This is a genomic window from Halobacteriovorax sp. RT-2-3 (assembly GCF_047085075.1).
GTDB lineage: Bacteria > Bdellovibrionota > Bacteriovoracia > Bacteriovoracales > Bacteriovoracaceae > Halobacteriovorax_A.
On the sequence record NZ_JBKIYF010000001.1, the window covers coordinates 113,727 to 171,397 of the forward strand.

General features: G+C 36.7%; 56 protein-coding genes (2 of these 56 cut by a window edge). 33 read left to right on the forward strand and 23 right to left on the reverse strand.

Annotation, left to right across the window (positions count from 1 at the left end; all coding sequences use genetic code 11):
- Positions 1-703, reverse strand: the 5' portion of a protein-coding gene (gene speE / locus ACMAYX_RS00560; RefSeq protein WP_412471379.1) for a polyamine aminopropyltransferase. The gene continues 164 nt to the left of window position 1, outside the view; only the first 703 of its 867 coding nucleotides appear in the window; its start codon is at positions 701-703; the stop codon falls past the left edge of the window.
- Between the two features lie 27 nt (positions 704-730).
- Positions 731-1,663 carry an adenosylmethionine decarboxylase gene (locus ACMAYX_RS00565; RefSeq protein ID WP_103217050.1) on the reverse strand — a complete coding sequence of 311 codons (933 nt, stop codon included), beginning with the start codon at positions 1,661-1,663 and terminating at the stop codon, positions 731-733.
- Positions 1,664-1,892: 229 nt separating this feature from the next.
- Here ACMAYX_RS00565 and ACMAYX_RS00570 point away from each other — a divergent pair, with 229 nt between their 5' ends.
- Positions 1,893-3,839, forward strand: coding sequence for a sigma 54-interacting transcriptional regulator (locus ACMAYX_RS00570; protein ID WP_103217051.1), 1,947 nt, complete (start codon positions 1,893-1,895; stop codon positions 3,837-3,839).
- Positions 3,840-3,895: 56 nt separating this feature from the next.
- Here the strand turns inward: ACMAYX_RS00570 and ACMAYX_RS00575 are convergent, their stop codons facing one another.
- The 5 genes from ACMAYX_RS00575 to fsa form a co-directional block, all read right to left on the reverse strand.
- Positions 3,896-5,467: an intermembrane transport protein PqiB gene (locus tag ACMAYX_RS00575; protein WP_412471380.1), complete on the reverse strand. Its 1,572-nt coding sequence runs from the start codon at positions 5,465-5,467 to the stop codon at positions 3,896-3,898.
- Positions 5,460-6,056, reverse strand: a complete 597-nt coding sequence (locus tag ACMAYX_RS00580) for a paraquat-inducible protein A (protein ID WP_412462534.1) — start codon at positions 6,054-6,056, stop codon at positions 5,460-5,462. The genes ACMAYX_RS00575 and ACMAYX_RS00580 overlap by 8 nt, the downstream gene beginning before the upstream one ends.
- On the reverse strand, positions 6,043-6,705 hold the full coding sequence (locus ACMAYX_RS00585) for a paraquat-inducible protein A (protein WP_103217054.1): 663 nt from the start codon (positions 6,703-6,705) through the stop codon (positions 6,043-6,045). The genes ACMAYX_RS00580 and ACMAYX_RS00585 overlap by 14 nt, the downstream gene beginning before the upstream one ends.
- Before the next feature lie 58 nt (positions 6,706-6,763).
- Positions 6,764-7,660 (reverse strand): matrixin family metalloprotease, encoded by an 897-nt coding sequence (locus ACMAYX_RS00590; protein ID WP_412471381.1) that lies wholly within the window; start codon positions 7,658-7,660, stop codon positions 6,764-6,766.
- A 178-nt stretch (positions 7,661-7,838) separates the two neighbouring features.
- Positions 7,839-8,483 carry a fructose-6-phosphate aldolase gene (gene fsa / locus ACMAYX_RS00595; RefSeq protein WP_103217056.1) on the reverse strand — a complete coding sequence of 215 codons (645 nt, stop codon included), beginning with the start codon at positions 8,481-8,483 and terminating at the stop codon, positions 7,839-7,841.
- Positions 8,484-8,596: 113 nt separating this feature from the next.
- Here fsa and ACMAYX_RS00600 point away from each other — a divergent pair, with 113 nt between their 5' ends.
- Positions 8,597-9,430, forward strand: a complete 834-nt coding sequence (locus ACMAYX_RS00600) for a hypothetical protein (protein ID WP_146037783.1) — start codon at positions 8,597-8,599, stop codon at positions 9,428-9,430.
- A 4-nt stretch (positions 9,431-9,434) separates the two neighbouring features.
- On the opposite strand, the gene ACMAYX_RS00605 is transcribed toward ACMAYX_RS00600, so the two are convergent.
- Positions 9,435-10,409: a tyrosine-type recombinase/integrase gene (locus ACMAYX_RS00605; RefSeq protein ID WP_158246805.1), complete on the reverse strand. Its 975-nt coding sequence runs from the start codon at positions 10,407-10,409 to the stop codon at positions 9,435-9,437.
- 133 nt (positions 10,410-10,542) lie between these two features.
- Between ACMAYX_RS00605 and rnc the strand changes: the two genes are divergently transcribed.
- From rnc to ACMAYX_RS00625, 4 genes are all read left to right on the forward strand, one after another.
- Positions 10,543-11,397: a ribonuclease III gene (gene rnc / locus ACMAYX_RS00610; protein WP_392992148.1), complete on the forward strand. Its 855-nt coding sequence runs from the start codon at positions 10,543-10,545 to the stop codon at positions 11,395-11,397.
- A 24-nt stretch (positions 11,398-11,421) separates the two neighbouring features.
- Entirely contained in the window at positions 11,422-12,390 is a 969-nt protein-coding gene (gene era, locus ACMAYX_RS00615; protein ID WP_103217060.1) for a GTPase Era, read from the forward strand.
- 28 nt (positions 12,391-12,418) lie between these two features.
- Positions 12,419-14,233, forward strand: a complete 1,815-nt coding sequence (locus tag ACMAYX_RS00620; protein ID WP_103217061.1) for a ribosome biogenesis GTPase Der — start codon at positions 12,419-12,421, stop codon at positions 14,231-14,233.
- A gap of 107 nt (positions 14,234-14,340) precedes the next feature.
- Entirely contained in the window at positions 14,341-15,171 is an 831-nt protein-coding gene (locus ACMAYX_RS00625) for an NAD(P)H-hydrate dehydratase (RefSeq protein WP_412469469.1), read from the forward strand.
- Here ACMAYX_RS00625 and ACMAYX_RS00630 read toward each other — a convergent pair.
- The 3 genes from ACMAYX_RS00630 to ACMAYX_RS00640 all read right to left on the reverse strand — a co-directional run bounded on the left by ACMAYX_RS00630 (position 15,161) and on the right by ACMAYX_RS00640 (position 17,250).
- Positions 15,161-15,535, reverse strand: coding sequence for a DoxX family protein (locus tag ACMAYX_RS00630; protein ID WP_233189693.1), 375 nt, complete (start codon positions 15,533-15,535; stop codon positions 15,161-15,163). The genes ACMAYX_RS00625 and ACMAYX_RS00630 overlap by 11 nt on opposite strands.
- A gap of 452 nt (positions 15,536-15,987) precedes the next feature.
- The gene (locus ACMAYX_RS00635; protein ID WP_103217063.1) at positions 15,988-16,755 is read right to left on the reverse strand and encodes a hypothetical protein; all 768 of its coding nucleotides are present in this window, start codon (positions 16,753-16,755) and stop codon (positions 15,988-15,990) included.
- Positions 16,756-16,770: 15 nt separating this feature from the next.
- Positions 16,771-17,250, reverse strand: coding sequence for a hypothetical protein (locus tag ACMAYX_RS00640; protein WP_103217064.1), 480 nt, complete (start codon positions 17,248-17,250; stop codon positions 16,771-16,773).
- Positions 17,251-17,371: 121 nt separating this feature from the next.
- Between ACMAYX_RS00640 and ACMAYX_RS00645 the strand changes: the two genes are divergently transcribed.
- From ACMAYX_RS00645 to rplT, 9 genes are all read left to right on the forward strand, one after another.
- On the forward strand, positions 17,372-18,034 hold the full coding sequence (locus ACMAYX_RS00645) for a YfgM family protein (RefSeq protein ID WP_103217065.1): 663 nt from the start codon (positions 17,372-17,374) through the stop codon (positions 18,032-18,034).
- Positions 18,035-18,038: 4 nt separating this feature from the next.
- Positions 18,039-19,160, forward strand: a complete 1,122-nt coding sequence (locus ACMAYX_RS00650; protein WP_103217066.1) for a PQQ-binding-like beta-propeller repeat protein — start codon at positions 18,039-18,041, stop codon at positions 19,158-19,160.
- Between the two features lie 103 nt (positions 19,161-19,263).
- Positions 19,264-20,325, forward strand: a complete 1,062-nt coding sequence (locus ACMAYX_RS00655; protein WP_392992136.1) for a guanosine monophosphate reductase — start codon at positions 19,264-19,266, stop codon at positions 20,323-20,325.
- Between the two features lie 32 nt (positions 20,326-20,357).
- Positions 20,358-22,142, forward strand: a complete 1,785-nt coding sequence (locus ACMAYX_RS00660) for a glycerol-3-phosphate acyltransferase (RefSeq protein ID WP_103217068.1) — start codon at positions 20,358-20,360, stop codon at positions 22,140-22,142.
- Positions 22,143-22,154: 12 nt separating this feature from the next.
- Positions 22,155-23,057, forward strand: a complete 903-nt coding sequence (locus ACMAYX_RS00665) for a cation diffusion facilitator family transporter (protein ID WP_392992134.1) — start codon at positions 22,155-22,157, stop codon at positions 23,055-23,057.
- A gap of 3 nt (positions 23,058-23,060) precedes the next feature.
- Entirely contained in the window at positions 23,061-23,474 is a 414-nt protein-coding gene (locus tag ACMAYX_RS00670) for a hypothetical protein (protein ID WP_103217070.1), read from the forward strand.
- A gap of 116 nt (positions 23,475-23,590) precedes the next feature.
- Entirely contained in the window at positions 23,591-24,142 is a 552-nt protein-coding gene (gene infC / locus ACMAYX_RS00675; RefSeq protein WP_103217071.1) for a translation initiation factor IF-3, read from the forward strand.
- Between the two features lie 198 nt (positions 24,143-24,340).
- A complete protein-coding gene (gene rpmI / locus ACMAYX_RS00680) occupies positions 24,341-24,538 on the forward strand; it encodes a 50S ribosomal protein L35 (protein WP_021267185.1) in 198 nt (65 codons plus the stop codon).
- 138 nt (positions 24,539-24,676) lie between these two features.
- Positions 24,677-25,021, forward strand: coding sequence for a 50S ribosomal protein L20 (gene rplT, locus ACMAYX_RS00685; RefSeq protein WP_103217072.1), 345 nt, complete (start codon positions 24,677-24,679; stop codon positions 25,019-25,021).
- An 85-nt stretch (positions 25,022-25,106) separates the two neighbouring features.
- Here the strand turns inward: rplT and ACMAYX_RS00690 are convergent, their stop codons facing one another.
- The gene (locus ACMAYX_RS00690) at positions 25,107-25,526 is read right to left on the reverse strand and encodes a secondary thiamine-phosphate synthase enzyme YjbQ (protein WP_412469470.1); all 420 of its coding nucleotides are present in this window, start codon (positions 25,524-25,526) and stop codon (positions 25,107-25,109) included.
- Positions 25,527-25,569: 43 nt separating this feature from the next.
- Between ACMAYX_RS00690 and cdaA the strand changes: the two genes are divergently transcribed.
- The 7 genes from cdaA (at position 25,570) to ACMAYX_RS00725 (ending at position 32,008) form a co-directional block, all read left to right on the forward strand.
- A complete protein-coding gene (gene cdaA / locus ACMAYX_RS00695) occupies positions 25,570-26,373 on the forward strand; it encodes a diadenylate cyclase CdaA (RefSeq protein ID WP_103217074.1) in 804 nt (267 codons plus the stop codon).
- Between the two features lies 1 nt (position 26,374).
- Positions 26,375-27,307 carry a YbbR-like domain-containing protein gene (locus ACMAYX_RS00700; RefSeq protein WP_103217075.1) on the forward strand — a complete coding sequence of 311 codons (933 nt, stop codon included), beginning with the start codon at positions 26,375-26,377 and terminating at the stop codon, positions 27,305-27,307.
- Positions 27,307-28,671 carry a phosphoglucosamine mutase gene (glmM, locus tag ACMAYX_RS00705; protein WP_103217076.1) on the forward strand — a complete coding sequence of 455 codons (1,365 nt, stop codon included), beginning with the start codon at positions 27,307-27,309 and terminating at the stop codon, positions 28,669-28,671. The genes ACMAYX_RS00700 and glmM overlap by 1 nt, the downstream gene beginning before the upstream one ends.
- Positions 28,671-29,435 (forward strand): pyridoxine 5'-phosphate synthase, encoded by a 765-nt coding sequence (locus ACMAYX_RS00710; RefSeq protein ID WP_103217077.1) that lies wholly within the window; start codon positions 28,671-28,673, stop codon positions 29,433-29,435. The genes glmM and ACMAYX_RS00710 overlap by 1 nt, the downstream gene beginning before the upstream one ends.
- 80 nt (positions 29,436-29,515) lie before the next feature.
- Positions 29,516-29,971 carry a tRNA (adenosine(37)-N6)-threonylcarbamoyltransferase complex ATPase subunit type 1 TsaE gene (gene tsaE, locus ACMAYX_RS00715; protein WP_158246807.1) on the forward strand — a complete coding sequence of 152 codons (456 nt, stop codon included), beginning with the start codon at positions 29,516-29,518 and terminating at the stop codon, positions 29,969-29,971.
- A gap of 338 nt (positions 29,972-30,309) precedes the next feature.
- Positions 30,310-30,870: an Rrf2 family transcriptional regulator gene (locus tag ACMAYX_RS00720; RefSeq protein ID WP_392992130.1), complete on the forward strand. Its 561-nt coding sequence runs from the start codon at positions 30,310-30,312 to the stop codon at positions 30,868-30,870.
- Positions 30,854-32,008 carry a cysteine desulfurase family protein gene (locus ACMAYX_RS00725; protein ID WP_412471382.1) on the forward strand — a complete coding sequence of 385 codons (1,155 nt, stop codon included), beginning with the start codon at positions 30,854-30,856 and terminating at the stop codon, positions 32,006-32,008. Before ACMAYX_RS00720 ends, ACMAYX_RS00725 begins: the two co-directional genes overlap by 17 nt.
- A gap of 336 nt (positions 32,009-32,344) precedes the next feature.
- Here ACMAYX_RS00725 and ACMAYX_RS00730 read toward each other — a convergent pair whose 3' ends face one another.
- The 3 genes from ACMAYX_RS00730 to ACMAYX_RS00740 form a co-directional block, all read right to left on the reverse strand.
- The gene (locus ACMAYX_RS00730; protein WP_412471383.1) at positions 32,345-32,818 is read right to left on the reverse strand and encodes an ankyrin repeat domain-containing protein; all 474 of its coding nucleotides are present in this window, start codon (positions 32,816-32,818) and stop codon (positions 32,345-32,347) included.
- A complete protein-coding gene (locus ACMAYX_RS00735; RefSeq protein WP_412471384.1) occupies positions 32,819-34,156 on the reverse strand; it encodes a D-alanyl-D-alanine carboxypeptidase in 1,338 nt (445 codons plus the stop codon).
- 68 nt (positions 34,157-34,224) lie between these two features.
- Positions 34,225-34,860 (reverse strand): MarC family protein, encoded by a 636-nt coding sequence (locus ACMAYX_RS00740; RefSeq protein WP_103217083.1) that lies wholly within the window; start codon positions 34,858-34,860, stop codon positions 34,225-34,227.
- A 414-nt stretch (positions 34,861-35,274) separates the two neighbouring features.
- On the opposite strand from ACMAYX_RS00740, the gene ACMAYX_RS00745 reads away from it, so the two are divergent.
- Positions 35,275-36,861 (forward strand): hypothetical protein, encoded by a 1,587-nt coding sequence (locus ACMAYX_RS00745; RefSeq protein ID WP_392992126.1) that lies wholly within the window; start codon positions 35,275-35,277, stop codon positions 36,859-36,861.
- Positions 36,862-37,110: 249 nt separating this feature from the next.
- Here the strand turns inward: ACMAYX_RS00745 and ACMAYX_RS00750 are convergent, their stop codons facing one another.
- Positions 37,111-37,800, reverse strand: coding sequence for a hypothetical protein (locus tag ACMAYX_RS00750; protein WP_103217085.1), 690 nt, complete (start codon positions 37,798-37,800; stop codon positions 37,111-37,113).
- Positions 37,801-38,058: 258 nt separating this feature from the next.
- Between ACMAYX_RS00750 and fusA the strand changes: the two genes are divergently transcribed.
- On the forward strand, positions 38,059-40,224 hold the full coding sequence (gene fusA / locus ACMAYX_RS00755) for an elongation factor G (RefSeq protein ID WP_103217086.1): 2,166 nt from the start codon (positions 38,059-38,061) through the stop codon (positions 40,222-40,224).
- A gap of 58 nt (positions 40,225-40,282) precedes the next feature.
- Here the strand turns inward: fusA and ACMAYX_RS00760 are convergent, their stop codons facing one another.
- On the reverse strand, positions 40,283-41,374 hold the full coding sequence (locus ACMAYX_RS00760; RefSeq protein ID WP_103217087.1) for a hypothetical protein: 1,092 nt from the start codon (positions 41,372-41,374) through the stop codon (positions 40,283-40,285).
- A 214-nt stretch (positions 41,375-41,588) separates the two neighbouring features.
- On the opposite strand from ACMAYX_RS00760, the gene ACMAYX_RS00765 reads away from it, so the two are divergent.
- From ACMAYX_RS00765 to ACMAYX_RS00790, 6 genes are all read left to right on the forward strand, one after another.
- Positions 41,589-42,104: a hypothetical protein gene (locus tag ACMAYX_RS00765; protein ID WP_146037784.1), complete on the forward strand. Its 516-nt coding sequence runs from the start codon at positions 41,589-41,591 to the stop codon at positions 42,102-42,104.
- A gap of 85 nt (positions 42,105-42,189) precedes the next feature.
- Complete coding sequence (locus ACMAYX_RS00770; protein WP_103217089.1) at positions 42,190-43,089, forward strand: LysR family transcriptional regulator; 900 nt, start codon at positions 42,190-42,192, stop codon at positions 43,087-43,089.
- Between the two features lie 8 nt (positions 43,090-43,097).
- Positions 43,098-44,192, forward strand: coding sequence for a hypothetical protein (locus tag ACMAYX_RS00775; RefSeq protein ID WP_412471385.1), 1,095 nt, complete (start codon positions 43,098-43,100; stop codon positions 44,190-44,192).
- 65 nt (positions 44,193-44,257) lie between these two features.
- On the forward strand, positions 44,258-44,677 hold the full coding sequence (locus tag ACMAYX_RS00780; protein WP_103217091.1) for a hypothetical protein: 420 nt from the start codon (positions 44,258-44,260) through the stop codon (positions 44,675-44,677).
- Positions 44,678-44,778: 101 nt separating this feature from the next.
- Positions 44,779-46,641, forward strand: coding sequence for a hypothetical protein (locus ACMAYX_RS00785; RefSeq protein ID WP_412471386.1), 1,863 nt, complete (start codon positions 44,779-44,781; stop codon positions 46,639-46,641).
- 111 nt (positions 46,642-46,752) lie between these two features.
- Entirely contained in the window at positions 46,753-47,973 is a 1,221-nt protein-coding gene (locus tag ACMAYX_RS00790; protein WP_103217093.1) for a hypothetical protein, read from the forward strand.
- 30 nt (positions 47,974-48,003) lie between these two features.
- On the opposite strand, the gene ACMAYX_RS00795 is transcribed toward ACMAYX_RS00790, so the two are convergent.
- The 3 genes from ACMAYX_RS00795 to ACMAYX_RS00805 form a co-directional block, all read right to left on the reverse strand.
- A complete protein-coding gene (locus ACMAYX_RS00795) occupies positions 48,004-49,515 on the reverse strand; it encodes a cytochrome c biogenesis protein (protein WP_412471387.1) in 1,512 nt (503 codons plus the stop codon).
- Complete coding sequence (locus tag ACMAYX_RS00800; RefSeq protein ID WP_412469477.1) at positions 49,512-51,128, reverse strand: cytochrome c biogenesis protein ResB; 1,617 nt, start codon at positions 51,126-51,128, stop codon at positions 49,512-49,514. The genes ACMAYX_RS00795 and ACMAYX_RS00800 overlap by 4 nt, the downstream gene beginning before the upstream one ends.
- 135 nt (positions 51,129-51,263) lie before the next feature.
- Complete coding sequence (locus tag ACMAYX_RS00805; RefSeq protein ID WP_412471388.1) at positions 51,264-51,968, reverse strand: heparan-alpha-glucosaminide N-acetyltransferase; 705 nt, start codon at positions 51,966-51,968, stop codon at positions 51,264-51,266.
- 81 nt (positions 51,969-52,049) lie between these two features.
- Between ACMAYX_RS00805 and ACMAYX_RS00810 the strand changes: the two genes are divergently transcribed.
- From ACMAYX_RS00810 to ACMAYX_RS00820, 3 genes are all read left to right on the forward strand, one after another.
- Complete coding sequence (locus ACMAYX_RS00810; protein WP_103217097.1) at positions 52,050-52,664, forward strand: hypothetical protein; 615 nt, start codon at positions 52,050-52,052, stop codon at positions 52,662-52,664.
- Between the two features lie 76 nt (positions 52,665-52,740).
- Complete coding sequence (locus ACMAYX_RS00815) at positions 52,741-53,043, forward strand: c-type cytochrome (RefSeq protein ID WP_021267353.1); 303 nt, start codon at positions 52,741-52,743, stop codon at positions 53,041-53,043.
- 49 nt (positions 53,044-53,092) lie between these two features.
- Positions 53,093-53,560: a hypothetical protein gene (locus ACMAYX_RS00820; protein ID WP_103217098.1), complete on the forward strand. Its 468-nt coding sequence runs from the start codon at positions 53,093-53,095 to the stop codon at positions 53,558-53,560.
- Here ACMAYX_RS00820 and ACMAYX_RS00825 read toward each other — a convergent pair.
- The 3 genes in view from ACMAYX_RS00825 to ACMAYX_RS00835 are tightly spaced (at most 49 nt apart) and all read right to left on the reverse strand, a layout consistent with a single transcriptional unit that may run on beyond the window.
- On the reverse strand, positions 53,550-54,059 hold the full coding sequence (locus ACMAYX_RS00825; RefSeq protein ID WP_103217099.1) for a hypothetical protein: 510 nt from the start codon (positions 54,057-54,059) through the stop codon (positions 53,550-53,552). The genes ACMAYX_RS00820 and ACMAYX_RS00825 overlap by 11 nt on opposite strands.
- Positions 54,060-54,081: 22 nt before the next feature.
- On the reverse strand, positions 54,082-56,430 hold the full coding sequence (locus tag ACMAYX_RS00830) for a hypothetical protein (protein ID WP_412462541.1): 2,349 nt from the start codon (positions 56,428-56,430) through the stop codon (positions 54,082-54,084).
- 49 nt (positions 56,431-56,479) lie between these two features.
- Positions 56,480-57,671 carry the 3' portion of a hypothetical protein gene (locus ACMAYX_RS00835; protein ID WP_412469480.1) on the reverse strand. The gene runs 1,991 nt beyond the window's last position, so 1,192 of the gene's 3,183 nt are visible here — the last part of the coding sequence; its start codon lies beyond the right edge, outside the window; the stop codon is at positions 56,480-56,482.

Consider the following 57,671-nt stretch of genomic DNA (forward strand, 5'->3'; position numbering starts at 1 on the left):
AAGTAAATGACCACAGTCCACCAGGGTAAGTTAGGTTAGAGAAGTTATAGATAAATGTATTTTTGAAAATATCATTTAAAACACCAAGCATACTCTTTTGAATCTCTGCTTCAAACCAAGGCGATTCACCTTGAGAAACAACGATACCATTATCTGCAAGACACTTATTTACGTTTGTGTAAAATTCTGGACCAAATAGAGGGGCCGCTGGACCGATTGGATCAGTAGAGTCGATAATGATAACATCAAACTTTTCAGTAGTTTCTTGAACAAATTTAACACCGTCACCGATGATAAGGTCTAATTTTGGATGACCTTTAAGTACTTCAGCAGTTTGTGGAATGAATTCCATACATGCTTCACATACGGCGCCATCAATTTCAACCATTGTACACTTCTCAACAGAAGCGTGGCGAAGAACTTCTCTTGCTGTACCACCGTCACCACCACCGATAACGAGAACGTTTTTTGGATTAGGGTGAACAAATAATGGAACGTGAGAAATCATGTCGTGATAAGCGATTTCATCTCTTTCCGTTACCATTACTAGACCGTCGTTAAGAAGCATTTTTCCATGCCCTTTTGTTTCAACAACGTCTACTGTTTGGAATTCTGTTTTTTTCGAGTAAAGAACGTTCTCTACTTTATATCTCATTCCGTAAAAATCTTTATATCTTTCTTCAATCCATAGGTTACTGTGCATAGTTGTCTCCTAAAATATTTAAATTAATTAAAGTAATTTGTAAGGTTTTAAGCGGTTTGTACGTAGCTTGTAAAAATGAGAAAAGTACATGATGTATCCACATTTTAAGAAGCTTTCAACTTGCGTCTTTGCCTTGTATTCACCTGGGTTAACATTTAAACCACAAGTCCCGTCTTGATTAGGGCAGAACTCGATGAAGTCATAAGAAATTGGTTCCATGGCATCGATTAGAACACTTGCAATTTCTTTCATATCAATATCAGTTTCAAAACTAATATATGGGCACTCTTCTTGCGGAGTAATATGGCAAGTGAAGTAGTTATCATCTTTAATCGCATTTAAAGAATATCCGTAAGGATTGAAAACAAAATCATCTAGTTCAAATCCTGGAAGAATCTTATCAAGCTTTAATAAGTCTCTAATTTGATTTTTTGTCACATTCTCATCTGTAAGAAGTTTTCTTGCTTCACAAGAAATCTCATACATTAGAAGCTCATAAGTATGATCATCTGCTGAAGGAGTGTATTCTTGATCTAGGAAATAAATATAATTGTGATGGTCGTCGATATTTCCAAAACGAAGCGCTGTTCCATTAAATTTATTTTCTAATAATTTTATATCATCCATAAAAGTTGAGTGCTGCATATGTGAGAAGTACTCATTCTTTCTTTGAAATATAAGTTGTTTAATTGAATCCTTGCCATATTCGCTTGTGAAGAAATCAATGGCCTGAATCAATGTCGTTTGTCCACAAGTGATGATAAGCATACGATCTTCCCAAACAAATAGGGAAGATTCTGAAAGTAGGAAAGCTTTCAGTTTGTCATTCTTTACACTAGATAGGATTGTCGCTTTCGCTTTTTCAACTAGCTGGGCCCAAAATGTATCAGGGATTTCTAGTAAGTTAAGGCCATCTTTAACGATAATTTCGGCCTTCTTTTCTGAACCTTCAAAAATCATAATTCATCCAATTTTAAATGCATTTATACCTGCTTACTTTACGCAAGTACTCAATATTACAACTAATTTTAATATCACATCTTATTGCTTGTGGGCCCATCAGGCAAGTAATAAGGAGCAAATGCGGCCAATCATATAGATTTTATAGCCAATAATTTTGGGCAACAGCCTAAAGTTTTAACCAAATTTTACCGATTAATAACTGTATAGCATTAATGAGGGGATTATCATGCTCGCCAGTTTTTCAGAATTTAAGTTCTTTCAGTCTTTCAGAATACCTGTAGAGGAAGCAGATAACCTACGTTTTCTTATTCAAAAAGAAGATGAAGTAGGACATCTAGAATATATCGATGATGCAAAGCTTGTTGATATTTCAATAACAGGTTTTGGCTTTAAAACTCATGAGAGAATATCTGTAGGAACGGAGCTTGAAGTTTCTTTGCAATTTAAGAAAAAGCATCTTGATCTTACGGGGCGAGTTGTTCGCGCTTTCTCGAATGTATTAGAAGACGAAGAAATTATCTACGGTGTTGAGTTGGATGTTGAAAAGGGAATTAATAAATTCCTCGAAAGCTATATCATGAGCTTCTCTTCAGAAAGACTTAAAGACTGTTTAATTCAATCAGCACTAAAAGAGCGCTATACAGATCCTAATGAAGGATTTGAAATGTTCTCTCTTTTACTTTCTCTATTTAAAGACATCACTCACTTTGGTGACAAAGAAGGGTTTCTTGATACTATGCTTGAAGAAGTTATCCGCATTTTAAATGCACAACGCTCTTCAATCTTTCTAATTAATCCAGATACAAATGAGCTTGAGGCCATTGCAGCGTTAGGGCTTGATAAGACTGGTTTAAAGTTTGATTACCGTCTAGGTGTTGCTGGATCTGTTTTTACAACAGGTGTTGCGCTAAATATTTGTACGGAAAGTGATGAATCACGTTTTAATAATGCTTTTGATGAGCAAAATGGATTTACGACAAAGTCGATTATCTGTTATCCAATTCATAACCGCGAAGACAAAATTATTGGTGTCATTGAAGTAATTAATAAACGTAACGAAGACCGTTTTACAATTGAAGATGAAAAAACAATGAAGGTTCTTGCCCTTGTTTTCTCTTCAGTATTTCATAGCTTCAACCCGATTTCGAATAATTCTAAAATTCGTAGGTTCTCAGCTCCGTATGATCGTCAGTATGCAATTATTGGAAACACAGCTGGTGTTAAGTCGATGAGAAATTCAATCTCAAAACTTAAAGATCTAGATAGTCCTGTATTAATCACTGGAGAGAAAGGTGTTGGTAAAAATCTTTATGCAACTGTTTTACACTTTGAAGGTAAGCGCGGTCTGCATGAAGTTAATACAGTAAATTGTAAATTACAAGATATGCAAAAATTAGAGGCCCAGCTATTTGGTCCTGATGAAGAGAAATGCGTTTTTTCAAAGACTCAAGGTGGAACAGTAGTTCTTAACCACATTGAGAACCTATCTTACGAATGGCAAGAGAGGCTTTTTGATGTTATTTCAAATAGAGGAACTCCTGGTGGTATCGTAAGCATCGATTGTCGAATTATGGCAACTTCTATTAAGGATTTAGGAATTCTAACAGATGAAGGTTTATTTCACCGTGATCTTTTTGAATTCTTATCACAAGCGCAAATAAATATTGACCCACTAAGACGTCGTGAAGATGATATTGAAATGCTTGTTGAGTATTTCTTAAAAGTTGAGTGCAAGAGACAAGGCCTACTTCTTAAGAGCTTCTCTAAGAAGGTTATGGAGCAAATTCTTCAGTACGACTGGCCAGGAAATGTTTACGAGCTAAAAAAATGTATTGAGAGAGCTGTGCTATATCATCCGAAATCACATATTATCTCTGATATTGAAATCAATGATGGTGTATCACCTTTAGTTGATATCTCAATGAAGCAAAAACAGTTTGGTCAAATTGATCACGTAACGGATTTTACTTTACCTCTAAAAGATCGTCTTGCACTAGTTGAGCGTGAGATGATTCTTAATGAGATTAAGAGAAATTTTGGTAACAAATCTAAGGCCGCAAAAGAGATGGGAATTTCAAGAGAGGCACTTCGTAAGAAGCTAATTTTCTCTCAGGAAGTACTTGATGCTCTTGAGAGTCCAGCAGAAATTACGAAAGAAAAGAAAGTTGCTTAAACTTAGTAATAGTAGAAATAAAAAGGCCTCGCAATGCGAGGCTTTTTTATTATAATTTATAGTTCAATAATAGGTTTCCATTCAAGCCAATCTTTATCGGCCTTTTTATGAATTCTAAAATAATCTTTTTTACGCTGTGAAAACTTCTCTGGGGTTGCAAACTCAACTCCACCCGATAAAAGCGTTTCTAGTGATTGTGTGCTGATCTTTGCGCCTGAAAATAATCCGAATTCAACATCAACTCCACTTACATTCCAAAACTTTGTCTCTTCTTTCAAAAGTCTGTGGTATGGAGAATTCACAAAGATGTCTGCGATAACATTCTTAGCGCGTGTATTAAGTCTTACGTCTGTAATAACTCCCACTTGAATGCCACGATAATAAACACCTTGGCCTTTTGCTAGAGAGTTTCGACGATCACTATAAAGGCTGAGTCTTTGTCCATATTTATTATGAACTTCTTTGAGTGGAGCTTGTTTCAAGGCCTTAAATCTATCAGTTTCTTTACTCTTTCTATATCTTGAGCGACTGATATCAACAGCTATATAATTTCCAGTAAGTGCATCTAGTGACTCAATCCCACTAAGAGAAATTTTTGGTTTAACTTCCCAAAACTGTGCACCTTTAACTACAACTTTTTCAAACTCTTTCTTTATATTGGCCTGTACTGTTAGTGTTGATTTATTACGATCAACTTTTGAGCCTGTCACATAACCAATAATGATACTTCTAAATTTAATAGGTGTTTTAATCTTTGAAACAGCACTTCCCAGTGGGAACTCTATTGAAATTTCTTTACCTGGAATTGTTTCTTCGTACGATGAGTAGAGCTTATAGCTCTTTTCGAAGTTTTCTTTTAAGATTGTTTCATCATCACTTTCAAAATTAACAAATGAAATTCCTCCTCTTACAAGAGAAGCTAAAGATTCAGTTCTAACTTTTACTCCAGCAAGTGAAGCATCAACACTTATTCCGCTAACATTGTAAAACCTAGATGTTGAGTGAATAAGATTTTGGTAACGATCTTCAATGAAAACAGTAATATCAACACCATCTCTTTCCATATCCAGATCATAGCCTGTTACTTCACCAACTTGAATCTTGTTATAGTAAATAGGTGAGCCTATTGAGATAGGGCCAAGTTTGTCGGCGTTTAGCTTGATATAGATACCATCTTTTCTAAGACTTCTTGGTGTTTCATTTAGGGCATCAAATTTTCTAATGAACTTGCCTTTAGCTGGATGCATGTTGATAAATTTACCACTAATAATTGTGCTTAAGCCTGAGATACCTGAAAGATTAACAGTTGGGCTTACTAGCCAGAACTTTGTATCCTTTGAAAGATACTCACGCATGCGTGGATTCATCTCAACATGAACGGCAACACTTGTAAGGTTTTCATTTAGTTCCGTATCTTTTACACGTCCTACAATTGTTCCTTTATAGATAATTGTCGTTTTACCTGGAATGATCCCATCAGCATTTCTGAAGTTGATTGTGATATATGAGCCACGGGCCATTAAGTTTGTATACAAAAGCCAGATCCCAATAGAAACCGCAGCAACAGGAAAAAACCATATTGGATTTATTCCTTTTTTGTTAACAACTTGAGGTTTTGCATTACTCATATCTTTCCTTATCATCCCAGATTAATCTAGTGTCCACTTCGTTTGAGGCCAGGATGGTTAGTATTACAACTGCTGTAAAGTAGAGCACTGCGGGCTCTGCCTTTATTTGAGAAATGAATTCAACATTAACAAGAATAACGAGTAGGGCGATGACAAAGATATCAAGCATAGACCATTTTCCAACGATATGAACAACTCGATATAACTTTGTTAACTTCTTCTTTTTTCTCTCATCTAAAGTATTTATATTATCAATGATATACCAAAGTGAAATGATTTTAAATATTGGGACAATTATACTTGCCGCAAAAACAATCATGGCAATGGGATACATTTTTAAATTGATTAAGTTTATGACACCACCAAGAATTGTTCTTGGTGTACCTCTGTTAAATGTAAGAACGGTCATCATGGGAAGTAGATTCGCTGGTATATAAAGCGCGATGGCCGCAATTAAATAGGCTTTACAACGTGAGATTCCTTCGTAGTTTCGAAGCTCGATCTTTGCTCCACATCGTGTACATGTAAGAATAGAATTTACTTTCTGACACTTCGGGCACAGGGCCTTTTGATGATCAATTCCTCTCATAAAGCCTCTTCCATAATTCATCAAAATGAGTAACCGATTGAAGTAGAATGTTATTAACCATGAGGAGGATTAAGCTCAGAGTCCCTATTGTGAGCTCAACATCTGAGCGGTCGACCATTTTGGATACGGTAACAATAATCCCCATAAAGTAAACATCAACCATAGACCACTCATGTGAAGGTGCAAGGTACTTCAAAAGAGGCCTACCAATATTTCGATTAATAAATTTGTTTTTAAAAATTATTGATAAATATACAAGCAGTCTAAAGAGTGGAATAAGGATAGCGAAGAGAACCACGGAGATTGCTATTGGCCAATAAGCTTTAGTGGCAAATGCGAAGACTGACTGATAAGTCGATGTTTCTAAATTACTACCTGCCATATGAATTTTTAATACTGGTAGAAAGAATGCCGGATAAAATAAGAGAAGGCCTGAGATTGTAAGAACTCTTACCATGCGAATCGTGCTATCTCCGCGGTAAAGAGTGTAGCCACAACAGTGACAAACGGCCTTTTGTCTCGGGGCGATTAATTCAAATTCATAAAGCTCATCACAGTCAGGGCAGAGGATTAATTTTGAATTATCCTTTAGCGTTTCCTCATCAATTGGAAGAGACGTTTTGTCTGTGTCGTCTAGAATTATGGCCATACTAATATTAGGCCATAAATTACTGATATTTTTAAGAGAGCAAACCTTGCACTATGGACTAAAACGCCTTGTGAATATCAATTAACTTACCGTCTAAGTAGTGATTGCATGACCCATCTGTACGAAGCTCAATATAGCCATGAATAAGCTTTGGTGGTTCATCTGAGTCTTCATTAGTTGACTCATCTGAGCTGGCATCAGTACTACTAAGTGCTGCTGTTCTAACTGCGGCCGTCATTGCTGTGGCATTATCGTAGAGGTTTTCGATGGTTTTAGAATCATAAAAGCTTAGAGTTCTCTTCTTTTCTCCACCGCCAAGCTGTGGATACATAATTGATTCCACTGAACTTGAAGTCGTGTGCTTAAGGCCTATTAAATGCCCAAGTTCATGTAAGATTACAGATGGCATATCGTAATCAGAAGTTATGACATTGTCTTTTTCAAAAGTGAACCAGTAGTCACGTAAGTTAACGATAATATCTCCGTGAACCATTCGAAGGTAATCACCTTTGTGTTCTGCAAAGTATGAAGTAATGGCCAGAACACCATAACCAACTTCAGGGTACCAGTCTTGAGTGATATAAATTCCGACTTCACCATCATAGAAGTCGTTTAGATTTGAAGAAGGGGTACGAGAAGCCGCTTGCCCATGACCAAGTACAAAGTAATCTCTCTTAGAGTCAGCATCATTCCATGCCTTTTGCATCTCTTCCATCATATCGTACTCTGGGTAGTCTCCATCGTCAGCGGCAGCTAGAGGAAGGCTATCAGATCCACCATCAAGGTCATTAATAATATTGAAATCATTGTGAACTTTTACTGTTAAAGGCAGGGCAGAGGCATTCCAACGAAGGGGTAATGCTGCTAGGGATGGGCCTTTTTCTGGCTCAGCAACACACGAGATTGTAGCGGTACAAAAACACGCTAATAGAAAAGTTGATTTTAAAAAATTCATCCCAAACCTTTACCAAAAATAAAAGAGCGAAACGCTCGGATATGTGCTGGTAAGCACTATTTTAATAGATATCGGTCTGTGGGAATTTAAATTTAGAAAAAATAAAGAAACGGGGAGCATAACTCCCCGTAATCACAAATATTATTTATAGATATTCTTTAGATGTGATAACTGCTGATTATTTCTGTGACTTCGCGTGATCGGCCAGAAATTGTGCCAGTCCTTTTTCAGTCAGTGGGTGAGCGAAAAGTGACTTGATTACACCAAATGGCATTGTTGCGACGTCTGCACCTACCATTGAGCAGTGCTTAACGTGATCAGCGTGGCGAACTGAAGCAGCTAGTACTTCTGTTTCAAATCCATAGATATCATACATATGGCGAATTTCTTGGATAAGAGTCATTCCATCTGCACCGATATCATCTAGTCTTCCGATGAATGGAGAAATATAAGTTGCACCATTTTTAGCTGCTAGTAATGCTTGGTTTGAGCTAAAGCATAGAGTTACGTTTGTTTTGATTCCGTTCTCGCTGAACCATTTACATGCAGCAATTCCATCTTCAGTTAGGGGAAGTTTAATGACGATATTGCTGTGAATTTTAGCAAGCTCGCTTCCTTCCTTAATCATACCTTCTTTGTCAGTTGCAATAACTTCAGCTGAAATAGGCCCGTCGATAATTTCACAAATATCTTTGATAACATCAACTTGTGAGCGTCCTGTTTTAGCAATGATTGATGGGTTAGTTGTTACACCATCAATGATGCCCCATTTTGCTGCTTCTTTGATTTCGTTAATATCACCTGTATCGATAAAAAATTGCATTCTTTGCTCCTAAGGGAAATATAAAAATTAACTAGTGAAATTTATCATGGGCAGGGGTAATGGACAAGTTTTCTGCCTCTTTTAGTAAAGACGTTTTGCGCTATAATGAACATATGAGATTAATACTTCTAGTATTTTCATTGATTATTGCCCAAGCTCAGGTCGTGGCCAACGCTGATGGTTTTATCATCAAAAAAGATGATGTTCGCAATAAGAATATAAAAAAGGACTATAACGCCTACGAAAATTATATTAACGATCATGGCTTTGATACTTTCTATGATCCAAGTGTCGATTATTCAAAATTTTCAGGACGTGTGACAGATAAGGATCCATCTTCAACAGTGTTTAAAATTCAGGTCGAGTCTCGAAATGTTAAATTTCTAAAACCATCTGATACAGTCTTTTTTAATGTTGCAAGAAATATGGATAATGATCGCTGTAAAGGACATGTGCGCTCTAGTGAAGATAAGTATATAACAATCTATGCTAAAGACCTTGAAGACTGTTGGGGTGAAAACTCGTCTTTAAGAAGAGGTACAATTCTTGTTTTTGAAAGCAAGATGCTCTCGGCCCGAATCAAGGAAGCATCACGCTATCGCTTGTCTCTACTTGCTAAGAAGAGAGATTTTACATTTCAGTTGAATGACGTGAATAAATTTGTCTGGGGATTTTCTCAAAAGCAAGTTGAAGTAGCGGCCGATTATGATAAGCAAATTCTTGAGCTTCAAAGAAAGAAAGACGAGGCCTTAAATTTACTACTTTCAAAAAAGAACGATCAAGTTCGTCTGCAGGCTGAACTCATTTATAAATTGGATAAACTTGATCAAGACCTTAACTTTTACCGCGTTGAAAAAGATGAGCTCTACACTGATCGCTGGCATCTTGATAAGGATGCAGGCCTGCCTGTTTATGACAGACCAGTTCCAATTAAAAACTCTTATTAATATTTTAGATTAATTTATCTTCATTCATTGCCAATTCAATAAATTGGTCGTTATAGAAGTGCTTATCCATATGTTCTTTATATGGCCTTAGAGAATATGCTGGCGAAACTCCTAACCATTCCTTCATTGTTGTCTCATTAACTCCATTATGAAGCCAAGTAAAAATACAAGACTGACGAAGTGATTTAGGTGTTATTTGAATCATCAGTTGGCTGCGCCACTCTTCGAATAAGAGCTCCATTCCACGTGCAGAAAGCCCTCCTGAGAGGATTTTGTGTGCATTGGCATTAAAGAGTAAGTGAGGGAAGTTATGTCCCTGCTCTTTTTTAACTTTCTCTAAGAGCTCAACATATTCATAAAATAGTCGTCCAAATATAGCTGGAAAAGTAACTGTATAAGGATCACGCTTTTCATGGGTGATAACCGCTTTTATTTCATCTCTAAAAGAGAAACTAGAAACTTTAATTTTTGAAAGCTCGCTTACTTTAAGACCACCAAGGTAGATGGCACTAAAGATAATCCCATTTCGCTTGGCCTTTAGTTTTTCTAGGTCATTTTTGGCCGTACGCTGATCATTTAAGATTGTATGCCACAAGCTTTTAATGTGGGAGAATGTCGCAGGTCTGGGAATATCTAAAAACTTTGGTGAAGTTGGAATCTTTCTAACAGGATTCGCGTTAAAAATACCTTCTTCAACTAAGTGATCAAAAAAGATTCTTAGTGCCTGTACTCGACGGCGACGAGAGTTATCTGAGTTGTACTTGGCCTCTAGAAATTTACCGTATTCAAGAATCTCAAGGATTGAGTATTGTTCAATACTGGTTTGCTTTGCACTTTCTGTAACATATTGGTTAAAACAGGCCAAGTCTGTTCGATAATTCTTAATTGTGTTTAGGCTTCGGCCCTTGGCCTCTATCTTCTTGAAGAAGGCTTTTTGCCACTTTTCTAACTTGTTTTTATTGGCTGTAGTGATTTCCATATCCATCCTTAAACTACGTATATTACTGAATATATTAACGAACCTGTTATTATTTCACAAGAAGAAGCTTAGGCTTGCTTTTGGTGGGATAAAGCATTATAAATGGCCTTAACAATTTAATATTAGGTGATTTATGCTCGAGACGACCTCACTCGCCCCGCAAGGGAAGAGTAATCCATTTGCCCATGCATTTTATGTGCACACGATTGCAAATTTTAAGCAATCTGGTGACGCTAATGCTACTGGTGCATCTGAGCAAAATCACAAATTCTTAATCGATACATTCCTTAAATATTCAAATATTGAAGAGAAGCTTCTAGCTACTTTCAATTTAAATTTTACAGACAACGCACTTCTTATGCGTGCTTTTACGCATAGTTCATATGCTCACGAGGCCAAAGTAAAAGTGAAAAGCTATGAAAGACTTGAGTTCTATGGTGACTCTGTTTTAGGTGCTTTTGTTACTAAGAACCTCTTTTTAAATTTCGAAAATATGAATGAGGGGCAACTCTCTAAGCTTCGTAGTGCTCTTGTTAATGAGGAGAGTCTAAGTGCTCTTTCGAACTTTCTTGGTCTATCAAATTTTCTGATTGTTGGAAAAGGTGAGCTAGATGAGGAAGTGAACAGTGGGATTCTTTGTGATCTTTTTGAATCTCTACTGGGAGCTATCGCAATTGATCAAGGTGTTGATCGTGCCGATCAGTATTTAAACACATTACTATCAATGTATGAAAAAGAAGTTGGAGAGAAGTTTTTTTGTGAAAAGAAGCTTTTGGACTTTGATCCTAAGACAAAGCTTCAAGAAGAAACACTAGCGCGTTTTAAATGTTTACCAGAGTATCGCGCCACGAAGATTGAGCAAGAATTTAAAATTGAGCTCTATGTAAATGAGCAATATATCTGTGAGTTAATCTCTCATAGCAAGAAGAATGGAACAAAAGAAATTGCAAAAAAATGCTTAAAAGATAATTTATTAGATCGACTTTAATAGGTTTAATTTGACGGAGAAATTATGTTATTAGAAAATCAACACCCAGACAACAAATCACTTATGGCAGCAATCGTTGGAGCTCCAAACGTAGGAAAAAGTTCACTTGTAAACTACTTACTAGGAATGGATTTATCAATTGTAACAAGCAAGCCTCAAACAACTCGTAATAAATTTCACGCAGTATTTACAGTTGATCATACTGAAGTTGTTTTAGTAGACACTCCAGGTCTACACAAAGCAAGTCAAGAACTTAACAAAAGAATTAATCAACAAGCAGTAGAAGGTGTTGATGGTGTTGATGTAAACCTTCTTCTAATTGATTTAACAAAGGATATCCTTGGCCAAATTAAAGACTTTAAAGAATATATTGGTGGTAAAGAGTTATCAAAAACTTGGTTAGTATTCACGAAATCTGATCGTGTTGAAAATGCTGAAGCGCTTCCTCTTGATAAAGTTTTTGAACAAGCAAAAGAAGTTATTCCAGCACTTGAGAAGTTTTTCTGCATTTCAACTAAGTCAGGGGATAATGTTCACTTACTAACAGCTGCTCTTTGTGATAACGCACAACCAGGGTCACACCTTTACTTAGATGGTGCAATTTCAAATAAGTCACAAAGATTCTTCGCAACAGAATATATCCGTGAGCAAGCTTTTGAATTATTAAAAGATGAGCTTCCATATGAGATGGCCGTAGTAATTGATGAGTACAAAGACTTTAAAGATAAGACAGGGGAATTTGCTGCTCACATTTCGGCTTCAATTCTAGTTAACCGTCCTTCCCAACGTGCAATCGTTGTTGGATCTAAAGGTACAATGATTAAAGAGATCGGTATGCGTGCTCGTAAGAAAATTGCTGCAATGACTGACGGGACAGTTCACTTAAACCTACACGTTAAAGTTTCTCCAAAATGGTTTAAGAATAACTTCGTACTTGAAGAGCTTGGTCTTCCAAGAGCAACAAACTCTGCACGTGTTTGGAAGAAAAAATAATTTAATTTTAAGAAAATAGGACTTTAATATGCAAAAACGATCAATGATCATTTCATTAATTGGGCGACCGAATGTTGGAAAGAGTTCCGTATTCAACCGATTAATGAAGAAACAATTTAAGGCCATTACGCATGATATGCCAGGTGTTACTCGTGATCGTCACTATGGAATTACAACTTTTAGTGATGCCGATGAGGATCGCCCATTAGATGCTATTCTTGTTGATACTGGAGGGTTTTACCCAACACAAGTTGATGAACAAGGTAAGAATGAGCAAGAGATTAATGCTAATAAATTCTTTAATATCATGACGGATCACGCACATCAGGCAATCGAGGAATCAGATCTGGTTCTTTTTGTTGTTGATGTTAGAGAAGGCGTACTTCCATTTGATAAAACGATTGCTAATTTCATTAGAAAACAAAAAAAGAAAATGTGGCTTATCGTTAATAAGTTTGATTCAAGCGCTCAAGATGGTGATGAGTATGCTTTCTATGAGCTTGGTGTAAATAATGACGAAATGTTTGTCACTTCTGCGGCCCATGGCCTTGGAATGGAGAACCTTCGTGAGAATATTCACCGTGAAATGATGGCATTTTCTGAATCTAATAATGTAATGAATGTTTCAGCACTTCAACGTGGTGTTACTCCACGTGAAAACGTTGTTGCCAAACTTGCTCTTATTGGTGCTCCTAATGCTGGTAAATCAACTCTTTTAAATCAGCTTCTTGGAAGTGAGCGTGCGCTTGTTTCTGATATTGCTGGAACAACAGTTGATCCAATTGATGGCTACTTTGATCTTTTCCTTGGGGAAGATGCAAGGAAGCTTGATGAAGCAAAGGCATTCTTTAAAAACGATAACCTTCTACGTTCTCAGTATGAAGATTTTAAAAAGAACAATCCTGATCTTTATAATGAGCTGATTTCATCATATGACCTTGAAGAAGAGATTGAGACTGAGCTTGACGAGTTCGAACTTGAAGGGCTTGAAGATGTTATGCTTGAGCAAGACGAAGAACTTGATGAAACTTCTGCGACTCGTATGGAAGCACAAGTTTTCGGTGATGATGTTGAAGCTGAATCTTCTGAAGAGGCAAGTGAAGACGTAGTCGAAGCGTTATCTGAAGCAGAGGATGAAGGTAGCCACTGGCGATCAATCCACATCGTGGATACTGCGGGAATTAGAAAGCAAAAGAAGATTGATGACTTTGTTGAGTCTCAGTCTGTATATCGCTCCCTAAGAAGTATTGCAGATAGTGATGTGTGTATCTATATGATTGATGCTGTAAAAGGTGTTTCACACCAAGACAAGCGTCTTCTAGATATTGCAATCGAAAAAGGTGCTTCTGTAATTGTATGTCTTAATAAAGTTGATCTTATGGGAGATACTTTCAAGGATCAAGAAGCACGTAAAGAGTGGCTTTTAAATATTCGCGATAAAATGCCTTGGCTTAATTACTGCGATATTATTCCTATATCGGCTAAACACAAAAGAGGACTTAAGCGTCTTAAAAAGATTCTTGCAAAGACAATCTTCATTAGAAGACAGTCAATTGCAACTGGTGCTCTAAACCGTTTTGTTTTTGAGTTAATTGAAAGACACCCAATTATTCTTAAAGGTTCACGTGGTAAGAGATTCCGTGTTAAGTACGCATCTCAAATTAAGGCAGATCCACCAACTTTCTTATTCTACACGAATAAGTCTAAGGGGATTCCTGAGAACTATCGTCGTTATCTTAAGAATGGTCTACGTGGAGCTTTCCCACTTGATAACACACCAATTCACCTGATCTTTAGAACAGGGACGGATTTACAAAACCGCATGAAAAAAGTTTCAAAATAAAACCAAGGCCCTCGATTGAGGGCCTTTTTCATTTAATAAATTCTTAATTATTCTCTAGATTTGACTTTACTCGCAATTACTCGAACGGCTTGCCGATAAGTAAAGGTATGAGTAGTGATTTTCCTTTCTCCCTATTTAGAAAACTTCCTGTAATGAATTCTAGCGCTAATAAGTATAGCTTTGGCCATGTTGTCATTATTGGTGGAAATCTAGGCTATGCTGGTGCTGCCAGGCTTGCTGCTGAAGGGGCGCTTCGTTCAGGTGCCGGGATGGTCAGTGTTTTAACACGAAAAGCAAGTGTATCAGGTATCATTTCAGCTCGACCAGAAATCATGGTACGTGGAATTGATGCTAATGATAGAGGACTAGCTCATGCTAGCGCAATTTTGGAAAAGGCATCGTGTGTTGTTCTTGGCCCTGGTCTTGGGCGAGATGAATGGGGTAAATTTATGTGGGATCATTTTTGTCATCTTAATCTAAAAAAAGTTGTTGATGCGGATGCTCTTTGGTTCTTATCTCAGGCACAAAGTACTATGAAGCTTGTTAATTCTATTATTACTCCTCATGAAGGAGAGGCAGCAAGACTACTTAATGTACCGAGAGAAGAAATTTCAAAGCATAGACTTTCAAGTGTAAAAAAAATAATGAAGTTTTCAAATGTATGTGTACTAAAAGGTCATGATTCCTTAGTCTCCTCACAAAATGAAGTATATGTTAATAAAACAGGAAATCCCGTTTTAGCAATGGCCGGAACAGGGGATATCTTGGCCGGCATAATAGGCAGCTTTATAGCGCAGGGACTTAGTCTTGAAGAAGCAGCTTGTCTTGGTGTCTGGGTACATGGCCGTGCTGCCGATATATTATATGAAAGTGAAGAAGGAATAAGGGGAAGTGTGGCCAGTGACCTCTTCCCCTATATTAGAAAAGTTATGCTTTAACTGAGTACTTCCCACCGTTTGAAAAGAAAATAGCGATATACGCTACTGCATAAAGTAGTGCTTTTTCTTTTGAAGCAAATGGATCATTTCCATGTATTACAAAAGCAGCAACTAACATTGTTACAGCAGAAATAGCTGCAAACCAACGAGTTTTGATACCAACGATAATGAAGGCCTGGCAGAAAACTTCTGCAAAAACTGTTGCTGTAAGTGAAAATGGAATCCCCAGTCCAATTGGGTCAGGGAATTTTGTTAGTAGTGTTGTGAAGTTAGCAAGCTTGCCCCAGCCATGTGCTAAAAGCATCATTAGTGCTGTTGAAACTCTAAGTACAAGCCAACCTAAGTCTGAGTTCAATCTGTTCATTTAACTGTCCTTGTTATGCATTATTTTGTGTTCTATTTTTTATCAACTCGCTAAAGCTCGTTGAGATTAATGTTGCTACGTCATTGCAGACCACTGCGCACGCACCGCTCAAAATGGTGCATATTAAGTTTGCGCTTTGCAATCATCAACTCGCTAAAGCTCGTTGAGATTAATGTTACTACGTCATTTCAGACGACTGCGCACGCACCGCTCAAAATGGTGCATATTAAGTTTGCGCTTTGCAATCATCAACTCGCTAAAGCTCGTTGAGATTAATGTTACTACGTCATTGCAGACCACTGCGCACGCACCGCTCAAAATGGTGCATATTAAGTTTGCGCTTTGCAATCATCAACTCGCTAAAGCTCGTTGAGATTAATGTTATTACGTCATTGCAGACCACTGCGCACGCACCGCTCAAAATGATTATTAATCATTTTGCAGCGGATGCGCTACCAATTCCAAACATATCCAACCATCAGCGTGAATGCAAAACCAGTCAGATCACTCACGCCTGGACCACCCTTCGTTGCTGGGGCATATTTGATTGTACGTACATCTTGAAGAGCAACTGAGTGAACAAGTGCTTCAACATTTACGTATGATTCTTTTATTTTAATTGGGAATTCAAGTCCTCCACCAAGAGCGATACCGACCCCTCCGTAAGAGTCTTCAACTTCACCGTCTTGATTTGAGATTTTTTCCTGCTCATACCAATATTCAAATCTTGCTGTTAAGTAAGGATTTGAATAAGTGATGGCGGTTCCTAAATTTGATGTATCAATATAATATCGGTAACCAAAATAAAATCTAAGCATTGAGATATCAACAGAAGTTGGAAATTGCTGGATCCCCTGAGTTGGATACGTCAGTGTAATATTGTGTTTTGAATAAGCAAAACCTATATTCCAGGCCGATTGAAAATCAGAAAAATATTGGATTGTTAAACCAAAAGTAGGAGGTAGGTCTTCATATAACATTCCACGGTTTCCTGTCCAAGTTGTAAAACCGATTGCCATTGAGAAAGAGAAGAAGCGCCCGTACTTATAATAGCGTTCGTCTTCATAAATTTGAGATTCTTCAAGGTCTTCATTGAAATCAGAGAAGATATCTCCACCAATATTTAGGTCATCATCAGCACCGACCATTCCCTCTTGGGCAAGAGATAGGCCTTGCAGGCAAAAAAGTGTGATGAAGAAAATAATTTTATTTTTAAACATTAAATTGTCCGTATTTTATAGGTAGAAGTGAAAACCTGCTGTGATAAAGTGTTCACCCATTGTTGTCACTTCAAACTCGTCGATATTCTCAAAGCGAATACCAAATTCTGCACTAAGGCCAATGCTATCCACTCCCTGAAACGAAAACTCTGTTCCAAAGCCTAGGTCTCCTTGAAAACCTGAATCTGAATCTTGTCCCGGTGTTTTGTTATTCAAGAGAACAGCTGCACCAACAGCATAGAAAGTTAAGTATGGTTCATCAAAGATATTGCGGTAGAGGCGCACACCACCGTGCCAGCCACCATTTTCCGCCGTATTTACACCAAAAATCGCGCCATATGCGAACGTTGTACTGCGTTGAACTTTAATCGACAACGATGGGATATCATTGTTAACTGTATTAGAGAAACCAATCCCCAGACGTCCAACACGCTCTAGAGCGAAAGTGTTTAGTGAGATAATAAAAGCTGCTATTACTAGTGAAATCCTTTTCATGGTGCGTAATTTTCCTTTTTCCTAATTATGAGTAAATATATTTTAACAATACTCATGTATTTTTGACAACTTTCAATGTTCTTTATTAAAATGATAAAAATTTTTAACCAGAGGGTAATGGATGACAACACAGGTAGCGCCAAATGAAGGCCTTAATTCTGAATTAAATTCAACTGAGCTTGGAGCGTTTATCGCTCAAAACAAAGCTTTATTTCTAGGACTGATTCTATTAGTTGTAGCTGCTATTGGTGGATACGGAATCTTTTCTTACACAAAAGCACAAACAAATGAAAAGGCCGCAACTGCTTTTTATCAATTTGAGCAAGGGTCATTAAAGAAATATCAAGAAGGTGGACTTGATGCGAGTGCAATGAGTGCAGAACTTGGGCTGCTTCTAAATGACTTTGCAGGTACTTCGGCTTCTTTCGCAACTAGCTTACTTGCTGTTGATTACCTTACAAATAAAGGTGAAAACAAGATTGCATTTGAAGTTCTTACGAAGATGCAGCCGGTAAACTCTCTTCAGTCTTACTTTGTAAACTTAAGAAAGGCCGTAGTTCAAGAAGACTTAAATGATATTGATGGTGCAATTGCTTCATTAACTGAACTTAAGAATAATGAAAATAACCTAACAATGGGACGTGTAGAGTTAGACTTAGGACGTATGTACTTTCTTAAAAATGATATGGCACAGGCCAAAGCTCATTTTGAAAAAGTTCTTACATTAACTACTCAAAACGTCTACAAATCACTAGCGAAGAGCTATTTAGCAAAAATTAAGTAATTCTATGATAAAAATTCTAACGGCCACAGCAGTGGCCATTCTTCTTACTTCTTGTTCAACACTAAATGGTGTTAAGACTAAAATTTCTGCTGATAAGCTAGAAAAAAAGCCGCTAACACTTGCTTGGGCAAAGAATTTAGAGCCAAGATATGAAAGTGGAAATCTTCCAATTTCATTAGCATCTCCCTTAATCCATGATGGACAGTTATTTGCAGCTGATGGCCGTGGCCACTTTAATGCATATAATGTTGAATCAGGTAGACTCCTTTGGACTTTAAATATTAAAGGACAAATGACAAGTGCACCTATTGTTTACGAGAATCTTTTGATTTTTGGAGACAATACAGGCCGTGTTTATGCTTACGATCTAAACAAAGGTGAGTTGGCATACGAGTTTGACTTAGACGCAGGTGTTGACTCAACTCCAATTGTTCATAACGGAAGACTCTTTATCCATACAAGAAATCATAAGCTATTTAATATTGATGCCTATACTGGGAGAGTCATTTGGTCTTATAAAAGATCTGTTCCTTACTACTCAACAGTACAAAGAACATCGACTGCTTTAATTTCTGGTAACAAGGTTTATGCAGGCTTTGCTGACGGCTACTTCATTTGTTTCTCACTAGAAGAAGGACAAGTTCTTTGGGAAAGACGTATGAGTACTGGACAGAAATTTGTTGATGTCGATATGAGGCCAACAATCTTTAATTCCAAAATTATTGTAGGATCTGTTGACGATAAAATGGAAGTTATTGATCAGAAATCTGGGGTTCTTTTTAAGAAGCTAGGTTTTCAGTCTAATCGTAAAGGCGTTCTAATTGATGGTGGAAAGCTTGCTGCTTTCGGTAGTGTTAATGGTGAAGTCGTTTATATCGATTCAACTTTTAATGAAGTTAAAAGAGTTAAGGTTGATGATGTTGCAATCTCTTCTCTAGCTGCTTGGAAAGATGGACTTGTTGTAACGACAGTTGGAAAAACTGTATACTATATCGATTCTCGTGGGCAAATTTCTCAACGATTTGATCTAGGATCTGCTTATTCAGCAGTATTTGGAAATATGACACAGGACGAAGATTTTATCGCATTTATTTCATCGCGATTTCGTCTGTACACCTTCAAATAAATCCAAGACATAAACTCTAAAAATTACCTTGTGCGTGTTATTTCGACAATGTTATTATTTGCTCGTTATAACACACACAAGTTTCTAATTTCAGGGGAGAGTAATGGATTTAACATTCAAATCAAATGGTATTCTAAGTCGTGGTAAAGGTCTTACTTTTGACGATGTTTTATTAGTTCCGAGATATTCTGAAATCTCTTCTCGAAGACATACTGATTTAAAAACAAAAATTACTAAGAATCATACTATTGATATTCCAATTATTGCGGCCAATATGGACACAATTACTGGGCCAGAGATGGCCATGGAAATTGCTCGTCTTGGTGGTGTTGGAATTCTTCATCGCTTTATGTCACCTGAACAACAAGTTGAGGATGTAAAAGCGATCCAAAAATATTTTAAGGAACACTCGATTACTCTACCTATTGCTGCTTCTGTTGGTGTTAAGGAAGAGGGGATGAAAAGAGCAGATCTTTTAGCTGCACTTGGTGTTGAAATTCTTACCGTTGATATCGCTCATGGTGACTCTATTATGATGATGGAGGTTCTTGAGTATATTAAAAAGAACTATCCTCAAATTGACGTTATCGCTGGTAACGTTGCGACTCCAGATGGTGTTAAACGCATGATTGATAAGGGTGCAGATGCTGTAAAGGTTGGTATTGGACCAGGAAGTATGTGTACAACAAGAATCATCACAGGACATGGTGTTCCTCAGTTAACAGCTGTTGCAATGTGTGTTGCTGAGGCCCAAAAAGCGGGAATACCTGTTATTGCCGATGGTGGACTTAAGAATTCAGGTGACATGGTAAAGGCCCTTTGCGCTGGAGCTAGCTCATGTATGGCCGGATCTCTCTTATCTGGTGCACTTGAAACTCCAGGTGAAGTTAAGGGTGGTATGAAAGAATATCGTGGGATGGCGTCTAAGGCCGCTCAAGTTTCATGGCGTGGAGAGCTTCCTAAAGGCATGGCCGCAGAAGGTGTTGATACAATGATTCCTTGTAAGGGACCAGTTGAAAATATTATCAATGAATTAACTGGTGGTATTCGATCTGGAATGACTTACCTCGGTGTTGATAAACTTGCAAACATGAGTGAAGCAGCACTATTTATGGAAATGTCTTCATCTGGTATGGCCGAAAGTAAACCACACGGTAAACACTAATAAATTTTAAAAAGACGATAAGGTCATCGATTATGGAAAATACTATTCTTGACGATTTATTAAGTTATCCAAAACTTATTAAAAGAATTGAAGAAAGTGATAACCCTGAACAAACTAAGAAGAAGGTTGTTGCTAACTTTAATGAAATGCGAGCAGATTATTCTCCATCTTACCTAAAGTCGATGGCCAAGTTTTTCGATGCAACTCTTCCTCGTTTATACGATGGGGTGAGTTTCAATGAAAATGGAACCGACCTTAAGGCACTCTTAGAAGAGGCCAGTGTTGTTCTAGTTCCCAATCACCAATCTCACGCTGACTACATTGCTATCAATTATAAATTCTTTAAAGAATATAAACGAATGCTCTATGTTGCTGGTGGTGATAACTTAAATATTTTCCCAATTGGAAAGATTTTTAGAAAGTCAGGTTGCTTCTTCATTAGAAGAAGTTTTCAAAACGACATTCTCTACAAGTTCACAATGGAAGCGTATCTCTTTGCGTTGTTAAAGCGTAAGGAGCCCATCGAATTCTTCTTTGAAGGTGGAAGAACAAGATCTGGAAAACTTAGACCTCCAAAGTATGGGCTATATCAAATGCTACTTGAGGCCCACTCGCATCTTCCAGATGCGAAAGAAAAAGGTCTTGCCTTCGTTCCTGTAAGTATCGCACATGAATATGTACCGGAACAAAAAGCATTAGCTAAAGAGATGATGGGTGGCAAAAAGGTTAAGGAATCAACAGGGCAACTTTTTGGTCTTTTTAAACTTATGGCCTATCAGTTTGGAAAAATTCATATCTCTCTTGGAAAACCACAATATGCACATAAACTTGATGATGAGCATGAAAACAAAGTTAACGTGAGAGAGCTTGCTTTCAAGTGTTTCAGAAGTGTTGGTGACCAAATGGTAATCACACCAACGAATCTCTTGGTTTTAATCTTACTTGATGAGCCAAGTGGTGCCTTAAAGTGGAATGATATTATTTTAAAAGCACAAGCTATTTTAGAATATTGTAAGCGTTATGATATTCCTTTTACGGAAGGTCTAAAGGCAAATAAATTAGAAGATTCTATAGGTCGCGCTATGGATATTCTTATTGGTAATAATAAAGTTGATGTTATTGGACAAAGTGAAGGAACATCTCTTTTTTATGCGATTAAAAAGAATTGTCGCGGCGAACTTTTATTCTTTAAAAATACGATTGTTCATCATTTCATCATTCCTTGGACGATTTCACTAGCGTGGTTTAATGTCTTCAGCGGCGAAATTGATAATGTTGATGATCTTAAAGCATTCTTTGTTAAACAACGAGATATGCTTAAGATGGAATTCTATCTTCCAACTGTCAAAGAATACTATGCAAAGACATTACGCATTTTAAGTAACGCCGTTGGCAGAGATATTACAAATCTCCAGGATGCCATCGAATTCACAAATAAAGACCTATATGAAGTTGCTTCAAAGCTTAGCCTTTTTGCTCGAAGCCTAACTTATATTAACGAAGCTTATTTTGTATCAGCACTAACACTTGAGAGTTTTCAAAAAGATGGTGTGGATCACTTTAAGTCGGCAGACTATATGAAGCGTTTTGTTGAAGTATTTAAGGCCGAGATTCAAAGTCAGCGCATTATCCGCTTTGCGGAAAGTCAGAATGTTGAGCTTATGAAAACTGCTCTGACTTATTTTGAGCAAATTGGTGTTCTTGGTTACGAAGATAATTCTTATGTAATTGCTGATAGAACAAAACTTGATGATTTTATTGAATCAACAGAAAAGACATTGAAAGACCAACTAAAATTAAATTTTAAAGTTGTCTAAATAGGAGATCTTTTGCATTTAGAGCTATCTAAGAGAGAAAAAGAAATAAAGAAGGTTTTAATTATTACTTTCTTTTTAAATTTAATTGTCGCTCTAATTAAGATTCTTGCTGGAATCGAGTTTAATTTTATATCTCTACGTTCTTCAGGTATTGAATCTATCTTTGATGGAACTTCAAATCTCCTAGGCATCGTGACTATAGCACTTGCTTCAAAACCACGAGATCGCAGACATAATTATGGCCACCATAAATTTGAAAATATTGGGGCATTAATCATTGCTTTCATGCTTTTTGGCTCTGCAATTAAATTAGGGCTTGATTACCATGATCTTATTCTTGGTACACAAACTAAGTACGGACAATTCGGACTTGTTCCTGTTTTATCAATTCTTATTTCAATGGCAATGAGTTTTGGAGTTTCGACCTACGAAGGTAGAAAAGGGCGTGAGCTTAATTCTCAAATATTAACTGCAGATAGTAATCACACCTTTGGCGATATGATTATCAGCTTTGGTGTTCTCATATCAATTATTGCTGCATATTTTAAAATTTACATTATTGACTATATTGTCGGTGGATTGATTATTTTATATTTGATTTACCTTGGTATTCAAATAACTTTAGAAAATTTAAATGACCTTTTAGATGTAGCTCCTATATTAAAAGATAAGTACATTTCTTCACTTGAGGATATTAAATATGTTCGAGATATTCACAATTTTCGAGCACGTGGAAATTCTACGTGGATGCAAATTGATTTTCACTTGTTACTCGAACCTGACTTATCGCTGAGTCAGGCCCATGATATAGCTCACACAGTAGAAGATCGACTTAGGTTGATGCTAAAGGATTATTGTCGCGATATCGATATACTGATCCACATGGAGCCAGATGATGAAGGTCATAAGGATTAGAAGATGAGAAATAAAATAAACAAGAGAAAAGTTGGAAATATTAGACTTGCAATCGGTCCGTGGGAAGAAGATTTTACGAAATTATTTTCATCTGCTGCAAAGCTGATGGCACTAATTGTTCATGGACAGCTGATTCATTTCAAAAGTGACGAGATCTTTGTTTTTGCTGATAAAGAGCTTAAAAACTTTCGTGTTGGTGTTCCAATGATAGGTAATCTTAAAGATAAATACCTAGAAAGCTTTGATCTTCACTCTGGTGAAGTTGAGAGTACTGAGTTTGGTATCGAAAAACTAAAGGAATTCGAAAGAATTAAGAATTTATATACTGATCTTTGCTTATCTGAAGAGTATTTTATAAGAATTACGTCTCACGGCGGGCAATATCTGTCATTTTATGAGAAATATCTCATTCAATAATGTATACTGTGGGTATATTTTTTGTTATGTTTGCAATCCTAATAGCTAGATATTAGAATTGAAATTATTGAAAATAACTAATTCGCTAATAATTGGTTTATTTCCGGAGGTGATTTATTAGCAACAATTTTAAAGGTGGAAGGGTTAAAAAAGAAAGAGGCCCAAGAATTAACGAGCAAATTAGAATTTCTGAATGTCGATTAATGAGTGATGAAGAGCAGTACGGAGTTGTATCAATTGATAGAGCACGTGAGATTGCGGAAGAACTTGGTGTCGACTTAATTGAGATTGCTCCAACAGCTAAACCACCAGTTGTAAAGCTAATGGACTACGGAAAGTATAAATATGCTCTTCAAAAGAAAGCTGCAGAAGCTAAGAAGAAGCAGGCCAAGGTTCAGCTAAAAGAAATTCAACTTCGTCCAAATATTGAAGCACACGATCTTGAGACTAAACTTAAGAGAGCCTATAAGTTCTTAGAGGGTGGTGACAAGGTTAAATTTGTTATGCAATTTAGAGGTCGTGAAATGGCCTATAAGGACATGGGAAAAGAGAAATTTGAAGCGATTCTTAATGGCGTATGCGAAGAAGCTGATGGAGTTATTGAGTCTCCAATTAAGATGATGGGTAATAGAATTATCACAATCGTCGCTCCAGGAAAGAAAAAATAATAATTCTTTTATAAGTGCCTGATATTACTTCAGGCACATTCCATTTATTCTGTCTAAGTACCCGATATTTTTTCACTTATTTTAAATAATCCTTTGCATTAATAGCTTGAAGCTGTTAAAAATATGCACTTATAGTTTTGTTGTATTTTGTTGAATTCTCAACTTGCTTTCGAGTGAGTAAAATTCAAGGAGTAAAAAATGCCAAAAATGAAGACTAGAAGAGCTGTTGCTAAAAGATTTAAGCCAGTAGGTAACGGTAAGTTCAAAAGAAAAAGAGCTAACCTAAGACACATTCTTGAAAAGAAGCCAACTGATGCGAAGAAGAGAGCAGGTAAAACTGACTACGTACACGCTTCAGATGTTGCTCGTGTAAAGAGATGTCTACCTTACGCTTAATTAGCGCAAGCGATTCAAAAAAAAGATTGAGTTGGTCGAAACTTTAAATCGACAAAATTGTTTTTTTAACCTGATTTTTGGGAAAGAACGAAAGAACCATTAGCTTGGTCCCCAAACGTCAAAAAAATGGAGTAAATTATGTCTAGAGTTAGAAGAGGTTTTAAAGCAAGAGCGAGAAGAAATAAAGTCTTAAAACTAGCAAAAGGGTTTCACTTTTCTAGAAGACAAAAGTACTATCACGCTTCTGAAACAGTAAAAAGAGCATTACACTACAGATACATCGGTAGAAGACTTCTTAAAAGAGATATGAGAAGACTTTGGATCGTACGTATTTCTGCAGCTGCTAAGCTTCTTGGTACTTCTTATTCAAAGTTCATGGGACAGCTTAAGAAGAACAATGTTGAAATCAACAGAAAGATGCTTGCTGAAATCGCTGCAAGAGATTTCGACGGATTCAAAGCAATCTACGAATCAACAAAATAATTCATTAAACTATTTGATTTAATAAAACACAAACAAAACTATATAGTGCTTGGGCCTCATTTTTGAGGCCTTTGTCTTTTTGCGCTTACCCTGCAATAAATTTAACTTTCACTTTCCTCGTATGAGGAGCATCTCTGAATTCACAAAGATAAATTCCAGACCATCGGCCAATATCAAGTTCACCATTTTCAATAATCATCGTAAGGGAAGTTTGCATAAGAATTGACTTCATGTGAGAAGGTGAGTCATCAGGCCCTTCAGCTGTATGAGTGATAAAAGAGAGGCTTCTTGGGGCCAGATGTTTGAGGAAGTTTTCCATATCAACTTTTGCACTTGGGTCAAAAGCCTCGTTTATACATAGCGCAGCACTGGTGTGTTGTATTTGACACACTAGGATACCATCTTCATCACTAGGGTTGAGTTCTTCTAAGCATTGTCGCATCTGGGCCGTTATGTCGTAAAAGCCTTCACCTGATGTGTTTACTATCTGCGTTTTTATAGGCATCATTAAACTCCTAACATTTTAAATATTTAGCAGTTTATATATTATGACATTATTTTCAACGCTTCTAAAGCAATTAAGCATTAAAGATTTTTTCGACATGGGCATTGTCGCCCTGATGATCTATCAGGTTCTAAAGATCGTAAAAGGGACAAGGGCCATTCAGGTATTACTTGGTATGGTTTTTCTCGCTATCCTCTATACTCTTGGGATTAAGTACAATCTCTACACGGTAAATTGGATCCTTGAGCACTTCTTTGATTATATCTTCATTATTTTCATCGTTATCTTTCAAGACCAGCTTCGTGCTGCTCTTGCAACAGTTGGTACGGGAAGAAAGATGTTTAACTTCTTTGATCGCTCTCCTGTTAACTATGACATCGAAGAGGTAATTAAGAGTGTAACGGCCCTTTCTAAAGAGAGAACAGGTGCTCTTCTTGTCATTGAAAGAAAAAACGGTCTACAAAACTATATCGATACTGGAACAATTATCGATGCAACGATTCATTCAGACTTAATCTATTCTATCTTCCAAACAATTTCGCCTCTTCATGATGGTGCCATTATTTTAAGAGATGGAAAACTTCTGGCCGCAGGTTGTTTCTTGCCATTATCTAAGAATATTGAAATTGATCGCCACTTCGGAACTCGCCACCGTGCAGCTCTTGGTGTTTCAGAAGTATCAGATGCCATTGTTATAATTGTAAGTGAAGAAACCGGAAAGATTAAACTGTGTATTAATGGCCAGTTCTTCTATTCTCATAACGAGAATGAGCTACGTATGATGCTTAAGAAGGCGTGGGCAGGCAAGAGACTTGATCTACAATCTCAAATCGTAGGGCAGGTATAAGATGTTAAAGAAAATTAAAAGCAATAATTTATTTGAATTAATTCAAAATCAGCTACTAACTCTACTGAGTATTATTCTTGCAATTTTTCTTTGGTTCTATGTTGTAAACTCGGAGCCAATTACAACTGAAAGAATCTATAACCTAGAAGTACTTCCAGCAACAAGTATGGATGTTACTTCAGTGTCTGCTCACGAAATTCATGTGACATTAAAGGGAGCTCGTGCATTCCTAAAAGACTTTCATGGCGATGATCACTTGAAGCTTCAAGTTGACCTTAAGAAAATGAAAGTTAATCGCACAACGAAACAAGTAAAATATTCGATTAGCGAAACGGATTTAATTGTTCCTTTTGGTGTTGAGGTTGTGGATATTAAGCCAAAGCATATAGCCATCAAGCTAGATAAATTAATTTATAAGAATGTTCCTATTAAGGTAAATTACATGAATAACTTACCTAAGGAATTAAAGCTCATTTCTTCATCTCTTAGTCGTAATCAAGTTAAGATTGAGGGAGCACGTGATATCATGAGAAATGTGGGGCAGGTGAAAACACGCCTAATTGATCTATCGGAGTTATCTGGTCAGGGGGAAGTTCCGATTCAACTTGAAGATCTTCCAGAGTTTCTTCGTTACGGTGAGAATGACACTCTTTCGTTTAAGTATGATATTAGGCCACAAAAAGCTAATCTCACGTTAAAGAATATCCCAATTTTATTTATTGCGCCTAATATGAAATTTCGTTCTCGCATAAGAAAGGTCTCTTTAGATGTACTAACTACTGGTAGAGATGATATAAAGGCAAGCGAAGTTAAGGTTTATGCAGAAATTCCTTCTGATATGGGTAGAAGTGCAGATATTCGTCTAAGGGCCGAGCTTCCTGAGGACGTTCATTTATTAAAAATTCATCCAGAAATAATTAAAGTGAGTAGATAATGACTGAAAGAAAACTATTTGGAACTGATGGAATTAGAGGTAAAGCAAATATTTATCCAATGGTTCCTGAAATTGCGACAGCACTTGGACGTGCAGTAACTTTCTATTTTCAAAAAAAGAATAAGAATAAGAAAACACCTCTAATTATCGTTGGTAAAGATACAAGACTAAGCTGTTATATGATTGAGCAAGCTTTTTCGGCAGGTGTATTATCTCAAGGTGGACGAGTGATTTTTACTGGACCTCTTCCAACTCCTGGTGTTGCTTTTGTGACAACTTCTATGAGAGCGGATGCTGGTGTTATGATTTCAGCTTCACATAATGATTACGATGATAATGGTATTAAGTTATTTGATGCCCACGGATTCAAGCTTCCAGACGAAGTTGAGTTAGAGCTTGAAGAGTTAGTTCTTAATCCTAAACTTATTCCACCAAAAGTTGGTGCCGAAATCGGTCGTGCAAAAAGACTTGAAGGTGTTGAAGGCCGCTACGTTGTTCACGTTAAGTCAGCAATTGATGAAGAGTGTGACCTAAGTGGTATGCGTGTGGTTGTGGATTGTGCAAATGGTGCTAGCTATAAAGTTGCTCCTCTTGTCATGAGTGAGTTAGGTGCAGAAGTTTTTCCATTAGGTGTAAATCCAAATGGCCAAAATATTAATTTAAATTGTGGAAGCTTACACCCTGCTCTTGCAAGTCAAGAAGTAGTAAAGCTTCGTGCAGATATGGGCTTTTGTCTTGATGGTGATGCTGATCGTATTCAAGTAATAGATAAAGACGGTGGACTTATTAAAGGTGATAAGCTGATTGGAATTTTTGCGAAGCTTTTACTTGAGCAAGGCAAGCTTAAAAAAGGTGACACTGTTGTTGGAACGATTATGTCTAACCTTGGGCTTGAGAACTACCTTAAGAAGTTAGGTCTTAAATTTCATCGTACAGCAGTTGGTGATCGCTATATTATGGAGTATATGAGAAGTGAAAATGCTCTTCTTGGTGGTGAACCATCTGGGCATATTATTTTTCTAGAGCATGCAACTACTGGAGACGGGACTCTTGCAGCTCTTAAGTCAATTGAGGCCACTTATTTCTTTAAGAAATCAATTAATGAACTGTCTCAAGAAGTAGAATTATATCCACAAGTTTTAAAGAACGTATCTGTTTCTCAAAAGAAGAAGGTTGAAGAAATGCCTACATTTGCAGCAGAACTTAAGGCCTGTGAAGAAGAATTAGGTGAAGAAGGACGTGTGATTTTCCGATACTCAGGAACTGAACCTCTAGCACGTGTTATGGTTGAAGGACGTTGTGAAGATAAGATCAATACAGTTTGTGATCGTCTTGTGAGCGCTCTTAAAAAGGAAATTGCATAATGACTGATAAAATGATTCCAAGACTTGGTGTAAATATTGACCACGTAGCAACTCTTAGACAACAAAGAGATGAAGGCTACCCAAGTGTTGCAAACGCCGCTCAAGATGTTTTAATGGCCGGTGCTGATCAAATTACTATTCACTTACGTGAAGACAGAAGACATATTCAAGATACGGACTTAACAAGTGTTATGGCCGTAACAAAGCGTTTTGAAAAACCATTAAATCTTGAAATTGGCTGTGCTAAAGAGATTGTTGAAATTGCAGCTGATTTTAAACCAGATTGGATCTGTCTTGTTCCAGAAAAAAGAGAAGAGAAGACAACAGAAGGTGGACTAGATCTTTCTGCAGCTAATTTTGATAAAGTATCACAAACTATGTCATACCTAAGAGAGCATTCTCCAAAAACAAAAATCTCTCTTTTTGTTGAAGCCTCGACAGATGTAATGAAGAAGGCCATCGAATTAAAAGCAGATGCTGTTGAAATTCATACGGGAGCTTATGCTATCGACTTCCTAAAAGAAGGAGATCTTAATCCTCATCTTAATAACTATGTTGATTGTTTTAAAGTTCTAGAGGGGACAGGTGTTGCTTTCCATGCTGGCCACGGATTAACAATGGAGAGTGTAAGACCTCTTCTTGAGCAAGGTCTTTTTGCTGAATATAATATTGGTCACTGGATTGTGTCTCAAGCTGTATTTAGTGGAATCTCTAATGTGACTAGAGATATGTTAAATTTGTTTAGAAACCATCCAGTTAAGTAAGGTATGGTTTGCCTTTGATTGCTAATTGATTTTTATCGTGGAAAATAAATATCTAAGCAATTAATTCTAAGGAGCACCTGTTGTTTGACTATCAAGATGTTAGGCATTGGAAAAAAGTATACCAAAGTGATATTTCAAATATTATTGTCGAACTAAAAGAGTCGTTAAATGAGCCATCTGTTGTGATTTTAGATGGAGCAGTTGGCGCGGGAAAGACAACATTCACTAATGTCTTCTTAGGTGAAGACAAGTCAGGTTCTCCAACATATTCCCTTATCAATGATTGCGGCGATGTTGTCCATGCAGACTTCTATCGTCTTGATTCGCCAGAAGAGATCATTCATCTTGAACTTGCAATGTACCTCGATGAGAAAAAATACTTTCTTGTTGAGTGGGGCAAGGACTATATCAGAGATATTTACCGTGAACTTTCTGATGACTTCAATTATTTTCAACTAAGCATTGAGGCCAATGACAAGAAAGATGATGAAGAAAGTGCATCTCGTAATTATTTTTTGAAGAAAATTATTTTTTAACATCTTCTAACAAGTGGGCAGAAATAACCGATTAACTCTGTTTGGCATATCTTGTCATCGCAGTTGAATAATTCCCTAACATATAGATATTATTGATATTATGTGCTCCAGCATTGTCTCCAGTAAAGAAAAAATATTTTTTTATAATAATTGATTAAATCAAGTTGACTTTAAGACTTGTGGGCTGACATAATATTTAGGAAGAAAGATTTTAACGGAATAAATCTTTCAACAGAAAGGATAGCACGGAATGCGAGTCCTAAATTAGCACACAATTTATTTGCTTTAAGTTTAAAACTATTTTTTTATTTAACATTTGGATTTATGGAGGAAGACCAATGAGACTCACTTCGAAAGGACGCTACGCAGTTAGAGCAATGCTTGACCTAACTACTCACAGCAACGGAAACCCTGTAAGACTTCAGGAAATTTCAGAAAGACAAAACATTTCACTTCACTACCTTGAGCAACTTTTCAGAAAGCTTAGAAATGGCCAAGCTGTTAAGTCAGTAAGAGGACCAGGTGGTGGTTATGTTCTTGCTCGTTCGATGGAAGAAATTACAATTAAAGATGTACTTGAATGTGTTGGTGAAAATATCAACCCAGCAAAAGACATCCTAGGAACAGAAGCAGAGCAAGCTAGCACTGTTGAATTCCACCTGTCTAAGAATTACTTTCAAAACCTTGGTTTCATTATGAGCGAATACCTAACAACTACTTCTTTAGGTGACCTTGTAAGAAAATCTGGTGAAGTTGAGTCAGAAGTTAGAGGTGAAGAAGCTTCTAATGAACAAGCTACTCAAACAGTAGAAGCAGCTACTCAAAACACTTCAAATGAAAGTGCATTTAGCGAGTACGCTTCAGGAATCAGATCAGGTTTAGGTGAAATTAATCAATAATTATCTCTACTTAGATTATAATGCTACGGCCCCCTTAGTTAAACCAGTCCAAGATTGGCTTTGCGAGGGGGCCGTCTACTTTGGTAATCCAGCTTCGATTCACCAGGTAGGAAAGAAGTCAAAATCTCTCATTAATCAAACAATCAAAAAGATTCAAGATACTTTCAATGCGACAAGCTACGATGTTTTTTTTCACTCAGGTGCCACAGAGGCAATCAATAGTGTAGTAAAAGGTTTTTGCTTTAATTCTCTAAAGCTTAAATCAAAATTCCACGTATTCTGCTTTGATGTTGATCATTCGAGTATGGTGAATCAAAGAGAACATGTAGAGCTTCTTGGTGGTACTTTTCACGTGTTAAAAACACATGGAGGTGACTTTGATAGACAAGAAGTAATACAAGCTCTAAACGAGCTTGAAGGAGAGAAGCTCATTAATTTCACTTATGTGAATAATGAGAATGGTGTCGTGTGGGATCTGGCCGATGTTTTAAAAATCAAAGATGAGACAGGCGCTTGTGTTCATGTTGATTGTGTACAAGTTGTTGGAAAAATCAAAGATTGGAATGAGCTTACCCTAGGACTTGATTACTATACTTTTTCTGGACACAAATTTGGTGCTCTTAAAGGTGTAGGCTTTACACTTGTTTCAAAGGATGCGAGTTGGACTCCACTTATTCGTGGTGGTGGTCAGCAAAAGGCAATGCGCTCAGGAACTGAGAATGCTTTTAGTGTTCATACAATTAATCTCGCTCTTGATTACAATCTGTCACACTTAAATATTGAGCGAGCTCAAAAAGTAAAAGATGAGCTTGAAGCGTGGCTTCTTGAAAAATTTGGTGAAAGAATTACTCTTATCGGTGCCAAGGCAAAGAAGAGAAATGCGACAACTATTTTCTTTAGTGTCCATGATAAGAATATTAATACTGTTATGATGGCCCTAGATATGGCCGGAATCTGTGCTTCTAGTGGTTCTGCTTGTGCATCTGGAATCATTAAACCATCACGAGTTGCAAAGGCATATGAACTCAGTGATGAGGCAGCAACTAATGTTATTCGATTTTCTTTATCTCCATTTTCAGAAGAAGCGGCCCCGATTATTTCAAAATTAGAACCTGTTCTAACAAAATTTCTATCTTAATTCTTTATTTAAAAGATATACGAACGATGCGGCGCAGTGTGCACTTTGGGCTCTTTTGTATTTACTGTAACGAGTTCATTTTGACCTCAGTGACCTTTTTACTCCAGTAATAAATGTTTGATTTTATTGAAATTGATGTCTTTGGATATTGTTCAAAAGTTGGCACGATCATTGCTTTATTAATAGTATCAATGGTTGGACGGCCTTGGTTCTTTAAAAAGAGTCCCAATAACACTTCTACCGGCCATGCTGAAAAACAGGAATCTGTTTTTTTCTCTTGTTCTAAAATCCTATCTTTTCTTCTTTAAAGTAAAAACCAAGGCCCAATTTTTTTCTTTAGATCGCACCTGAGTCGTTTAGAATTTTGATACAATCTTCATTGCCATTTCTTTTTGCATAGTCAAGAGCGCTTCTTCCGTGAGTGTCTTTTATCTTTAGATCTGCTCCTGCATCAATAAGAGCTTTTAGAACAGTGGGGTTACAATTTAAGCTCTTGTCCATCGCCATTGTAAAACGTCTATTGTTAAAGATGATATTTGGGTTTGCTCCTTTGTTTAGAGCTTCTATAACTAAGTCCTCGCGCTCATCTGCAAGTGCGGCCATTAGGATGTGATTAGCCTCTTTGTTTTCTTTCAAGGCCGTAGGAGCTTTTCGTGCAAGAGCTGCTCTTTTGTGAACGATTTGTGATTCAATTGCGTTTATCGGGGCCGGTTCATCGTATTTGTTTTGAACAGACTGTGTGCTCTCTTTTGAGATATAAGTAGCAAGGGCCAAAAGTATTACGACGATGGGGATAACTGATTTGTTCATTTATAACTCTTCTATTGGTCCTTCTAGAGGCAGGAAAGATTGTGGTTTGGTGTAGTTTGTTATTTTCTTTGCACCAGCGAATTCTTCAATCAAAAACTCTGTCATAAGATCTTGAACTATCTTAGCATTGTACTGATCTTGTCCATTTGATTTAAAGACTTGATGAAAAAAGCCGAAGTAGATCGCTCCTGACTTTGTCGACAATTTACCTGCCAAAGACTTGGTATTCATAAGAGTGCCTGTCTTTGCAAGGATAGAGCCTAAGTTTCTTTGAGAGTTTAATCTTTTCGATAGAGTCCCAATATCAATTCCTGCAATAGGTAGGACTTGTTCAAGCTTATGGCCACTTTGATTCAAGTTATTTTCTAGTTCCTGGTAAGAGCTAATTACAATAGCGCAAGTTGCATAGTTGTCGACGCGCTTCCCATCTATTTTTGAATCCAGGCCTGATCCTGTATAAAGATAAGTATTTTCTTCAGTATCGTTAAACCCAATTCTTTTTTGAAAGTAATCATTACCAAGTTTTTCTTCAATAAGATTTTGAAGATACCACTTTGAGTATTCTTGAGCTCCATAACTTTTATAAGTTATGTCAGAGAGCCAATTGTGAGAAACTGAGTTTTGAAACTTTAGATAAGTTAGAAGCTTAGGAGATTGAACTAAGTAAGTTTTTTTGATGTCTTTAATAGGATTCGCTGCGGAATACACAACATTATCGACAGTCATTCTATAGGCCGATACTTTTAAAGGAAGACCTAGTTCTTTAAGTCTTTCTTCTTTGGTATTTTTTAAAAACTCTTTAAGTCTTGTTTTTATTTTCTTATTGTTATCAAGGTTAAAGTATTCTTTAAGCTGTTCGATGTTATATTCTTTCGAATACCAGGCTTCGCTCATACTCATATAAGGCCTTAGGGCAATTGCAAAAATAGGAGTATTAGCATCAAAGCTTATGGTGTTGAGTTTAACGATTCCATTTGCATTGAGGGCAGCGATTAAGTAGAAGATTTTTTCTTCACTAAACATTCCATCATTTGCTCCTTCAAGATGGATATTTTGTCCATCAGAAATCACTTTTGTTTCATATTGAAAATTTGGCCCTAGAGTTTCGAGTGCCATTAGTGAAGTTATGGGCTTTGTCGTTGAGGCAAGTCGGCTTTTTAAGTGTGCTGTTGTTCCAAAGATTTCACCTTGGTACATATAACAAAAACCGTGCTCATTTGGATTTAAGTTGAACTCTTTAGATAGTGATAACCATTTCTTTTCGATAGTGTCGTGATTAGCTCCAAGGACACTGGTAAAAGTTAAGAATAGTGGGAGTAAATACTTAATAATAAACATGAAGTTTAATTCTAAAGAATTAGAATAAGTCGGTCAAGAAAGGGGAGCGCTCTGTGTTATTTATCGAGCTAGAGCTTTGCTTTTAAGATAGGGAGAATATTTGAAAGTCCATGAGTGATCATCTGAATTGACATGGCCAGTAGAATTAGCCCCATGATTCGTGTTGTTACGTTTACTCCAAGCGTTCCTACTTTTTGACTAATACGATTTGCATTAATAAGAACAACATAAATAGCTAGGACACTAACAAAAATAATTGGAATACTAAGGGCCCAGTCAATTGGAGAATCTAATTTTTGCGCGTAGATAATTGTCGTTGAAATAGCTCCTGGACCTGCTAGCAGAGGAATGGCCAAAGGGACAATTCCTATCTCACGGATTTCATCATCATCAATTTCATCTTGTGTTAGCTTTGATTCAACATCTTTGGCATTGATCATGGAAGTTGCCATGGAAAAAATAAGAATCCCTCCACCAACTGTAAATGAGGCAATCGAAATTCCAAAGAAGCTAAGAATTTTTTCTCCAATAAAAAGAGAAACTACAAGTGTGACAAAAACAGCAATCGAGCAAACTCGAACCATGCTTCTTCTTTGTGTCTCAGATAAGTTTTGAGTCAATGACATAAACATTGGCAGGGCACCAATAGGATTTACAACTGAGATTAAAGCAATAAAGAAAGAGGCCATGATACTAGATTCCATTGGTTCATTATGACTACTTTCATGGATTATTCAAGTTAGTTTTTTGTTAGCGTCATCTGCAGGAGCAGATGACGCTATTCAACCCAGCGAGTCCCAGGAAGGGACGAGTCGGGTAGAGTTCTTTGCAAAGTTAAATAACTTTAAATTGAATGAATTTATATGCACAACTAGATAAGAGCGCAGCTCGCGTGATTCGGTTATGAACCTAAAAGACACCTTAATAACTCTCTTGAGCTAAAGTTTAGAGTTGTGCCTCAACCATCTAATAGTACATAAACAATGAAAATAAATAATGTTTTCTAAACATTTCGAAATGAAAAAAATTTATATTTTCTTCAAGTGTTTTTATTTTAGTTCGATAAAGAAATAACATGTTCATCTGCAGAGGTATCTATTAAATATCTAAATTTTATTTTGTCTGTCCTTTTTTTAACTTCTTGTGTTTCCCATGTCGATTTTAATTTTGATGATGATAAGCCGGCCCCTTCCTCTGGAGATGGAGTTGGAAAGGTTATTACAACATCAGATTTTTCATTCTTAATGATTAACGATACTGGATCTGGTAATGAAGTTTATCTAAGCTACGGACTAGCAGCAGACACGGTTCAAGTCCCTAATGCTAGCTTTGCTTATTCAAAGATGACTAATCCAGACACGCAGGCAACTGACTCAGTAGGAAATCACTACACATTTTCAAATGGAATGATTGTAGCTGGTTTTAATTCTCCTAATTACGACATCATTCTAATTGATAAGAGTAATAACTTTAATGTTCTGGCAACAATTCCTGGTTTTGGTGATACACAGTCTGATCCAATCTTTGTCAATCGAGTTGGAAATCAGCTGTTTTTTATCATCAAGTCTACTGCCACAACTTATGATCTTTGGGTGACTGATACGACAGTTGCTGGAACTAAGATGCTAAAAACTGTTTCAAATACTTACTATAGTACTTTAAATATCAGGGAACGAAATGTCCTCTTTAATAACAAGATGTATTTTAAAGGTGGCGACGCTGTCAATGGACCTGAGTTATGGGTTACAGATGGAACAGTTAGTGGAACGAAAATGGTTGATGATTATATTGCTGGAGCTTCTGGACTTGATCCTCGTAGGTTTAGCGTTGCTAATAATAATCTCTATATCTTTTCACAAACAAATCAGACAATTTATCAAATGGGAGCAGATGAAGTTATTTCTGAAGTTACATCTCTTCCGGCATCAATGACTTCTGCAACCTTTAATGAAGCACAGGTCGTATCTAATGATTCCTATTTCTGTTTTAAGCTGTCTGTTTCTTCAACTAAGTATCTCACTTGCATCAATACAGATACTCAAGTTGCAGAGTCTAGGCTTTATACGAGATCGGCAGATTTTCTAGGTGAGGATGGAGGAAAAATCTACTTTGCTGATGTTGTTGATGTAGACCCTACTGCAGCGACTGACTATACGGCCTATATTTATGAAACTTCTGGAGCGATATCATCACAGGCTCCGAGCCAAATTCATGAAATGTCTGTTCCTGTAGAGATTCTTAGAACGAGTCAAATTAATTATGATAATAGCAACGGGGCAATAAGTTATCTTAAGTATGATCATACTGATGATGGTGATAAACATATGTTTGTTAAAATCAAGGACTCAGTGGTTACAGAAATTGATAATATAATCTATCCATTTAGTACTGATCCAAATATTACTCAAATCAATCTCTATACGTCTTATAGTGCGTACCGATCGACTACACCAGGAACCTTTGTCTATTTGGTAAATGATGCTGCAATGATGTTAACGGTGTTGCAGTCAGACGGAACGCTGGCCGGTACACAAGTTCTTACACAGGTCGATTTGGCCGATATTATGGCCGATATTTCAGGTGGGAATGCAGCACAGGGATATGCTCGATATATCGTTGGCCTACTTGATGGGATGTCAGTTGTGCGTCCTTATGACTTTAGTGTGGATCAATACTTTAATCCGAATACTAGTGGGTTGAATTAGATTATTGCTGTTTTATCAGTTTGTTTTATGAAATGTTTTATGCATTGTTTTATGAATTGTTTTATGAATTGTTGCTTATTTTTCACTTCGTGAAAAATGGCGCTTTTTCTATTCGATTGCTTTCCCATTCGTCAGCGCTGAGACAACAAAGCCGGGCTTGAACCCGGCTTGTTGAAGATATATTTCATTTCAGGCGACGTGCGCTATCGGCGCGTCCAATAGATTGCCTTTGGGCAATCAATGCCGCGCCTATTCATCAATAGCGTCCCAATCAAGGTCTTTCGAGATTGTGACACCAGAGATCGTTTTTTGGATTTCTTTCTTAATAAAAGGGAAGTTGATTGCTTCAAAGTTATACTCATTCAACAGGCCTTCTTCCATGACCTCATCAAATGCAATTAAAATATTCTTTGGTGAAGCATCAACAAGGTGTGTGAAGTAAAAGTCTTCTGGTAGCTCAGGGATATCGACTTTCGCTTCTTCGTGTCCTTCAAGAATGGCCTCATTCATTGCAGCTTCTGCTTGGAGGGCCATGATTTGTTTAGCAGGAGATTCTTCACTAGTATCGCGTACGATTAGAGATCCCTTGATATTGGCCGGGTTTAAATCTCTAGTGATATTCCAACTAGCAATATTAAAGAAGTCTAAGTAGAAAGTTGATTTTCCATACTTGATCTTTCTTGGAATTTGCAATTGCGTAAGGAATTTACGCGTTGATTCATCTTTTGATTTTCGAGCAAGTTTTTGGGCCAGTTTTGCGTCTTGGACACGGATAATATAGGCACCAGCTTCCTTCGTAGACTTAAATAACATATATTGGAACGCCACACTAAATAGCGTATATAATTTATGTTGACCTAAGTGGATTCGTGACGCGTCGCTTTCGACAAGGGTTTTAACAGACTCATATAGGTCTTGTTTGCTAAGTTGTGAAGACATTCAGTTTATTCCTTTTATTTTGTGCGAAAGATTTTTTAAGAATTAGGTCATTTTTTGTCAACACGTTTGTCAAAAATAAATACTTAAATATTCTTTATTTTAAGCTCAAAAAAGCCTTATAACTCGTTGACTTGAATGGGTTTTTTCTCTAATATGCAACACTGATTATTTTATCTTATGAACGTTACTTTATAAATTTGGTCATCCATTTTTATTTGGACTCAATTAAATATTAACAACCTCAAAACGGAGTTAAGAATGATTAACAACAAGCTGATGGCGAAAACGAGAAACATCGGTATTTCGGCGCACATCGACTCTGGTAAGACTACTCTTTCAGAGCGTATCCTTTTTTATTGTGACATGATCCACAAAATCGAAGATGTTCGTGGTGGTGGAGCTGGTGCAACTATGGACCACATGGAACTAGAGAAGGAAAAAGGGATTACAATTACATCTGCTGCTACGACAGCACACTGGAAAGGTATTAGCGGTAAAGGGACAACTTTTGCTGACGGTATTGAAAAAGATACTCGTATCAACCTAATCGATACTCCGGGTCACGTTGATTTCACTGTTGAGGTTGAAAGATCACTACGTGTTCTTGATGGTGCGATTCTAGTTCTTTGTTCTGTTTCAGGTGTTCAGTCTCAGTCAATCACTGTAGATAGACAGATGAAAAGATATAACGTTCCAAGAATGGCCTTCTTAAATAAGATGGACCGTATGGGAGCAAACCCATTTAATGGACGTGACGCTCTTAAGGAAAAACTAAACCATAATGCTGTTCTTATGCAAATCCCTATTGGAGCAGAAGATCAGTTCACAGGTGTTGTTGATCTAATTACTAAACAAGCAATGTACTTTGATGGTGATAACGGTGAAAACGTTAGAATCGAAGAATGTCCAGCTGATCTAGTAGATCAAATGGAAGAGCTAAGAGCTGAGATGATCGACGCTGTAGCTGAGTACGATGATGATGTTATGGAAGCATACCTAGAAGGTAATGAGCCAACAGAAGAACAACTTCACCTATGTATTAAGAAAGGTGTTCAATCACTTCAGTTAACTCCAGTATATATGGGTTCAGCATTCAAGAATAAAGGTGTACAAGCACTTCTAGAAGCTGTTGCAAGATACCTTCCTTCACCACTTACTTGTGCACTTCCAACTGCACAAGATGCTGATACTGATACTAAAGTTGAGATCATCCCTGATCCAGCTGGTGACCTACTTGCTATGGCATTCAAGATCACTGATGAGCAATTCGGTCAGCTGACTTATACAAGAATCTATAGAGGTACACTAAATAAAGGTGATACTGTTTATAATACAAGAACTGGTAAGAAAGTACGTATCGGACGTATGGTTCGTATGAACTCTAACGATAGAGAAAATATCGATACTGCTCACGCAGGTGATATCATCGCTATCGTAGGTATCGACTGTGCATCAGGGGATACATTCGTAGGTAACGACGATAACTTAAACCTTTCTCTTGAAGGTATCCACGTTCCAATCCCAGTTATCGAGCTTTCGATTTCTTGTAAGGATAAGAACGAGCAAGCGAAGATGTCTAAAGGTCTTGCTAAATTCATTAAAGAAGACCCGACATTCCACGTTTACACTGACGAAGAATCAGGTGAGACACGTATCGCTGGTATGGGTGAGCTACACCTTGAAATTTACGTAGAAAGATTAAAGCGTGAATTCGGTGCAGAAGTACAAGTTGGTGCTCCTCAAGTTAACTACCGTGAAACAATTAGAACTGAAGCTACTTTTGATTATACTCACAAGAAGCAAACAGGTGGTTCTGGTCAATTCGGTCAAGTTGTTGGTCTACTTAAGCCACTTGCTGACGAAGACAAGGATAAAGAAGATCAAGTATTTAAATTCAATAACGAAATTAAAGGTGGTTCGATTCCTAACGAATTCATCGGTGCCTGTGAAAAAGGTTTCCAAGACGTTATGGATAAAGGTCCTCTTGCTGCATTCCCAGTTATTAACTGTGAAGTATTCTTAAGAGACGGTAAGTCACACGACGTTGACTCTTCAGATATGGCATTCCGTATTGCTGCAAGACAAGCGATGAGACAAGCTATCAACAAAGCACAACCAGTTCTTATGGAACCAGTTATGAAAGTTGAAGTTACAACTCCAGATGAATTCCAAGGTTCTGTAATTGGTGACCTTTCTTCAAGAAGAGGGATGATCCAAGGTTCAGAAACTGATCCAGGTGGAGAAGTTATCATCAATGCTGAAGTACCACTTTCAGAAATGTTTGGTTACTCAAATGACCTAAGATCTATGTCTCAAGGTAAAGCATCATACACGATGGAATTTGCTCGTTACGTAGACTGTCCTTCAAACATCCAAGAGACAGTTATGAAAGAACGTAAAGAGAAACTTGCGAACGAAGATTAAGCCGATATTTAAAAATATTGATTTATATTCGAAGGGCCGTATTTATACGGCCCTTTTTTTATCTTGCGTGAATTACTTTTAGGATACTACTCGAAAGTGTTTTAGCATCAACCCAGATCTGTCCCTTCTCATCAACTTCCCAGGCCTGATCATATTTACGATAATCACCCCAGCTATTTCTAACAAGGTATTGGCATGAGTTATCTTGGGCCTTACGTTGTCCAATAACAAGGACAGAGTGATTGCTACAACTTCCATTCATAGCAGGAAGAGAGCGTTTAAAACTTTTGTTTTTTTCTGTTAAAACTTCTGCACAGATATCGACGATAACTGGTAAGTTGTTTCCTGATTCAAGACTATCACTTATGTTTTGGATAGCGTTTTGGTTAATTTCATCAACTTGAAATCGCTGTTTGAATTCTTCATCAGTTTCATGAAAACCAATGTCACTTGGAGAGTAGTCATGGTATTCAAGCTCTGGCAGATTTAAGTTTATCTTGTGGCCTTCACATAGTTTTTCAAAAACAAGTTGTTCTCTTAAGTAAAAACCTTTTTTCGAAACGGCCTGGGCCAACGTTTCATCTTCAACAATATTAAAGAATTCATCTGCTACACCACGAAGTTTTAGTTCGTTTTTTAAAGTAGAAACTTTTTCTTCAATTGATTTATTTGCATAGAATTCGTAAACAAACGGCTCCCAAAAAGTATTAGGGTCTTTGATTCCAATTGACGTAAGAAAGTTTTGATCACAGCTATATCCTTGCTTCATCTGTTTAAAGAGAATATTAATTTGTCCGACACCAAGGCCTGAGCGACCGGCCCCTCTTGATATATTCGAAAGGAGATTAACGCTACTACCATTGTCTCTTGTTGGTGATAGCTTTGTTTGTAAAGCTGTCGTGATAGGGGAAGTTATATGCCCTTTTGCTTTCATATCATTTTGAATAACAGCATCAATAAATTGTGAGCCAGCAAATGCATAACACATTTGAGAGTCTGTCTTCTTCCCATACATTTGGTCGTGTATAGGGAGGTCTTTAAAAGGAGCATTCTCTCCTTTATCAAGACGTATCTCTTGGCAATCATTTGCATAAATTGTTGTTGATAGGAGTGTTAGTGATGTGATGAATAGTTTTTTTATTTTTATCATTTGATAAATATACAGTGGAATAGTTTCTATTCTTTGTTTGATGTAGAAATTTCTAGCGTGTTAAGTAATAAGACAGAACTCATTTCAAATTTAATGTCATTTTATAAAAGCGTTTATATTATTGACTCTTTTGCGATAGTGTTCATTTTTTAGACGGCCTAAGTGATTGAATGCCTTATAATAAATTGGCACTAGCATTGCTTTATATATCCATGTGAAGAAACTTATTATCGCTCTATTCTTGGTCGCAACTAATGCATACGCAATGAATCTTACATATATTTATGGAGGCATTACACCGCATATTCAAAAGCCAACAGGGCCTAATGCAAGACCACTATGTAATGAGTTATCAGAAGGTAGTGGAGTAATTTTTAATGAATTGCACTCAGTACGATTCAACTATGCCCATGACTGGTCCACTGGACTACTTGTTGGTGAGAATTCGTACTGTGAGCCAATTTGGGGAGTAACCCAAAGCTATAACTTCTACCGCAATAGATATGTAGAGATCAATGGAACTGTAGGGTTTTATCACTTCGATGAAAATGGTTTCGATTTTAGCGAGGGTGCATACTTTGCTAATATTGGTGACTTCTACTTTGTTCCAATCGTAGGTGCGGAAGTAAATTTTAGTCTTTACAAAGATAAGGACTTTCAAATATCTTTCATGAACCTGCTTACTCCGGTTATTACAAATCATTCTTTTGGAGTAACGTTTTTCTTCTAATTTACAATTATTTGACAGAGTTCTTATTTACAAATGTTCATTTTTGGTATAAGGTATAACTTATACTTAAGATAAGGTTGAAATTATGTTAGAAACAAGCCAATTACAAACTCTCGTGGCCGTGGCCCGTGCTGAAAGCTTCTCTCGTGCAGCTGAGGATCTCAATGTGACTCAATCTGCTATCTCTCAATCAGTTAAGAATTTAGAGACTAAAATAGGCGTTAAGGCCTTCAAGAGGACTGGTAAGAAAGTTGTTCTAACTCAAGAAGGTGAGAAGCTCTATGAGCTTGCGACTAACTTTTTAAATGATATGGATGAGACTCTTGTCCAGATTAAAGATAATAAAGATGAAATGAAGGGAAAGATTCGTATTGGGACACTTACCGGTGTTGGTAAATCCTGGCTTGCTAACGAGCTTCTAACATTTGCTGAGCAAGAGAAAGACCTTTCAATTCATATTTCTTTAGGTTTCCAAGAAGACCTAATTAAAAGTTTTGAAGAAAATAAAATCGACTTTTTAGTGCTTCCTGAAGGAGCACTACCGAAGGCCGGTGAGAAGCTACTATTAAGTGAAGAGGCCGTGACTCTTGTTTATCCGAAAGGGAATCCTTTTAATATAACTGAGCAAACTTCTCTTGATGAGCTCACTAAGATGCCTACAGTTCTTTTTGAGCAAGGTGATCGTCTTTACTATAACTGGTGTGTTGCAAAGTATGGGAAGAAGCCTAAAAAGGTAAATGTTCGCTACTCAATTAACTCACATGGAAATATGCTACAGGCCGTAAAGAGTGGCCTTGGTATCGCTGTTGTTCCTAATCACGTTTTAAAACGTTGGTACTATAGTGATGAAATCGAAACTTTAGGCAAAGCATTTGAAGTTTCTAATGACCGTTTCTACATTGTCTATCATAAGGAATCGACAGAGCTAGTACGTATTAGAAAGACAATTGAAATGCTTACTAAAGAGGTAAATCCATTTCTTTAGACTCTGCTATGAAGAAATATGACCTCTCTAATATTCCAAACTCGATACAACTTTTCATTAGAAAGAGTTGGGAAAAAGGCTTTAGGCTTTGTCTTGTCGGTGGAAATGTTAGGGACTGGTATCTTGGTAAGAAATCTACAGACTTTGATTTTGAAATCAGACATCTTGATCGCTACGAAGGGGAGAGTTGGATTCAATTTCTAACTGAAAGCTTTCCTGAGGCCAAGTATATTGGAATGGGAGTTTTTCGTATCAATCTCGGTGAGGCCGAAATCGAATTCTCGTCTGCTCGTCTTGAAGTATTTAATGAAGATATAGGTCATAAAAACTTTACTCCATTTTTCTCTAGTAATTTAAGCTATGCTGATTCATTTAAACGAAGAGATCTTAGGCTAAATGCCATTGGTGTTGAGTTTAATATCGTTAATGACGAAATTCAGTTGAACACCATAGATCCATTTGAAGGCATTAAAGATATTGAAAATAAGGTGATCAATTATATTGATTCCGATTTCTTTAATGATCCTGTAAGGCTTCTTAGAACAATTCGCTTTAGTATCAATACAGGATTTGAAATTATTGAAGATGATAATTATCGAAAGTTTGATTTGAGAAAAGTTACTCTTCATTATCTAAAATATGAATCATCAAAGTGCATTAATTGTCAGCTTTTTGTTGAAACACTAGTGAAATTAATAAAACGTTTTAATATAAAACTACCAATTGCTCTAAAGGATCTTCCTTTGTTAGAGAATCATTATCTTGTAAATGATCTACACTCGATTGAGGAAGTTGTTTTGTATAACTATGCAGGCTTTAGTGAAGAACTTTACTCTTTCTTTGCTATTAAGAAAAACCAATACAAGAAAATTTTAAGCTTTATCACTGCTAAAGAAGAGCTTTCTAAATGTGATAGCATCGAATCTCGAATCGATTTTATCAACTCTATTTGTCGTTTAGATGATGATAGTAGACTAGAAAACTACGACTTGTTTACAAAGATAAGAAGTTATTTAAGTGAACATCGTTCGAAAGATGCTAGAAATAAGGCAATCAGCTCTTTGGCCAAAAGTGAGCTAGGCAAAAACCTCCTAAATAAATAATGCACTAGATTTCTACAGGAATTTCATGTCATAATAAAAGAAGGAAAATCCTTCTTGGGGGAGTTATGGTTGACATACATTCAATAATTGCAACTCATAAAAATAAAGAAGTTGATTCAAGTAAGATCGATACGAACTCTTATCCTATTCCTACGTTTTCTGATATCCCTGAAATATTTTTTGATGAGATTCTTGTTAACTATCGTTTAACAAGAGTTGAAATCGTTGTTTTAATGTATCTCTATCGTCGTGTTTGGGCGAAAACAAATCCATATCGTGAACATGGAATCTCTCAACTAATGTCTCTGTCTGAAATAGTTGAAAGGCTTCAAATATCTTTAGAGGAAATTCATCAATCAATTCTTAAGCTTGAAAACTTTGGATTCATTTCTACTATCAGAGTTGGCCAATATTTTGTCAGAAGATTCTTTACGAAAGAATATGACGAGTATTATGGTCAAAATTATGATGACTTTGAAGTTTAGATTTTGTGTCAAGCTTATAATCCCTGTAAAACCAATATGTTGTGTACTCTTTTTTAAAACATGATATCATGTAGATAAGATTAATTTGCTGGAGCTAATTTGTGTCAAAAAAGATTGCTTATCTAGGACAGGATCTTGGTTATTGGGATGACCTAAAGAAAGTTTACGCCAAGACTTATCCTGATGAAGAAAAGAGTTTTCATCATTTTTCTTATAATGAGAAAAATATCAATCTTTGTATTTATGATCTCTTTGAGTTGGCCCCTTCAATTATCTATATCGACATAAAGAAAGAAGAAGTTTTTGGACATAATTTAGGAATGATTCTTAAAAGAATTCATTTTTTTAGATCGATACCTGTCGTTGCTATTGTTAGTAATTTAGATGAAGTTAAAAAATTAATATCAATTCATTTTGACTTCGTATTTGTTAAGGGGATTGAAGTTCACGATGTTGTACACCACCCTTATAAGCTTCGCTATCCTTCAGAAGCTGTTTCTTCAGAGTTTGCTTTAGCTAAATTAACAGCACCTATTAAATTAAAAGAGATTGCTCGTGTTGGTTTTTACGGACTAAGCACAATGCACATTGAAAGTAATAATATCGCACAAGAAGGTAAGCTTGTTGAAGTCGAGCATTCTTTAGAAAAGAATTTAATGGCGACAAATTACTTCATTGCTCGCAAGCACGGGTTTGATAATATCTATTATGGAGCAAATGGCTGGTCAGAGTTAGAGTATTTATTCGTCGATCCTGCAAAGCGTGAAGATGGAAGCTTTAGTTTTAATGTAGAAGATTTATCAGAAGATGAGCTTAATAAAAAACTAAAGATTGGTAAAACGTTTAAGTCTTGGGTTAATGATAACTCTTCATATGGGTCACAAAAGCGTACAAAGCTATTTATGGTCGATCCTCAATTACATTATTTCAAGCAAAGTGAAAAGTTAATCGATACTTATGATTTTGTTTTCCGTATCAATGAAAAATTTGATCAGGACTATACTTATGTGGGCCGTTTAAATCCAGATATAATTGTCTATTGTTATCCTGATTTTATTTCAGATGTTGAGATGGAGGATGCTAAGGATAATCAAGATGTAGAGCAGATGGCCAATGTTGCTCAAAATCTTGAAGAGTTCCACAAGAGGCAAGACGAGATTCTTAAAGATGCGATTAGCAATATTAAAAAATTAAGTGATAACAATCCTTATTTTATCGTCATAAATTGTGATCGATATGATTCAAAGGCCTTTCAAGAAAGATTTAATTATCAATTTGCTCTCGTAAATCCAACAATGATTGGTATGAATGTTCTATCTCAAATGGTACATCAGTTAGAAGAAAGACGCCTTGTTAAAGAAGAACAAGAGCTTAATACTAAAATTGCAGCATTAAGAAAGAAAGATCCAATTAAGTATGCTAAATTGAATAAGTCATACTTTGATCCACCTAAATACTTCATTAGTAAAAAGTCACCTTTAAGTCATGCTCTAATTATAAGAGACGCTAAGTTAATTGAAATTTCTGAATCAATATGTTTCTTTTCTTTAGATCAAGAACTTGTTCTAGGGAATTACTATCTAACTCATCCTTTTAATTTTGCAGTAAAAATCATTCCTCAAGATGGTAATGTTTTTATCAAGGACGGCAATACTTACAAATATAAGGGGCTGATACACGCCATTGGCGAAAAAGAAAAGATGCGTCTTCGACAATTTGTAAATGATATCTACACTCAACATAAGAAAGAGATCCGAGAAAAAGAAGCACTTGAAATGCAAGAGGCCAATGCTCGATTCTTAGAAGAACAAAGAAAGGCCGGTCTAACTGAAGAAGAGACCGCGGCCGAGGCTGAAGCGCAGGAGCAAGCTCTTAAGGAAGAAAAGCTTAAGAATACGGCCCCTGAGAATATGGATCTTTTAAATGATCTTGATGCTGCTATCACTAAAAAATCAGGACAGTAGTCTGAGTAGTTTGTTCAACTAAGTTGCTAAACATTCTCTTCTTTTCTTACATCTTGTGATTTATTTTCCAACTGCCATTAAAATGAAAGGATATTTTCATGGAGGAAGATAATGAGAAATCTAATGCTAGCATTGATGCTATTAGTATCGAGCAATGTTCTTGCGCTAAATTCAGATACAGTAAATGAGAAATTCAATAATAGATTCTCTTTTGAAAGAGATGACTCTGGAAAGCTTATTGCTGTAAGAGACCGTACTATTCGTACACAATTCAAATTCAAGGATTACGTTGAGTATATTAAAAACTCAATCCTAAATGAACAGGCCCTGATGTCGCAAAGTGGTTTAACTGGAAATTATGAAGCAGAAGTTGAAGGTCTATTTGAAACTGGTCACAGCTTTTTAGGAAATGATTTTCAAACTCAAAAAAATGTAAAAAGAGTTGTTACATCTATGCGTGCATTTGAAGGTGTTGACTTCAATGCAATTTTTGCTGATGAAAACTTTAATAACTTAATTGAAGAGTTTGGTTCAAAGATTAAAGATGCTTTCTATTATATTGATCCAACAATAATTGCTAAGCCTGATAATGCAACTTTCTTTTATCGTAAAAATGTAACTTATAAGATTGTAAATTGGGCGCTAAATCAAGCGCGTAAGCGTTTATCAACTGTTCCAGCTCTAAATACAGCTTTTTATGTAATTACAGAGACGGAAAAGCTTTTTAGAACAAGACGCTTTTATCACCAAAACCTTCTATTACATTATCTTGAATTTGCAACTCCTGTGGAGCTTGGTCTATCTAAGGAAGAAGCTGATCTTATTTATTCTTCTATCTATGAATCAAGAATTGATTGGATTGCATTTTGGGAGTCAAATAGTGCTAAGTTAAACTGGTCAAGATATGGAACAGCAAGCTTTTATTCTCAATTTAGAACAGCTACAAATCGATTTAGATCTTATAAGTCAAAGTATTCAGAGGTTGGCGAAAGAATTAACTATGGTTTCCAAGAGGTAACACTAGATGGCGAAAGAGTTATCGTTAACTTATTCGACGGTAATCATACATTTGATAAGTCTCCAGCGATTGCTTACTCGTTTGATCGTCCTAATCGTGTAAAGAGACTTAGAAGTGTACTTACTCTTGCTAGCCTTGGCCTAAGTTTTGTACCACTTCCTGCAATTATTAAGGATAATGTTGATGGTTTTATTAAGTCATACTATAAGCAGCAACAAATCACTGAAGGAGCGCTAATTGGATACTTCGAAATGAATGATGACCAATTTATGCTTCAAGAAATTAGATCTCAATATATCAATCCATTTATGTAATAAAAAAGGGCCTCTTAGAAGGCCCTTTTTTTATGCTGCTTTATGATTTGATTTTATGACTGTTAGAATTAAAAAGATCGTTTGCACTGCAAAGAATGTTCCTAAGAAGTAGGCACCACCTTGAGAGAATCCATAAGAGTGAAGTCCTGTTGCTAGGATGTAGTTAACTCCAAACCATGCCATCATTACACTCATGAAAGCTGCTGCAACTAGTACTGAAAAGCTCTTATTTGTGATCCAATTTGTGTACTTTCCGTGAAGGATTGCCATGTAGATACAAAGTACAATTAATGACCATGTCTCTTTTGGATCCCATCCCCAGAAACGTCCCCAAGAGTAATCGGCCCATACACCACCAAGGATAATTCCTGCTGCAAGCATGATGATACCGTATTTAAGAGTCGTATAGATTAGATCGTTATAATATGTCTCATCTTCAACTTTAAAGTCTGTGAAAGCTCTTTTGAAAAGAATTGTATTTGCTAGAATCCAACTAAGAGCAAGGGCACCATAAGACATGATAATTGTCGTAACGTGTGTGCTTAGCCAGAAGTTATCTCTTAGAACGGGAACAAGTGGACTAATCGATGGTGAAACCATATTTGTCGCAAATGTAATCATCATAAGTGTACATAGGTTGTATGCAAGTCCCATGTATAGGTAAGTCTTTTCATTTTTCAGGTGACCAATGATCATCGATAGAAGTAGAGCACCATAGCCTGAAAAGATCACTGTTTCATACATATTTGTAATTGGCGCACGTCCTGAAATATAAACTCTTAATGCGATATAAACAGTTTGAACAATGATTGTAAGTGTTGATAGAGCAAGAGCTACACCAAATTTCTTGAAAAGAACTAATGCTGCCAAGCCAATTAAAGTAAGAGCGAAAGCGATTTTAGTTAGTTGTAGCTTATCGAATAAGAATTCTGTTAAATACTTCTCTCCTTTAACTTCGATATAGTCTTTCTTTGCTTTAGCAAATACATCTTTAAATGGAGTTGAAGATACTTGCGCTAGAGCGTCTACTTTTTCTTTTGTTAGAAAGTTTGTTACAGGCTCCCAGCTTATCTCATTACCCATTTTTACAGGTAACTGCCAGTTGTTCCCACTTGTTATATCTTGATAAAGAGCGATCTTGTTAAGGAGTCTATTAAGCTCCTTCTTGTAACCCGACTCAACCTTTTCTTTCTGGTAGGCCATTCTAATCGTTACATTTTCATCGATTAAGTCATCAAGTGCCATTGAACTCTTGCCGCCAAGAAGTTTCTTTGCGTTCTTGTGTTCAATCTTTGTCTCAAGCTTAAATGGAGCCTCTAGGCCAAATGCCTTAGAGCTAAGAAGACAAAATGTATCTACTGATGAGTATCCTTTTGCCTTGTACTTTCCTGTTAGGTGATGAATTACTTCCTTTGCATGTACAGTAAGCGGCTTAATTCTTCCATCTTGAAGAATTGGAAGCTTACCTAATTCATCATTACAAAAATTAACGTTTGCAAGTGTACTTGTTGCAATAAGTAAACTTAGTAGTATCTTAATCATTTCTTATCTCCTAGTTGGCCATTATCTGCTACTTCAAGACCTAATAGGTCCTTAGTTTTTCTCTTTGGGCGATAATTTAAGTAGTAATGCCATAGAGAGCCTAATACGAGTAGGATTGAGCCTAGGTATTTAATCCAGCGTCCTTGATCAAGGTTAACTGATAGGGTTGAACTATATTGTCCAGTTTCTGGGTCCTGTGAGTAAGAAGCCTGGTAAAATGTGAAGCCATCATACTTAAGGGGGTTATTCATATAGATATGATATGGAGATGTCTCTCCGTCTGTGAATAAGTTAACAAAACTCTCATAACTCGCTGGACGGTTAGTACCAGGGTCTTTATCCATCTTAAATCGAGTTAACGTAAACTCGAATGGTAGAAGAAACGATCTCTTTGTTAAGTAAACATTAGTCTTTACACCATCGATTAGAACAGAAACAGGCTTGTCATCTGTTAGCCAATATTCCTTGTCTCTAACTTGGATTTTTGCAGCTCTCGTAATACCTTTTACAAGGCCTCCGTTTTGCTGAATAGGAAGAGTTGATTGTGGAACCATTGTTGGAACAAGATTTTGTTCATTACGTACAAGTTTTAAAGTAAAGCCCATCCAAGGAAGTGACATTAGGCCTTGGCCATCAAAACTTTGGCTTACCCATTTATCTGCATCCTTATCAAAGAAAGATGCTGAATCCCCAAAAAGGAATAGGTTCGGTTTTTCTTTAAAAAGATTTTTTGAAAATACTCTAATTGGAGCATTCATTGCTGGCTTTAATTCTTGATCAAGTGCCCATGGGCTTAAGTCTGGAAGAAACGAGTAAACATTTTCTCCATCTTTAATGACAAAGAATCGTTTATTTGTTGCTGTCTCTTCTACCTTGATATTTTTCTCTTCAGCTGTGTAACATTGAGATGTTCTTGAGTCCCATAGAATTAATCCACTATCACTTGGTGTAGAAAAGCATGGAGCAAGTGTCTTTGGTAAGTAAGTGATGCTTAGAAGTCCCATGCTTAGAGAGGCTTGAAAATCAAATGCTTCAGGATGAAGACTTAGAGTGAAGTCTTGGGCCACGTTATCATTAGAGATGATATAGCTTGATGAATGCATATTCTCAGAGTCATTTACGCTATCTTTGGCCGGCTGCCAACGCATAACTTTATCAGCAAATGGAATGTACTCTTTAATTTCAATTTCTTTATATGTAACATCAATACTACTATCAAATGCACTATAAGGTAGGGGAAGAACAGCTCTTGTATTCTCATCTGGACGAGTGATCTCAATTACATCTTCATTTAAAACAACTTGCCTCGATGGGCTCATTGGTTGTAAGTGAATTGTCCCGTCGATACCTGCGATATATGTGACAAAAGAACCAATACCAATAATGATAAGGCCGGCGTGAATTGTATAGAATCCGTAAAGTCTCTTTTTAACTGGAAGTCTGATTAATGCCGCAAATAGAATACTTAGGCCCATGAAGAATTGGATGGCCATAAACCACCATGTCTTATAGATAAGTCTTCCTACAAAATCTGTTCCGTAATAACTTTCAACGAATGTTCCTACAATCATTGCAAGTGAAAATAGTGAGATAATAAAAACTGCGAATTTCATTGAGCCAATCGAACGCTCAAAGTACTTGTAATTGAACTTGTTACTTACCATTGCTTTTTAGCCTTTTTCCTTTGCTAAATTAAATAGCATAGTTGGTAAAGAGAGGCTATGGATTTCAAAAAGTTTTCAAAAACCTTACAAAAGTGGCGCGCTTTTTATGATCATGTACGCAATATAAACAATTGAGTAGAGAAAGAGTTGATGAGTAACATAAATGATGAATGAGTGCTTACCTAAGAACTGAATAAAGCGCACAATTTTCCATTGAGGATAGTCGATTTGATGCCATTTTAGATGAAAGAAGGTGATACCAAGCATCGAGACTGCGGCCCATGGAAAGACTGCTATATAATCTAGTGAAGCGTGACTCATTTCTGGAAATGGAATGGCATATGGAGTCATTTGAAGCACGAGAATTACCAATGCAAGTGATGCGCTAAGCCAAGGCTTTTTTCTTATAGGAGTCACTAGGATTGTTGTGAAGAAGATACAGTGTAATGTTCCAAAATAGATCCAATTTTTTGGAAACATAAAATATGTTGAGACACTGATAATTAGTGCCGCTATTCCGATCTTTGCGAGGCGAATTAGGTAGGGACGTGGGTGAATCTTTCCTGGGTGTGCCATGCACATTGAGACACCTACTGAAAACATAAAGAGAGTCACAATAAGGCGTGGAAGATAGTACCAAAACCCTGGTCTAAAAAATTCAACATCCACAAAACCAAAGACATCAAGATCATAAGTAAAGTGGAAGATAATCATTAAAATGACGGCAACACCTCTGGTCAGGTCAATTAGGTGGTATCTCTTTTTTACTGTTTGTGAATCTTGTGTCATTTCTAAATGATAGCATAATCTCTTAATTTATGGTCAAAAGTATTCAAAGCTGATAATTTGATCCATACAAAAAGGTGGATAATGACAATTTCAAATAAAGCACATGAGCTTCTTAGGGAGCTCGATCCTGCACAATTTAATCAATATATTTCTGCAAACTTCTTTGATGATAGCTTTATGGCAAATGAAGAGGATGCATTGAAGAAAAAGGCCCTACTTTATAGTGCTCTTACTATTATAAAAAAAGTTGGCCCGGCATCACTATTTGTTATGACTTTTAGAGAAGCCGAAAGTTTTCTAAGAGATAATGCTAGTGAGCATAGCTGGCCTAATGTTTTGGATTTAAAAAAGTGGTTTGAAACAATATTACAAGAGATTCAAAAAGAATTTTTTGAAAATGCACTTATGAATAATAAGATTGAGATTCTTAATTGGGAGAAATTGTCTTTGCAAGAGCGAATTCAGAAAATGGCCCTACTTATAGATAATGTGAATACTACATTGGAGAGTTATAATTTAGGTCAAATTGAATTATTTAGCATTGAAGAAAATGAGGTCTGTGTAGATGATGGGATAGCTTTTGGTGGCTTGCGTCAGTTACAGGCCGATAGTTTAAAAGAAATTATTTACGATGGAATCGCTAAGTATTTGAACTTTAGCTTTCAATCTCAGCGTATAAAATTAGTTGCGCAGTGATGTATAAGCAGTTAATATTAGATAGCTATACGGTAAAGAAAATTAACAAATTAGATATTATAAAAGAGGAAGTAGAATGAAGTTAACGGCCCTTGCACTTATCACACTAGGTATTTTTTCAATGAATACTGCTCACGCTCAAAGCGCGGCCAAAGGTAAGACTCTATATTCACGTTGTATTTCATGCCACGGGGATAATGGGGAAGGAAAGAAGTCGATGAACGCTCCTCGTATTGCTGGACAATACGACTGGTATATCTATTCATCACTTGTTCAGTTTAAAACTGGTGAAAGAAAGAACCCAGATATGTTACCATTTATTAAAGGTCTGAACGACTCAGACTTTAAAGATCTTGCTGCTTATATCTCTACGCTATAATTGTAGAAAGATCTCAGTTTTTTACAATATTATTTACTAGGAAGGAATCATGGTAAAGGCCATTCAATTAGGTGAACTAAGTTTTGAGTCAGTTACATCTCAAAAGAAAGTAAAAGACGTTTACGACTATAACGTTGAGGCATTTTCTGATAGTCCAGATTTCAAGTGGACATTAGATGATATTAAGAAAGAGTTGTCTGATGGTTGGCAGCTTTATTCAGTAAAGTTATCTGAGGAGATTATTGCAGCTGCTTTCGTTAAGAAAGAGGGTGACAAACTTCTTTGTAAGAATACATCGATTAAGATGCAACATAGTGGAAGTGGTTTTTCTCACAGAATCATGGACTTTTTTGAGCAAGCAGCGAGAGAGTTTGATGTGAAGGAAATTGTTCACTTCTGTTCAATTGATAATTTCAGACAGTATTCACTAAATGAAAGTCACGGTTATGAGAAGACGGCCCGTCGTCTTGGAAATAACGGACACACTACTGAGTGGATTAAGCAAATTAGTAAGTAGTAGCAGGATAATGTCTTGTGCTTAGGGGAGACTCGTAGCGAGTCTTCCCCCAACTCTTTTCGATTCTTCCCGTCTTATTATCGATAATTGCTGTAAATGATTGCGGCATCCCATTTACATCACGATTTACAATATAAATACTCTTATCTGTTATTTTTAACCTCTTTACGATTTCGAATTCACTATCAGCAAGGATAGGCAGGTTCTTTTTAACTTTCTTAATTACAGCGATGTCTTCTTTTGTGAGCTCTTTAGCAACTTCTGCGAGTGAGTCTGATTCGCTCACTTCTGTATTTGGCGTTGCTGTAGAAGGGATCGATGCAATTTTTCGTGAGTGATCGCTATGGCCGTGGTGATGCTTGCGCGCTTTAAAGCGTGTCTTCTTCATACTGTCTGTAGGTGAGTATTCTTTAGAGATCGTTTTTGCATCATTTTGATATGAAGAAATAATAAATAATGCTGCTAACGAAATACTGCAAAATATTAAAAACTTTCTCATCGAGGCCTTCTTTTGATTGCGTCTATTGCTCAATCGTAAAGTTAATATTTAAAATACTAAAAGGTTCTTCACCCGCAAATTCATAGTCTTTAAAATCGTCATAGTTCGAACTACTAAGATCATGGTAACAGTCTTCACAATTTGCAAATGTCATACGTAGACGACAAGATACTTCTGTTCCTAGTGGTATATTTTTATTGATTTCAAAGAACATAATATTTGAGTCAGTAAATAGTGGCGCTCCTTGCTCGGCCTGCATTGTTTCTTGCCAGTTTGACTTTGGTGCCATGAATGGAATGTTTTGAACATTTGTGCTTGGAATTGCTTTTACGAAACAATTATTTAAGTCATTCTGAGTGCGGTCTTCACCTTGACCTAAACAGTCTTTTTCAAGAAGTCCAATATCTGACTTCATTTTCTTTAAGAATTCATGTTGGTTTAAAAGTTTTGTACTTGTTCCATCATTATAAGTAAGCATACAAACAGGCATGATTCTTCCTGTGTCGTTGTAATTAGTTTCATTTATAGGGTCACAAGCTTTTCCACCTTGTGAAACAGAAGGGTAGCCATCACTTAGATTTGAGCATGGAACTCCATCTTGCATATGGGCCCAATCTGAAGCAAGGATTCGTGTTCCTGCCATGATTGAACTAGAATTGTTATAGACGCTAACAAATAGACCTACGATCTCTCCAGGTGAAACTTTACCGTTTCCATTATTATATCGTGCATCTACTGTTGTAACTTCTCCAACATCCATTTGATTTTGAATTGTTTGATACACTGAAGAGCGAATATCAAATACACTTAATGATGAGTAAGAAGAGCGTGTGTCTTTAATAAGTAGATTCTTGTTAATAAGCTCTGACTTTTTACGATTAAGAGGATTAACAGTAATATTTGTCGTTGAAACTGAGTTTAAGTTATTATTGTAAGTTCTAAAAAGTAGCAGCCCGTATGAATCAAATAGTTGTTCTAAATTGTCCTTAGAAAAATTTTGGTATGTGCATAGGTTGTATTGGCTATTTGTAATATTATAAACATTTCTAGCAAGTGATTGCGAAAAACGTCTGAAGTTAATTGGATTTACTGACTTAAGCCATTCTTTTGCATATTGTTGATCAAGGTTGATTTGGCCACTAAGACCATCTTTTGCCTGTGCTGATAGATCTCCTAATTCTCCTAATGATTCAACAAGTGCGTAGAAAACAAGTTTCTTTGCACCGTCAATATTACCTGTACAACGTGTACTAAGTTCCTTTGTTAAAGCAACAAGAAGGTGACTGATGATTTGGCCATCGACGTGAATATCGTCAACACGGCTTTCTGTGTTGTAAACGTCGTAACCTAAGTATTCAGGATAGCTTAGTCTTGAGTCTTCATCTGTTGAAATACCTGCAATGTGCATTGAATCGTCTTCTGAGATCGGGCGTGAAGCATTTGCAAATTTACCTAGTCCCCATTCACCCATGTGTTCTCTATTATTTGTGAAGTATGAGAAGTAATCTGCAATACCTTCATTTATCGAGTAGGCTTCATCGTGACCAAAGTAGCCTAATGCAGATTCTTCAAGACAAATTGGATTTGATGTATTTAAACAAAAGGCAGCGTTAAATGCTCTGTTTCTGTGGTTCATTAAACGATCAACAATAGCATGTCCAAATTCGTGATAAATGACAGAAGGGTCTTGGGCCATCTTAATATTTTGATAACCAGGAATATAACCTAATTTGATTAGGAAGTTACTAGGATCAAAACTAGCATTTTTTCTAAGGCTAGCATCTGCGTGGACAACCAGTTTTGCCTTATTAGAAGCATTCCAGTAGGCCTTGTGTAGGTCTGTGTTTGTCGGTACTGAAGTATCATATGAAACTTCATTTAAGCGGTCGTAGACATAAGTTGTCACATCACCTAGATAAGTATCGATTACTTTTGCTGTATGATAGAAAGCATTGATTTGTAAGAACTCTGTAGTCGTAACAGGAAATGCCCATTTTCTCGATTCATTTTGAAAAGCTGATACACCAGCATCTTCAGTTACTTCGAGGCAATCTCCAATAAGTGAGCACGACTTTGTTAAGTATTCATTGCTTGTAATGTAAACAGGTGAGCGAGTTATTAGCGTTGATAAATCAGTATTCTCATCAGCAGCATAATCGCTTAGAACTAGTGGGTTGGCCGTTAAGATACGGCCATAATTTGCTGATACAGTGTCTTGTGTATTATTTAATGCTGATCCACCAGATCCTTCTCTTGATGAAGATGCTTGATCGACTACACATGAAGTTGCAAGGATACTGATACACCCTAAAGTCCCTAGTGTATGAAGTATTTCTTTTCTTTTTTTAACTATACGTACCGCAAATTTCAATTAGGCCTCCCATGCCCTTGAATCAATATAATCTTTTATTCTTTTCGTCTTATTGAATCATTCCATCTGACGCTAGGTCACGATCGATCTTTTCAATAAGTCCTGGAATAAATCCTTTTTGACCGTATTGAGAACCATTGATGGCCGCACAAGCAGTTCCACTATATTTCTCACCAATACGGTTCCATTCACTTTGTAGTCCTGGAGAGCTAATTTGAGTAATAATCTTGGCCTCGTAAGCAACTCCTAAAGCGACTAACTTATCTTTTTCAAAGTCTTTTCTTTCTCTCGTAATACATTCTTCTTTTGCTGTATCGGCCTTGCTGTCACATAGTTTACCAACGTATTGGTCACGCCCAGAAGAGAGCATTTTACAAAGACCTTTTCCATCATAATCACCACTAATTTCTGATGCTCTATTCTTAAGAGACTGAATCTGTTGAGCGATAATTAGGTTCTTATCAGAAATCTCCTTAAGAGCATCTTCACTCATTTGAGTATCTTCTTTGATAAAGTTTTGAATCTCTTCTTTATACTTACTCTCATCTTCAGATAGGTTGTCTGTTAACTTGTCTGTTAGAGATGTAATAAGTTGCTCATCATTTTGTCCACTATTAGAACAAGCGCTTTGTAGCTGAGCTAGAGATTTACCACTATTTGTTGACTCTTTAGAATCTCCATCTGATGGAATACTTCCTTCCGCTGATGCACTTGCACATAACTTCTTATACTCAGAGATTTGTTCAAAAATTAGTGTACTTGATGATCCACCATTCATTGCCATTTGAAGAGGTGACTGTCCACCTGCTTGGGCCTGTAGGATTGAAGCGATCTCAGTTGCATCTGAATAAAGATCACTTGCATTATTGTCTCCAGTACAACCTGGTCCTGGACTAGAGTCCTGTAGACCTTTTAACTTGTAACAGAACTCAACCTGTTGTTGTGATGCCTCGGCAGCTTTCTCTGCACCTTCTTTCGCTGCTTTTTGAGCTGCTTGATTTCTGTCGTTAATTGCAGTGGCACAGTTCGATACGAACTCTTGCCATTTTCCTCTTTCTTCTTGAAGGCTCTGGTTAATTTTTTCAACTTGAGAAGCTAGGTGAGTATTTTGATTCTCAAACCATTTGTTAAGGTCTGCTCTCATGCTTGCACTGTTACCATTCATTCCTGCAAGAAGGTCACGCATAAAGACTTCAGGATCTTTTTCTAATAGAATACCTTTCGTTTCAGCTTCATCCATT

Bases quoted from the DNA above. Each gene is read 5' to 3' on its own strand.
- ACMAYX_RS00690 (WP_412469470.1), bottom strand. From the start codon at position 25,526: ATGCCTATAAAAACGCAGATAGTAAACACATCAGGTGAAGGCTTTTAC.
- ACMAYX_RS00575 (WP_412471380.1), bottom strand. From the start codon at position 5,467: ATGAGTAATGCAAAACCTCAAGTTGTTAACAAAAAAGGAATAAATCCA.
- cdaA (WP_103217074.1), top strand. From the start codon at position 25,570: ATGACATTATTTTCAACGCTTCTAAAGCAATTAAGCATTAAAGATTTT.
- ACMAYX_RS00570 (WP_103217051.1), top strand. From the start codon at position 1,893: ATGCTCGCCAGTTTTTCAGAATTTAAGTTCTTTCAGTCTTTCAGAATA.
- fusA (WP_103217086.1), top strand. From the start codon at position 38,059: ATGATTAACAACAAGCTGATGGCGAAAACGAGAAACATCGGTATTTCG.
- ACMAYX_RS00720 (WP_392992130.1), top strand. From the start codon at position 30,310: ATGAGACTCACTTCGAAAGGACGCTACGCAGTTAGAGCAATGCTTGAC.
- ACMAYX_RS00790 (WP_103217093.1), top strand. From the start codon at position 46,753: ATGAGAAATCTAATGCTAGCATTGATGCTATTAGTATCGAGCAATGTT.
- ACMAYX_RS00710 (WP_103217077.1), top strand. From the start codon at position 28,671: ATGACTGATAAAATGATTCCAAGACTTGGTGTAAATATTGACCACGTA.
- ACMAYX_RS00810 (WP_103217097.1), top strand. From the start codon at position 52,050: ATGACAATTTCAAATAAAGCACATGAGCTTCTTAGGGAGCTCGATCCT.
- ACMAYX_RS00655 (WP_392992136.1), top strand. From the start codon at position 19,264: ATGGATTTAACATTCAAATCAAATGGTATTCTAAGTCGTGGTAAAGGT.
- glmM (WP_103217076.1), top strand. From the start codon at position 27,307: ATGACTGAAAGAAAACTATTTGGAACTGATGGAATTAGAGGTAAAGCA.
- ACMAYX_RS00590 (WP_412471381.1), bottom strand. From the start codon at position 7,660: ATGAATTTTTTAAAATCAACTTTTCTATTAGCGTGTTTTTGTACCGCT.
- ACMAYX_RS00650 (WP_103217066.1), top strand. From the start codon at position 18,039: ATGATAAAAATTCTAACGGCCACAGCAGTGGCCATTCTTCTTACTTCT.
- ACMAYX_RS00780 (WP_103217091.1), top strand. From the start codon at position 44,258: ATGGTTGACATACATTCAATAATTGCAACTCATAAAAATAAAGAAGTT.
- ACMAYX_RS00815 (WP_021267353.1), top strand. From the start codon at position 52,741: ATGAAGTTAACGGCCCTTGCACTTATCACACTAGGTATTTTTTCAATG.
- ACMAYX_RS00740 (WP_103217083.1), bottom strand. From the start codon at position 34,860: ATGGAATCTAGTATCATGGCCTCTTTCTTTATTGCTTTAATCTCAGTT.
- ACMAYX_RS00805 (WP_412471388.1), bottom strand. From the start codon at position 51,968: ATGACACAAGATTCACAAACAGTAAAAAAGAGATACCACCTAATTGAC.
- ACMAYX_RS00735 (WP_412471384.1), bottom strand. From the start codon at position 34,156: ATGTTTATTATTAAGTATTTACTCCCACTATTCTTAACTTTTACCAGT.
- ACMAYX_RS00670 (WP_103217070.1), top strand. From the start codon at position 23,061: ATGAGAAATAAAATAAACAAGAGAAAAGTTGGAAATATTAGACTTGCA.
- ACMAYX_RS00795 (WP_412471387.1), bottom strand. From the start codon at position 49,515: ATGATTAAGATACTACTAAGTTTACTTATTGCAACAAGTACACTTGCA.
- ACMAYX_RS00660 (WP_103217068.1), top strand. From the start codon at position 20,358: ATGGAAAATACTATTCTTGACGATTTATTAAGTTATCCAAAACTTATT.
- ACMAYX_RS00625 (WP_412469469.1), top strand. From the start codon at position 14,341: ATGAGTAGTGATTTTCCTTTCTCCCTATTTAGAAAACTTCCTGTAATG.
- ACMAYX_RS00585 (WP_103217054.1), bottom strand. From the start codon at position 6,705: ATGGCCATAATTCTAGACGACACAGACAAAACGTCTCTTCCAATTGAT.
- ACMAYX_RS00605 (WP_158246805.1), bottom strand. From the start codon at position 10,409: ATGGAAATCACTACAGCCAATAAAAACAAGTTAGAAAAGTGGCAAAAA.
- ACMAYX_RS00760 (WP_103217087.1), bottom strand. From the start codon at position 41,374: ATGATAAAAATAAAAAAACTATTCATCACATCACTAACACTCCTATCA.
- ACMAYX_RS00700 (WP_103217075.1), top strand. From the start codon at position 26,375: ATGTTAAAGAAAATTAAAAGCAATAATTTATTTGAATTAATTCAAAAT.
- ACMAYX_RS00770 (WP_103217089.1), top strand. From the start codon at position 42,190: ATGTTAGAAACAAGCCAATTACAAACTCTCGTGGCCGTGGCCCGTGCT.
- rplT (WP_103217072.1), top strand. From the start codon at position 24,677: ATGTCTAGAGTTAGAAGAGGTTTTAAAGCAAGAGCGAGAAGAAATAAA.
- ACMAYX_RS00620 (WP_103217061.1), top strand. From the start codon at position 12,419: ATGCAAAAACGATCAATGATCATTTCATTAATTGGGCGACCGAATGTT.
- ACMAYX_RS00600 (WP_146037783.1), top strand. From the start codon at position 8,597: ATGAGATTAATACTTCTAGTATTTTCATTGATTATTGCCCAAGCTCAG.
- ACMAYX_RS00645 (WP_103217065.1), top strand. From the start codon at position 17,372: ATGACAACACAGGTAGCGCCAAATGAAGGCCTTAATTCTGAATTAAAT.
- ACMAYX_RS00825 (WP_103217099.1), bottom strand. From the start codon at position 54,059: ATGAGAAAGTTTTTAATATTTTGCAGTATTTCGTTAGCAGCATTATTT.
- era (WP_103217060.1), top strand. From the start codon at position 11,422: ATGTTATTAGAAAATCAACACCCAGACAACAAATCACTTATGGCAGCA.
- ACMAYX_RS00800 (WP_412469477.1), bottom strand. From the start codon at position 51,128: ATGAAATTCGCAGTTTTTATTATCTCACTATTTTCACTTGCAATGATT.
- rpmI (WP_021267185.1), top strand. From the start codon at position 24,341: ATGCCAAAAATGAAGACTAGAAGAGCTGTTGCTAAAAGATTTAAGCCA.
- ACMAYX_RS00640 (WP_103217064.1), bottom strand. From the start codon at position 17,250: ATGAAAAGGATTTCACTAGTAATAGCAGCTTTTATTATCTCACTAAAC.
- ACMAYX_RS00775 (WP_412471385.1), top strand. From the start codon at position 43,098: ATGAAGAAATATGACCTCTCTAATATTCCAAACTCGATACAACTTTTC.
- ACMAYX_RS00580 (WP_412462534.1), bottom strand. From the start codon at position 6,056: ATGAGAGGAATTGATCATCAAAAGGCCCTGTGCCCGAAGTGTCAGAAA.
- ACMAYX_RS00730 (WP_412471383.1), bottom strand. From the start codon at position 32,818: ATGAACAAATCAGTTATCCCCATCGTCGTAATACTTTTGGCCCTTGCT.
- ACMAYX_RS00750 (WP_103217085.1), bottom strand. From the start codon at position 37,800: ATGTCTTCACAACTTAGCAAACAAGACCTATATGAGTCTGTTAAAACC.
- fsa (WP_103217056.1), bottom strand. From the start codon at position 8,483: ATGCAATTTTTTATCGATACAGGTGATATTAACGAAATCAAAGAAGCA.
- ACMAYX_RS00565 (WP_103217050.1), bottom strand. From the start codon at position 1,663: ATGATTTTTGAAGGTTCAGAAAAGAAGGCCGAAATTATCGTTAAAGAT.
- ACMAYX_RS00630 (WP_233189693.1), bottom strand. From the start codon at position 15,535: ATGAACAGATTGAACTCAGACTTAGGTTGGCTTGTACTTAGAGTTTCA.
- rnc (WP_392992148.1), top strand. From the start codon at position 10,543: ATGCTCGAGACGACCTCACTCGCCCCGCAAGGGAAGAGTAATCCATTT.
- ACMAYX_RS00820 (WP_103217098.1), top strand. From the start codon at position 53,093: ATGGTAAAGGCCATTCAATTAGGTGAACTAAGTTTTGAGTCAGTTACA.
- ACMAYX_RS00635 (WP_103217063.1), bottom strand. From the start codon at position 16,755: ATGTTTAAAAATAAAATTATTTTCTTCATCACACTTTTTTGCCTGCAA.